56 protein-coding genes, 1 tRNA gene and 1 pseudogene are annotated in these 55778 nt (G+C 65.0%); 15 read left to right on the top strand and 43 right to left on the bottom strand.

What is annotated here, in order from left to right:
* Window positions 1–120 (top strand): annotated as a pseudogene (locus tag AC5P60_RS16825) (IS110 family transposase); the annotation flags it as partial.
* Window positions 121–215: 95 nt separating this feature from the next.
* Here AC5P60_RS16825 and AC5P60_RS16830 read toward each other — a convergent pair.
* Complete coding sequence (locus tag AC5P60_RS16830) at window positions 216–632, bottom strand: GNAT family N-acetyltransferase (protein WP_005410074.1); 417 nt, start codon at window positions 630–632, stop codon at window positions 216–218.
* A 77-nt stretch (window positions 633–709) separates the two neighbouring features.
* Between AC5P60_RS16830 and AC5P60_RS16835 the strand changes: the two genes are divergently transcribed.
* Entirely contained in the window at window positions 710–1666 is a 957-nt protein-coding gene (locus AC5P60_RS16835) for an SOS response-associated peptidase family protein (RefSeq protein ID WP_033833934.1), read from the top strand.
* Window positions 1667–1676: 10 nt separating this feature from the next.
* Here AC5P60_RS16835 and AC5P60_RS16840 read toward each other — a convergent pair whose 3' ends face one another.
* The gene (locus AC5P60_RS16840) at window positions 1677–2057 is read right to left on the bottom strand and encodes a response regulator (RefSeq protein ID WP_005410076.1); all 381 of its coding nucleotides are present in this window, start codon (window positions 2055–2057) and stop codon (window positions 1677–1679) included.
* Window positions 2058–2189: 132 nt separating this feature from the next.
* Between AC5P60_RS16840 and AC5P60_RS16845 the strand changes: the two genes are divergently transcribed.
* Window positions 2190–2275 (top strand) — tRNA-Leu (locus tag AC5P60_RS16845).
* 200 nt (window positions 2276–2475) lie between these two features.
* Complete coding sequence (locus AC5P60_RS16850; protein ID WP_483693804.1) at window positions 2476–3915, top strand: GGDEF domain-containing protein; 1440 nt, start codon at window positions 2476–2478, stop codon at window positions 3913–3915.
* Here AC5P60_RS16850 and AC5P60_RS16855 read toward each other — a convergent pair.
* On the bottom strand, window positions 3912–5738 hold the full coding sequence (locus AC5P60_RS16855; RefSeq protein ID WP_483693802.1) for a methyl-accepting chemotaxis protein: 1827 nt from the start codon (window positions 5736–5738) through the stop codon (window positions 3912–3914). The genes AC5P60_RS16850 and AC5P60_RS16855 overlap by 4 nt on opposite strands.
* Window positions 5739–5992: 254 nt before the next feature.
* The gene (locus AC5P60_RS16860; RefSeq protein ID WP_495201790.1) at window positions 5993–6298 is read right to left on the bottom strand and encodes a GNAT family N-acetyltransferase; all 306 of its coding nucleotides are present in this window, start codon (window positions 6296–6298) and stop codon (window positions 5993–5995) included.
* A gap of 228 nt (window positions 6299–6526) precedes the next feature.
* On the opposite strand from AC5P60_RS16860, the gene AC5P60_RS16865 reads away from it, so the two are divergent.
* Together AC5P60_RS16865 and AC5P60_RS16870 are read left to right on the top strand one after the other, a co-directional pair.
* Window positions 6527–7615 carry a DUF5694 domain-containing protein gene (locus tag AC5P60_RS16865; protein WP_483693801.1) on the top strand — a complete coding sequence of 363 codons (1089 nt, stop codon included), beginning with the start codon at window positions 6527–6529 and terminating at the stop codon, window positions 7613–7615.
* Between the two features lie 64 nt (window positions 7616–7679).
* Window positions 7680–8411, top strand: a complete 732-nt coding sequence (locus AC5P60_RS16870; protein WP_495201785.1) for a right-handed parallel beta-helix repeat-containing protein — start codon at window positions 7680–7682, stop codon at window positions 8409–8411.
* Between the two features lie 201 nt (window positions 8412–8612).
* On the opposite strand, the gene AC5P60_RS16875 is transcribed toward AC5P60_RS16870, so the two are convergent.
* The 10 genes from AC5P60_RS16875 to AC5P60_RS16920 all read right to left on the bottom strand — a co-directional run bounded on the left by AC5P60_RS16875 (window position 8613) and on the right by AC5P60_RS16920 (window position 18932).
* On the bottom strand, window positions 8613–8897 hold the full coding sequence (locus AC5P60_RS16875) for a hypothetical protein (protein WP_049453095.1): 285 nt from the start codon (window positions 8895–8897) through the stop codon (window positions 8613–8615).
* Between the two features lie 62 nt (window positions 8898–8959).
* On the bottom strand, window positions 8960–11149 hold the full coding sequence (locus AC5P60_RS16880) for a PAS domain S-box protein (RefSeq protein ID WP_005410083.1): 2190 nt from the start codon (window positions 11147–11149) through the stop codon (window positions 8960–8962).
* 208 nt (window positions 11150–11357) lie between these two features.
* Complete coding sequence (locus AC5P60_RS16885; RefSeq protein WP_495201786.1) at window positions 11358–13745, bottom strand: Tex family protein; 2388 nt, start codon at window positions 13743–13745, stop codon at window positions 11358–11360.
* Between the two features lie 207 nt (window positions 13746–13952).
* Complete coding sequence (locus AC5P60_RS16890; RefSeq protein ID WP_005410085.1) at window positions 13953–14168, bottom strand: hypothetical protein; 216 nt, start codon at window positions 14166–14168, stop codon at window positions 13953–13955.
* An 881-nt stretch (window positions 14169–15049) separates the two neighbouring features.
* Window positions 15050–15502 (bottom strand): hypothetical protein, encoded by a 453-nt coding sequence (locus AC5P60_RS16895; RefSeq protein ID WP_049402533.1) that lies wholly within the window; start codon window positions 15500–15502, stop codon window positions 15050–15052.
* Window positions 15499–15702 carry a PspC domain-containing protein gene (locus AC5P60_RS16900; protein ID WP_005410087.1) on the bottom strand — a complete coding sequence of 68 codons (204 nt, stop codon included), beginning with the start codon at window positions 15700–15702 and terminating at the stop codon, window positions 15499–15501. The genes AC5P60_RS16895 and AC5P60_RS16900 overlap by 4 nt, the downstream gene beginning before the upstream one ends.
* A gap of 64 nt (window positions 15703–15766) precedes the next feature.
* Complete coding sequence (locus tag AC5P60_RS16905) at window positions 15767–16135, bottom strand: YfeK family protein (RefSeq protein WP_005413813.1); 369 nt, start codon at window positions 16133–16135, stop codon at window positions 15767–15769.
* Window positions 16136–16166: 31 nt separating this feature from the next.
* The gene (gene phaC, locus AC5P60_RS16910; RefSeq protein WP_483693798.1) at window positions 16167–17234 is read right to left on the bottom strand and encodes a class III poly(R)-hydroxyalkanoic acid synthase subunit PhaC; all 1068 of its coding nucleotides are present in this window, start codon (window positions 17232–17234) and stop codon (window positions 16167–16169) included.
* A complete protein-coding gene (gene phaE, locus AC5P60_RS16915) occupies window positions 17231–18295 on the bottom strand; it encodes a class III poly(R)-hydroxyalkanoic acid synthase subunit PhaE (protein ID WP_088436214.1) in 1065 nt (354 codons plus the stop codon). Before phaE ends, phaC begins: the two co-directional genes overlap by 4 nt.
* A gap of 22 nt (window positions 18296–18317) precedes the next feature.
* Entirely contained in the window at window positions 18318–18932 is a 615-nt protein-coding gene (locus AC5P60_RS16920; protein ID WP_014647547.1) for a CDP-alcohol phosphatidyltransferase family protein, read from the bottom strand.
* A gap of 343 nt (window positions 18933–19275) precedes the next feature.
* Between AC5P60_RS16920 and AC5P60_RS16925 the strand changes: the two genes are divergently transcribed.
* Window positions 19276–19926 (top strand): class I SAM-dependent methyltransferase, encoded by a 651-nt coding sequence (locus tag AC5P60_RS16925; protein ID WP_032966895.1) that lies wholly within the window; start codon window positions 19276–19278, stop codon window positions 19924–19926.
* Between the two features lie 607 nt (window positions 19927–20533).
* Here the strand turns inward: AC5P60_RS16925 and AC5P60_RS16930 are convergent.
* From AC5P60_RS16930 to ppsR, 5 genes are all read right to left on the bottom strand, one after another.
* On the bottom strand, window positions 20534–21898 hold the full coding sequence (locus AC5P60_RS16930) for an MATE family efflux transporter (protein WP_049402529.1): 1365 nt from the start codon (window positions 21896–21898) through the stop codon (window positions 20534–20536).
* A gap of 120 nt (window positions 21899–22018) precedes the next feature.
* Complete coding sequence (locus tag AC5P60_RS16935; RefSeq protein ID WP_049402528.1) at window positions 22019–22648, bottom strand: DUF2239 family protein; 630 nt, start codon at window positions 22646–22648, stop codon at window positions 22019–22021.
* Window positions 22649–22810: 162 nt separating this feature from the next.
* The gene (locus tag AC5P60_RS16940; protein WP_483693797.1) at window positions 22811–23299 is read right to left on the bottom strand and encodes an NUDIX hydrolase; all 489 of its coding nucleotides are present in this window, start codon (window positions 23297–23299) and stop codon (window positions 22811–22813) included.
* A 41-nt stretch (window positions 23300–23340) separates the two neighbouring features.
* On the bottom strand, window positions 23341–23850 hold the full coding sequence (locus AC5P60_RS16945) for a DUF1249 domain-containing protein (RefSeq protein ID WP_032966899.1): 510 nt from the start codon (window positions 23848–23850) through the stop codon (window positions 23341–23343).
* Between the two features lie 153 nt (window positions 23851–24003).
* Entirely contained in the window at window positions 24004–24825 is an 822-nt protein-coding gene (gene ppsR / locus AC5P60_RS16950; protein WP_005410097.1) for a posphoenolpyruvate synthetase regulatory kinase/phosphorylase PpsR, read from the bottom strand.
* A gap of 144 nt (window positions 24826–24969) precedes the next feature.
* Between ppsR and ppsA the strand changes: the two genes are divergently transcribed.
* On the top strand, window positions 24970–27348 hold the full coding sequence (ppsA, locus tag AC5P60_RS16955; protein WP_044570462.1) for a phosphoenolpyruvate synthase: 2379 nt from the start codon (window positions 24970–24972) through the stop codon (window positions 27346–27348).
* A 144-nt stretch (window positions 27349–27492) separates the two neighbouring features.
* Window positions 27493–28389, top strand: coding sequence for a mechanosensitive ion channel family protein (locus AC5P60_RS16960; protein WP_483693796.1), 897 nt, complete (start codon window positions 27493–27495; stop codon window positions 28387–28389).
* A 215-nt stretch (window positions 28390–28604) separates the two neighbouring features.
* Here the strand turns inward: AC5P60_RS16960 and AC5P60_RS16965 are convergent, their stop codons facing one another.
* The 5 genes from AC5P60_RS16965 to AC5P60_RS16985 form a co-directional block, all read right to left on the bottom strand.
* A complete protein-coding gene (locus tag AC5P60_RS16965; RefSeq protein WP_012480623.1) occupies window positions 28605–29720 on the bottom strand; it encodes an alkene reductase in 1116 nt (371 codons plus the stop codon).
* Window positions 29721–29859: 139 nt separating this feature from the next.
* Complete coding sequence (locus AC5P60_RS16970; protein ID WP_005413826.1) at window positions 29860–30735, bottom strand: EcsC family protein; 876 nt, start codon at window positions 30733–30735, stop codon at window positions 29860–29862.
* Window positions 30736–30904: 169 nt separating this feature from the next.
* A complete protein-coding gene (gene orn / locus AC5P60_RS16975; RefSeq protein ID WP_495201787.1) occupies window positions 30905–31477 on the bottom strand; it encodes an oligoribonuclease in 573 nt (190 codons plus the stop codon).
* A 75-nt stretch (window positions 31478–31552) separates the two neighbouring features.
* Window positions 31553–32077, bottom strand: coding sequence for a tRNA adenosine(34) deaminase TadA (gene tadA / locus AC5P60_RS16980; protein WP_005410103.1), 525 nt, complete (start codon window positions 32075–32077; stop codon window positions 31553–31555).
* Window positions 32078–32152: 75 nt separating this feature from the next.
* Window positions 32153–32512: a winged helix-turn-helix transcriptional regulator gene (locus AC5P60_RS16985; protein ID WP_483693793.1), complete on the bottom strand. Its 360-nt coding sequence runs from the start codon at window positions 32510–32512 to the stop codon at window positions 32153–32155.
* A gap of 78 nt (window positions 32513–32590) precedes the next feature.
* On the opposite strand from AC5P60_RS16985, the gene AC5P60_RS16990 reads away from it, so the two are divergent.
* From AC5P60_RS16990 to AC5P60_RS17000, 3 genes are all read left to right on the top strand, one after another.
* Window positions 32591–33358: an NAD(P)H-dependent oxidoreductase gene (locus AC5P60_RS16990; protein ID WP_012480625.1), complete on the top strand. Its 768-nt coding sequence runs from the start codon at window positions 32591–32593 to the stop codon at window positions 33356–33358.
* A gap of 68 nt (window positions 33359–33426) precedes the next feature.
* Window positions 33427–33864, top strand: a complete 438-nt coding sequence (locus AC5P60_RS16995; RefSeq protein ID WP_012480626.1) for an acetyltransferase — start codon at window positions 33427–33429, stop codon at window positions 33862–33864.
* 56 nt (window positions 33865–33920) lie between these two features.
* Complete coding sequence (locus AC5P60_RS17000) at window positions 33921–34127, top strand: hypothetical protein (RefSeq protein ID WP_005410107.1); 207 nt, start codon at window positions 33921–33923, stop codon at window positions 34125–34127.
* A gap of 22 nt (window positions 34128–34149) precedes the next feature.
* Here AC5P60_RS17000 and AC5P60_RS17005 read toward each other — a convergent pair whose 3' ends face one another.
* The gene (locus AC5P60_RS17005; RefSeq protein WP_012480627.1) at window positions 34150–34656 is read right to left on the bottom strand and encodes a GNAT family N-acetyltransferase; all 507 of its coding nucleotides are present in this window, start codon (window positions 34654–34656) and stop codon (window positions 34150–34152) included.
* A 274-nt stretch (window positions 34657–34930) separates the two neighbouring features.
* On the opposite strand from AC5P60_RS17005, the gene AC5P60_RS17010 reads away from it, so the two are divergent.
* Genes AC5P60_RS17010 through AC5P60_RS17020 form a run of 3 tightly spaced genes read left to right on the top strand, consistent with a single transcriptional unit; the run spans window position 34931 to window position 37606 of the window.
* Window positions 34931–35587: a hypothetical protein gene (locus AC5P60_RS17010; protein WP_062607457.1), complete on the top strand. Its 657-nt coding sequence runs from the start codon at window positions 34931–34933 to the stop codon at window positions 35585–35587.
* A gap of 40 nt (window positions 35588–35627) precedes the next feature.
* Window positions 35628–36281, top strand: a complete 654-nt coding sequence (locus AC5P60_RS17015; RefSeq protein WP_012480629.1) for a hypothetical protein — start codon at window positions 35628–35630, stop codon at window positions 36279–36281.
* Window positions 36278–37606, top strand: coding sequence for an XVIPCD domain-containing protein (locus AC5P60_RS17020; protein ID WP_005410111.1), 1329 nt, complete (start codon window positions 36278–36280; stop codon window positions 37604–37606). The genes AC5P60_RS17015 and AC5P60_RS17020 overlap by 4 nt, the downstream gene beginning before the upstream one ends.
* Window positions 37607–37655: 49 nt before the next feature.
* Here the strand turns inward: AC5P60_RS17020 and AC5P60_RS17025 are convergent, their stop codons facing one another.
* From AC5P60_RS17025 to AC5P60_RS17110, 18 genes are all read right to left on the bottom strand, one after another.
* Window positions 37656–38756 (bottom strand): hypothetical protein, encoded by a 1101-nt coding sequence (locus AC5P60_RS17025; protein ID WP_483693792.1) that lies wholly within the window; start codon window positions 38754–38756, stop codon window positions 37656–37658.
* 97 nt (window positions 38757–38853) lie between these two features.
* Window positions 38854–39858 carry an XVIPCD domain-containing protein gene (locus tag AC5P60_RS17030; RefSeq protein ID WP_099490479.1) on the bottom strand — a complete coding sequence of 335 codons (1005 nt, stop codon included), beginning with the start codon at window positions 39856–39858 and terminating at the stop codon, window positions 38854–38856.
* Window positions 39859–39915: 57 nt separating this feature from the next.
* Window positions 39916–40452: a hypothetical protein gene (locus tag AC5P60_RS17035; RefSeq protein ID WP_005410114.1), complete on the bottom strand. Its 537-nt coding sequence runs from the start codon at window positions 40450–40452 to the stop codon at window positions 39916–39918.
* Window positions 40453–40769: 317 nt separating this feature from the next.
* Window positions 40770–41321 (bottom strand): DUF4189 domain-containing protein, encoded by a 552-nt coding sequence (locus tag AC5P60_RS17040; protein WP_483693790.1) that lies wholly within the window; start codon window positions 41319–41321, stop codon window positions 40770–40772.
* Between the two features lie 387 nt (window positions 41322–41708).
* A complete protein-coding gene (locus AC5P60_RS17045; RefSeq protein ID WP_080240965.1) occupies window positions 41709–42251 on the bottom strand; it encodes a DUF4189 domain-containing protein in 543 nt (180 codons plus the stop codon).
* A gap of 43 nt (window positions 42252–42294) precedes the next feature.
* A complete protein-coding gene (locus AC5P60_RS17050; RefSeq protein ID WP_049402204.1) occupies window positions 42295–43434 on the bottom strand; it encodes a TrbL/VirB6 family protein in 1140 nt (379 codons plus the stop codon).
* A 74-nt stretch (window positions 43435–43508) separates the two neighbouring features.
* A complete protein-coding gene (locus tag AC5P60_RS17055) occupies window positions 43509–44309 on the bottom strand; it encodes a hypothetical protein (RefSeq protein WP_123958716.1) in 801 nt (266 codons plus the stop codon).
* A 51-nt stretch (window positions 44310–44360) separates the two neighbouring features.
* Window positions 44361–46808 (bottom strand): VirB4 family type IV secretion/conjugal transfer ATPase, encoded by a 2448-nt coding sequence (locus AC5P60_RS17060; protein WP_024958424.1) that lies wholly within the window; start codon window positions 46806–46808, stop codon window positions 44361–44363.
* An 84-nt stretch (window positions 46809–46892) separates the two neighbouring features.
* Window positions 46893–47201, bottom strand: a complete 309-nt coding sequence (locus AC5P60_RS17065; RefSeq protein WP_012480639.1) for a VirB3 family type IV secretion system protein — start codon at window positions 47199–47201, stop codon at window positions 46893–46895.
* Window positions 47194–47613: a TrbC/VirB2 family protein gene (locus AC5P60_RS17070; RefSeq protein WP_012480640.1), complete on the bottom strand. Its 420-nt coding sequence runs from the start codon at window positions 47611–47613 to the stop codon at window positions 47194–47196. The genes AC5P60_RS17065 and AC5P60_RS17070 overlap by 8 nt, the downstream gene beginning before the upstream one ends.
* A 73-nt stretch (window positions 47614–47686) precedes the next feature.
* Window positions 47687–48652, bottom strand: a complete 966-nt coding sequence (locus tag AC5P60_RS17075; protein ID WP_012480641.1) for a lytic transglycosylase domain-containing protein — start codon at window positions 48650–48652, stop codon at window positions 47687–47689.
* A 3-nt stretch (window positions 48653–48655) separates the two neighbouring features.
* On the bottom strand, window positions 48656–49699 hold the full coding sequence (gene virB11 / locus AC5P60_RS17080; RefSeq protein WP_012480642.1) for a P-type DNA transfer ATPase VirB11: 1044 nt from the start codon (window positions 49697–49699) through the stop codon (window positions 48656–48658).
* 14 nt (window positions 49700–49713) lie between these two features.
* Window positions 49714–50967 (bottom strand): TraB/TrbI/VirB10 family type IV secretion system protein, encoded by a 1254-nt coding sequence (locus AC5P60_RS17085; RefSeq protein ID WP_483693788.1) that lies wholly within the window; start codon window positions 50965–50967, stop codon window positions 49714–49716.
* Window positions 50964–51743 (bottom strand): TrbG/VirB9 family P-type conjugative transfer protein, encoded by a 780-nt coding sequence (locus tag AC5P60_RS17090; RefSeq protein WP_012480644.1) that lies wholly within the window; start codon window positions 51741–51743, stop codon window positions 50964–50966. The genes AC5P60_RS17085 and AC5P60_RS17090 overlap by 4 nt, the downstream gene beginning before the upstream one ends.
* Window positions 51740–52786, bottom strand: a complete 1047-nt coding sequence (locus AC5P60_RS17095; RefSeq protein WP_483693787.1) for a VirB8 family type IV secretion system protein — start codon at window positions 52784–52786, stop codon at window positions 51740–51742. Before AC5P60_RS17095 ends, AC5P60_RS17090 begins: the two co-directional genes overlap by 4 nt.
* An 89-nt stretch (window positions 52787–52875) precedes the next feature.
* Entirely contained in the window at window positions 52876–53322 is a 447-nt protein-coding gene (locus AC5P60_RS17100; RefSeq protein ID WP_012480646.1) for a hypothetical protein, read from the bottom strand.
* A gap of 424 nt (window positions 53323–53746) precedes the next feature.
* Window positions 53747–55426, bottom strand: coding sequence for a type IV secretory system conjugative DNA transfer family protein (locus AC5P60_RS17105; protein WP_005410127.1), 1680 nt, complete (start codon window positions 55424–55426; stop codon window positions 53747–53749).
* Window positions 55427–55462: 36 nt separating this feature from the next.
* A complete protein-coding gene (locus AC5P60_RS17110; RefSeq protein WP_005410128.1) occupies window positions 55463–55720 on the bottom strand; it encodes a hypothetical protein in 258 nt (85 codons plus the stop codon).
* Window positions 55721–55778: the final 58 nt, after the last annotated feature.

The following is a 55778-nucleotide window of genomic DNA, read 5'->3' on the forward strand; positions in this document are numbered from 1 at the left end:
GCTGGCCTGAAGGCCAAGGGCAAAGCGAGCAAGGTGGCGCTCGTGGCGGTCATGCGCAAAATGCTGGTGATCCTCAACGCCCGTAAGCGAGACGCCGAGGTGGCCCTCGGCTGCCCCTGACAAGACAGTTGCTACTGCAGAGCCGGGATGGATCCGGCGGCCGGTTGGCCCAGTAGATCCATGCCACGCATGGATGGCCTCAGCCTGAACACACCTCAGAACCGGCGATACATCCCGATCGATGCAGGTGCGGTGGGTGCGAAACCAAACTGCGCGTACAACCGGTGCGCTTCACCATCGGCCAGAAGGCTGACGTATGCAGACGGCGGCAGGTTCGCCTGCATCCAGCCATCCAGGCGACGCATCACTTCCTTGCCCAGGCCCTGCCCCTGCAGGCGCGGCAGCACCGCGATATCACAGACCTGCAGGTGGCACCCACCATCGCCGACGATGCGGCCCATCGCTACCAGCTCATTGCCCTGGTAGGCGCACACGCCATACAGGGTATTGGGCAGCGCGCGTGCCGCCGCCTCCTGGCTCTTGGCACTGAGGCCCGCCAGCACACGCAGCTGGCAATAGTCTTCGACCGTGGGGACAGCCTCGCGGAACTGGCAGCTGACAGAATCATTCATGCGGTATCTCCCTGTAGGTCGGGCTATCCTGCCGCATCCACGTCGCAACGACTGCGACCCAGGCCTGCAGAGTTCCCATGTGCTATTCCGCCCTGATCCGCGCTGACTACGCCAAGCTGGTCCGCGAGTTCGGTGCCATCCTGTCGCTGGAGGAGTTCGCCGAACTGTACGCGCACGATCCCGGCAAGAAGCGGCCGAAAACCCCCAAGGCCATGGACGACGGCTTTGCCGGCGCGCGCACCGAACAGGGTCGCGACATCGTCGCGAAGATCCAGCAGTGGCATGCGCAGGAACGCCAGGCTCTGGAGGCGGAGCTGGCCCGCCAACGCGAGCGCCGCGATATCGCCCACGCGACGCTCGCCACCCGCCCCACGCAGAAGGCACGCAACGACCTGCGCGTGGCCGGCAACCGCATCGAGCGCGCCCAGGCCCGGCTTGAGGACCTGCACCGGGTACAACTACTGCCGCGCGACAACCGCATTTTTCCCGGCACCTACGCGCCGGTGATGGTCAGCGAGAGCGGCCGACGGGTGATCAAGCCGATGCGCTACCAATGCCGGCTGCCGGACAAGCCGGCACGCAACGACGTGCTCTACCCCGGCACCTACAACGCACGACGCGACAGCCTGGAAGGCTATTGGCGCGGCGCGTTCGGCCTTCGCCACGGCGTTGTCGTGGTGCAGGCGTTCTATGAGCACGTACCACGCCACGCGATCGCAGGGCGCGCGCTTGGCGCCAGTGAGAAGGAACAGGATGTGGTGCTGGAGTTTCGCCCGGACCCGCCCCGCGACCTGCTTCTGGCCTGCCTTTGGGCGGAATGGGAGGGACCGGAAGGACGCCTGCTCTCATTCGCCACGATCACCGACACCCCGCCACGCGATGTCGCCGCGGCAGGTCACGATCGCGGCGTGATACCGATCCGCAGGGAGCATCTCGATGCGTGGCTCAACCCCGATCCGGACAACCTGGCCGGGCAGTACAGCATCCTCGACGACCGCGAGGACATCCGTTACCTGTACGAGGAGGCCGGCTGAAGCGCCGTTCTCACGCCGTTGCGCTGGAACGGCCCACCGCACGGCTCAGCGCCCGGGTCAGATCCGCCGACAGATACGGCTTGACCAGCAGTACTCCGGACAGCATGGACTCGGGCAGCTGCTCAGCCAGCATTCCGGTGGCAAGCACGAACGGTACGCCTCGCGCCGACAATGCTGCCGCCACCGGCTCGCTGGTCTCGTTGCGGGCCAGGCGATAGTCCAGCAGGGCCACATCGGGGACCGAGTCTTCCAGCACGCGCAATGCTTCAGCCACGCTCGCCGCCAACCCGACCACGGTCGCGCCGGCATGCACCAGCTGCATCTGCAGCAAGGCTGCGCTCATCTCGTCGTTCTCGACCACCAGCACCCTCAGGTCCTGCAACACTGTCATCGGCTATGGCTCCTGGAGGCATTCAAGCCGGCGCAGTATAGCCATCGCAGAGCCGATGCCGACAGGAAACGCCTCGATCTGCCTTGCCCCTATGAAAGCCCTGCCCTCCTCGGTTACACTCACACGCTGCCTGCCGGTGTGGCGGAATGGTATACGCAGCTGACTCAAAATCAGCCGGGGGTGACCCCATGAAGGTTCGAGTCCTTTCACCGGCACCACAGCATCAAAGGCCAGGTCCATGACCTGGCCTTTTGCTTTTCGGGCGATGCAGGCCCGTGTAGCCGCTCCGGTGTCACTGTGCTGACGCAAAACTGCGACCGCTGACAGGGTTGTCGCTAGACGTAGTGCACACTTTTCTTGCCAGCCTCACGTACATCTGCCTATGGTGATCCCGCCGGATCCGGGGGTGGGGGACTGCATGACGTTGCGTGCTGCACTGTTTTTTCTCGTCACGCACGCGCTCGTCATTGCCTTTGTCGGCCCGCAGGACCCGGTCGGCTCCTACCTGATGCTGATCACCGCCCCGCTGCTGGCTGCACTGGCCTGCGTACGGCGTGCACGCGTCAGCCCGGCGGCCTGCCAGTGGCGACTGCTCGGCGCGGCCGTCGGCCTGTTCTCTCTCGCGCTGCTGGCCCTGCTGTACCGCAATGTGGCCGGCCTCGCCCCTGCGCAGATGACCGCCTCAACACTGATCCTGTACGTGTTCTACCGGATCCCCCTGACCTACGTCGCTGCAAGCCCGGGCGGCGGGAACCGCTACATCCGTGCGGTGGACCTCGGGATCATTGCCCTGCTTTGGCTGCTATACTACCTGCATGCGCGGGCGATGGCGCCGCTGAACACCGCCTTGTGGACGCAGTGCCTGAACACCATGAGCGGCGTGCAGAACAGCCTGGTGTTCTGCTTCGCACTGATCCGTTTCCTGGCCGAGGACGATCCGGACCGCCGCGATTTTTTCCGGACGCTGACGATCTACGCGCTGGGCTACTTCCTGCTGGCCTTCTACATCAATACCTATCAGCCGCAGGTGCCCGACGGCAATTGGGGCGACCTGCTGATCAGTGGACTGTTCGTGCTGCTGGCCATCCTGGCGGGCAGCCATCGTCGCTGCCCGGCAGTGGAGGTATCCCGCAGCCTGCGGCGCATCGTCGATGCCGGCGTACCACTGATGCTGCCCTTGCTGCTGATGCTGGTGGCGCTTCTGGTCGCGCGCCTGCAGCCGACCCTGGCCACGGTCGGCTTCATCGGCTCCCTGCTCGGCTATGCGCTGCGCAGCGTGCTGAGCCAGGTCGAGATCCAGCGCCAGCGCGATGAACTGGAAACGCTGGCGCGGCGCGATCCGCTGACCGGACTGGGCAACCGGCGCAGCTTCGATGAGTCGCTGGATCGGGCCCACCGCCGCGCGCGCCGCCAGGGCCAGGGCCTGGCGGTACTGATGATCGACATCGACCACTTCAAACGGCTGAACGACACCTACGGCCATCCGGAAGGTGATCGGCGCCTGCGTGCCGTCGCCGGCATCCTCGATGGCTGCCTGCAACGGGGCGACGATCTGCTAGCCCGCTATGGCGGCGAAGAGTTCATCGCCGCCCTGCCCTCGCCCGATGCCACCCACGCCCTGGGCCTGGGCGAACGGCTGCGCGCTTCGGTCGAAGCCGCAGCCCTGCCCGCCCCCGTGGCCACCGTCACCGTCACCATCAGCATCGGCGTGGCCTGGCAGGCACCCGGCGAAGACGGCGATCCGCGCGGCCTGGTCGAACGCGCCGACCAGGCCCTGTATCGCGCCAAGCATGCCGGTCGCAACTGCGTACGCGGCGACACCGAAACCAAGGAAGAACAGTCCGGTCGCCGCGCCTAGACCGCATGCAGCGCCGCCGCTCCGTGCCGGTGCCCGGCGCCGCCCTGCAAGCGGAAGCTGGCCACCGTCTGCAGCAGCTGCGCCGACTGCTCTTCCATGCTGCGCGCCGCCGCCGACGCCTCCTCGACCAAGGCCGCGTTCTGCTGGGTGCCCTGGTCGATCAGATCGACGGCCTGGTTCATCTGCTGGATGTCGTCGCTCTGCTGCTGCGAGGCAGTGCTGATTTCGGTCATCAGGTCGCTCACCCGGCGCACATTGGTCACGATCTCGTCCATGGTGCGGCCCGCGCTCTCAACCTGCGCCGTACCGGCACCCACATTGGCAACCGACTCATCGATCAGGTGCTTGATCTCCTTCGCTGCGCTGGCCGAACGCTGCGACAGCTCGCGGATCTCGGTGGCAACCACGGCAAATCCACGGCCGTGTTCACCGGCACGCGCCGCCTCCACCGCTGCGTTCAGCGCGAGAATGTTGGTCTGGAAGGCGATGCCGTCGATCACCCCGATGATGTCGACGATGCGCCGCGACGAGGCATTGATCACCGCCATCGTCTCGACCACCTCATGCACCACACTGCCGCCGCGCGCAGCGACATCGGCGGCTGCACCGGCCAGCTGGCTCGCCTGGCGCGCGTTGGTGGCAGTGCGCTGCACGGTCTCGGCCAGGCCCTTCATCGACACCGCGGTTTCCTCGAGCGAAGCCGCCTGCTGCTCGGTGCGCTGCGAGAGGTCGCTGTTGCCCTGTGCGATTTCAGTCGCGCCGACTGCGATGGTGTCCGCGGCGAACTTGATCTGGCCGATGATCGCGGCCATCGCCTCGACCAGCGAATTCACGCCTTCGCACAGTTCGGCGATCGAGCCATTCTTGTCGGCGGTGGCCACGCGCTGGGTCAGATCGCCCTGCTTGGCCGCGGCCACCACCTCGCGGGTCTGCGCCACCGCGCGCTGCATGGCCTGGTTTTCATGCACCTGCGCGGTGATGTCGGTGGCGTACTTGACGACCTTGAACGGCTTGCCATTGAGGTCCAGGATCGGGTTGTAGGATGCCTGGATCCAGACCTCACGCCCGCCTTTGCCAAGGCGCCGATACTGGCCGGCGTCATATTCGCCGCGCCCGAGTTTCTCCCAGAACTGGCGATATTCGATGCTGCTGCGATGCTCGGGCTCGACAAACAACGAATGGTGCTGCCCGCGCACTTCGTCCAGGCTGTAGCCGGTGGCGGCCAGGAAATTGTCATTGGCCGACAGGATGCGGCCATCCATGCTGAGCTCGATCACCGCCTGCGACTTGGTGATCGCGGCCAGTTGCCCCGCCGAGTCGGCCGCCTGCAGCTTCTGCGCGGTGATGTCGGTCGCGAACTTGACCACCTTGTACGGCCGCCCCTGGCGGTCCAGTACCGGGTTGTACGAGGCCTGGATCCAGATCTCGCGCTGGCCCTTGCCGAAGCGGCGGTACTGTCCGGCGTCGTATTCGCCGCGCCCCAAGCGCGCCCAGAAGTCGCGGTATTCGGCGCTGCGCGCCAGCTCGGGGTCGACAAACAGGGAATGATGCTTGCCCTGGATCTCCTCCAGCCGGTAGCCCATCGCCTGCAGGAAATTGTCATTGGCCTGCAGGATGGTGCCGTCGAGCGCGAACTCGATGACGGCCTGCACGCGATGCAGCGCGGCCACCTGCGCTTCCAGCTCGGTGCGGTCGGTCATCGCCTTCTCTGTGCCGGTGCGTTGCTGCGGCGCCAGTACGCCAAGCAGCGCACGCCACGGCGACCAACGGGTGTGCAGCTCGGCCGGCGCCTGCGCGCCTGCCGTGAAGCCTGGAATGAGCATTGTCTGATCCTCGGTGTCCGGTAAGCGGTTGTGACCCGACGGGCGGGATGCCCGGCGGCAACATCAGTTGCCAGGGACTACAGGTGCCAACGGCACCTCTCGAGCGACTGCCAAGAACGTCTGCTGCGGGTGCGATCGGCATCTGGGAGCGGCGGAACACACTGCGCGGACCGCCCATCGGGGGCAGCCTGGGGTCCTGCGGCGGGTGACTGGAGCGGGATCCAGAGGGAGTATCGGCGATGCCGTCAGCCGCTTTAGCGGGATTCCGCGACGTCCGTCGCAACTCCGTGCATTGCAGCCGGAATGCGGTCGACGATTGCCGTGTACTTCACGCCCTGCTCACGTGTTACAGGCAATCCCCCGAGGGACTCAGCGAGGGAACGGCTGGACCGGTTCTGCTCGGCCACCGGATAGCGGAACGCAGCACAACGCAGGCGCCCTGAGGCGGCCGACCACACCGCCGCCACGGCTTCGCGGCCATAGCCGTGCCCATGCATCATTTCTGCGATCCAGATGCCCAGTTCGGGTTCTGCGTCACGGGCTCGATGCAGGCCTGCCAGGCCAAGGAATACACCGGGGCGTGAACGGCCGGAGGTGCAGCCGCGGACTGTCGATGATCCAGTCGTCGGACGTCATGTTCTGCATTGCCTGGGCGCTGGGTACAGCATCGCTCAGCAGAAGGATGCAGCTCAAGGCAAAAAGGTTTACATGACCAATGCGGGATTCCGCGGCAGGAGAATATGACCAGCATGAAGGTCCCGCAGGATGCTCATCGACATGGAGATCGCATGTTCCCTCGCTTTGCCAGCCTTCTCTTCCTGGCCGTATGCAGCAGCAGCGCGCTGGCCAACGACACCGCCTATCGACCGGCCTTCCACCCGGACCAGCTGAAGGGACCGCCCGCAGGGCGCCCGAACGAAGTGCTGGTGCTGGGCAGCCCGCACCTGTCCAGCCTGCCGGAGACCTTCACGCCGGCGATGCTGGAACCTCTGCTGCAGCGCCTGGAAGCCTGGCGGCCCACCGCGATCGCAGTGGAGAACCTGTCCGGCCTGCAGTGTGACTTCATGCGCCGCAATCCGGCCCGATACGCCGACAGCGTAGCGGACTACTGCGTCGATCCGGCACCGGCGCAGGCCGCCACCGGCCTGGACGTGCCCAGCGCCAACGTGGAGATGGAACGCCTGCTTGCGGATTGGCCGAAGGCGCCAACCGCTGCCCAGCGACGCCGATTGGCCGCAGTGTTCCTGGCTGCGGGCGAGAGCAGCTCGGCAGTCGTCCAATGGCTGCGGCTGCCCAGGGAAGAGCGACGTGCCTCGGACAGCCTGACACCGGAGCTGGTGCAGTTCCTCGACACGCGCATCGCACGCCGCAACGAGGCCGGCCTGGTGGCCGGCGTCCTCGCCGCGCGCCTGGGGCTGGAGCGGCTGTGGGCGGTCGACGACCACACTGCGGATTCGCCTACACCGGAATCGCAGCAGAAGGCCTACGCTGCCGCCATACGCGGTGCCTGGGACAATTCCTTCGCCAAAGCGCGCAGGGCGGCCGATGAACGACTGGAAGCCAATCTTGCTCAACCGGATGGGTTGCTCGCGATGTATCGCGCCTACAACGCACCCGAGGCCGCGATGCTGGCCTTCAACAGCGATTTCGGCGCGACGCTCGTCGAACCCTCGCCGGAAGGCTTCGGCCGCAACTACGTGGGCTACTGGGAAACCCGCAACCTGCGCATGGTCGCCAACATGCGCGACGTGCTCGGCCAGCACCCGGGCACCCGCATGCTGACCATCGTCGGTGCCTCGCACAAGGGCTACTACGAGGCGTACCTCAACCAGATGCACGATGTGCAGCTGGTCAGTGCGGATGAAGTTCTGCGTTGACGTCAAGCCGGTCGGCTGCGGTATCTTGGATGCAACTTCAACCACTCCACGGAAGGAACCCATAATGAAACAACGCATTTCCGCCGTACTCTTTGCCATAGGCCTGACCGGTGCTGCGCAGGCCTCGGCATGCGATCTCACTCTCGACAGTGGTGGTGACCTTGCTGCCGCAGTGACAGCCGCACCTGGCAAGAAAATCTGCCTGCGGCCTGGCGCCTACGTCACTGGGCCTGCACCACTTGAAGTACCCTCCGGCACGACCATCGAGGGATTGGGTGCGAGCATGGCCGACGTCGTGATCTCCGCCCATGGCTCCCCACAGAAGGCAATCGGGCTCGGCAGCGGCACCATGCTGCACAACTTCACATTGTCCACCGGTACAGGCGGAAACTTCGGTGTACTGGCCTATCATCAGGACCGCATCATCATCTGGAGCCTCGATATCGTCGGCTTCCAGATCAGCACTGGTGTCGTGGGCGGGAAAGGTGTGGATATATGGGACACCTTCATGCGTGCCAACGGCATAGCGGGCAACAATGTGGCAGACCCGAATCTGTGGATCACCGATTCCCGCGACGTCACCATCCTCTATGGGCAGCTGACCGGCCGCAAGGATGGCCCGGGGGGCGATGGCGAGATGGCCATCTACAACTCGAGCAACGTCATGATTGATGGCGCCCGCGTCATCGACTCCGGCGCCAGCGCCATCTATCTGGTGAACTGCGTCGACTGCACCATCAAGAACTCGGTGATTGAACGCCCTGGCGAATGGGGTATCGACGTCGTACAGGGTTGACAGCGCTTTCTTGCAGAAAACAATGCTGTAAGCGGTGCGAACTATGGTGGGGCGGTGTTTGAGACATCGGGCGGTACCACGGCAACATTCCGCTCCAACCGGTTCATTCAGAATCGTCGCTTGGGTGTTGGAAACTGCAACGGCATCAATGCAAAGGGTGGTGTTGCAGGCGTTATATCGACAGGTAACATCTCTTTCCCTTCAGGTGATCTCTGCGCCTTCCCGTGAAGCATGGGCCTGAGCATCAAAAGCATGAGGCGGTACTTCCTTCCTGCCCGCCCGCCACAGCACGATGCTGGCGGCACCGATGCAGGACAGCGTGAACACCAGCAGGGCGACCGCCCCGCCCTGTAGCACCGGCAGCAAGGCCTGCGCGTGCAGGTCGCCGCGCAGCTGTTCCGTACGCAGGCAGGCGGCCAGCGCGAGGCACCAGCCGACCAGGGCCGGGGCGAAGGCACGCACCGCCATCGGGTTGCAGACATTCATGGGATCACCTGTAAGAGAGGAGGTGCGCGGAGTATTTGCGCCCGCCCTCTCACAGGCTGAGATCAGCCCTCGACGACCTCGGAATCATCGCCCGGCAGCTCACTGGCCTCGCCCTGCACCTGCACGTTGTTGCGGCCCATCGCCTTGGCCCGGTAACACTGGGCATCGGCCGCGGCCACCGCCTGGTCCACGCTCATCCCCCCGGCCAGCGGCGCGATGCCGATGCTGGCCCCTACCCGCAACCGGTCCTGGTCCCACGGAATCGACAGCGACGCCAGGGTATGCAGCAGCTCGCCGCCAATGCGCGCTGCACGACGCGGCGTGCAACCGGACAGGATCACCGCGAACTCATCGCCGCCCAGCCGCGCCACCACATCCGAATCGCGCACCCCGTGACGCAGAACGCTGGCCACCGCCCAGAGCACCGCATCGCCAGCCAAATGGCCCCAGGTATCGTTGATCGGCTTGAACCGATCCAGATCGATGTACATCAGCGACGCGGCCTGGCCGGTACGTTCGACACGGGTGATCGCCTGCTGCAGATGCACCTCGAAGCCACGGCGGTTGCTCAGTTCGGTCAGCGGATCGATCTCGGCCAGATGACGCGCCTCGCGCTGGCGGGCACGCTGCTGGGTATCGTCGCGCAGCACCCAGACCGCGCCTCGCACGTGGCCCTCGTCATCGCGCAACCAGGCGCGGGTCAGGTCCACCGGCACCGTGGCGGCACCCAGGCGCAGCAGCAGGTCGGCATGCAGGTCGACCGCATTGCTGTCCGGATCCAGCAGTACCGACACGTCCAGCACCGAACCCGGCGCGTATTCGGTGGTCAGCGCCAGCACATCCTGCACCTTGTGTCCGGCCAGCGACAACGCGCCATCGCCGGCCAACATGCGTACTGCAGCGGCATTGGCGTAATCGATACGGCCATCGAGGCTGACGCTCAGCACCAGGTCGGCCACGGCATCCAGGGTGATGCGGCTGCGCTGTTCGCTCTCGAACAGCCGCTGCTCGCTGCTGCGCTGGGCGGTGATGTCCTGGATCTGCGACACGAAATGCAACGGCTCGCCATGCTCGTTGCGCACCAGCGAGACCGACAATCGGGCCCAGATGACCTTGCCATCGCGATCGAGATAGCGCTTTTCCAGGTGGTAGTGGCTGCGACGCCCGGCCAGCAGGTCCTGCACCAGGGCCAGGTCGGTCTGCAGGTCATCAGGATGGGTGAGACGCTGGAAATCCACCTGCAGCAGTTCTTCCCGCGGATAGCCGAGGATCCGGCACAGCGCATCGTTGACGTCCAGCCATCGCCCTTCCAGTGACACCAGCGCCATGCCCAGCGCAGCCGAGGTGAATGCACCGGCGAACTTCTCCGCGGACAAGCGCGCTTCGGCCCTCGCCTGCAGGATCTCGGTGATGTCGATGGCCATCCCGACATAGCCGATGCGTACACCGTCGGCACCGTCCATGCGGCTGATCGAGAGGCGTACCTGGCGTGGCTGGCCGTCCTTGCGCAGCAGCGTCCATTGCCGCGAATAGGTCTGGCCATCGGCACGCGCACTGAGTGCCTCGAACACATCTGGCAGTTGGCCATCGGCATCGGCCAGCGGTCGCAGCCAGGCATTCAGTTCCTGCGGATCGTGGAAGGCATCCAGCCGGCGCTGGCCGACCACATCCGCCGCGCTGTAGCCCAGCAGGCGTTGCGCGCCCGTGTTGAACAGGGTGATGGTGCCATCGATATCGGTGGCGATCACCGCCACCTCGTCGGAGGCATCGACCACGGCCTGCAGGCGTTGCCGTGTTTCGGCCGCATCCTGTCGGGCCTGCTGCAGCTCGGTCACGTCGGCATGCGCGCCGGCCATCCACAATGGTTTGCCCTGCGCGTCCCATTCGAAGACGCGGCCACGGTCCTGGATCCATATCCACTGGCCATTCTTGTGGCGCATCCGCAGCAGGCACGCATAGTTGTCGGTGCGCCCCTCGAAATGCTCGTCCAGTGCCGCGTCCGACAGCGCTATGTCATCGGGATGGACCAGCTTCAGGAAGGTCTTCTGGCAGACCGGCTCCAGCTCTTCCAGGCGGTAACCGACAATCTCGGCCCAGCGCGCGTTGACCCGCATCTCGCCGTTCTGCACGTTCCATTCCCAGGTGCCCGCGGCGGTGCCATCGATGATCATCGCCAGCCGCCGACGCTCTTCGGCCAGCGCCTGCAGGCGGCGCTCCAGCAACCCGTTGCCGTTGGTGCCCTGGCCCGCCATCACCGCTGCCCCCGGCCCGCGCAGGCAGGCAGCGGCCGCAGCGCGACGCTGCAGACCTCAACGAAGACGACGGGTCCTGCTGGCGTCATGGCCCTCCCCAGCGACAGCGGGGTGGCCGGACGCCTCCCCTCAAGCGCAAGTGTGCGCAATCACGGGGAAAATCGACAAGTCCCCCGCCACGAATCAAGCGTGACGGGGAACACGGTCCTCAACTACGCTTGGCGCGGGCGAAGGCCTCGGCCAGGGCGTTGTTGGCCGGGGGCGCGGACGCGGCGGGACGGCCACCATTGCCCTGGCCCCGGTTCGGCCCGCGGTTCTGGCCGCCTGCATCCCGGCGCGGACCCTGCCCATGGCCGCGCTCATCACGCTGGCCCGGGCGGCTGGTGGCCTGCCCGGGGGTATCGTCCAGGCGCCGGGTCAGGGCGATGCGCTTGCGCGCCACGTCCACCTCCAGCACCTTCACCTTGACGATATCGCCAGCCTTGACCACATCACGCGGGTCCTTCACGAAGGTGTCGGACAGCGCCGAAATGTGGATCAGGCCGTCCTGGTGCACGCCGATATCGACGAAGGCACCGAAGGCCGCCACGTTGCTCACCACGCCTTCCAGCACCATGCCCTCGCGCAGGTCCTTGATGTCCTCGACGCCTTCGGCGAAGCGCGCAGCCTTGAACTCCGGACGCGGGTCGCGGCCCGGCTTCTCCAGTTCCTTCAGGATGTCGCGCACGGTCGGCAAGCCGAAGGTGTCATCGGTGAACTGCTCGGCCTTCAGGCCACGCAGGAAGCTGCCATCACCGATCAGCGCCTTGATCGGGCGTGCGGTGCTGGCCACGATGCGCTCGACCACCGGATAGGCTTCGGGGTGCACCGCCGAAGCATCCAGCGGCTGGTCGCCGTCGGCGATGCGCAGGAAGCCGGCGCACTGTTCGAAGGTCTTCTCGCCCAGGCGCGCGACCTTCAGCAGATCCTTGCGGCGCTTGAACGGGCCGTTCTCGTCACGATGGCGCACGATGTTCTCGGCCACCGTGGCCGACAGGCCGGACACCCGCGACAGCAGCGCGGCCGATGCGGTGTTCACGTACACGCCCACGGCGTTCACGCAGTCCTCCACGCGCGCATCCAGCGCCCGTGCCAGCCGGTACTGGTCCACATCGTGCTGGTACTGGCCGACACCGATCGCCTTGGGTTCGATCTTGACCAGTTCGGCCAGCGGGTCCTGCAGGCGACGCGCGATCGACACCGCGCCACGCAGCGACACATCCAGCCCCGGGAACTCCTTGGCCGCGAACTCGGAGGCCGAGTACACCGAGGCGCCCGCCTCGCTGACCACGACCTTCTGCAGCTTCGGGTTGGCGGCAGCCTTGATCGCTTCGCCGGCCAGCTTGTCGGTTTCGCGGCTGGCGGTGCCGTTGCCGATCGCGATCAGTTCAACGTTGTGGTTGGCGCACAGTTGCGTGATCGTCTGCACCGACTGGTCCCACTGGCGACGTGGCTCATGCGGGTAGATGGTGTCGGTGGCCACCAGCTTGCCTGTGGCATCGACCACGGCGATCTTGCAGCCGGTGCGGATGCCCGGGTCCAACCCAAGCACGGTCTTCGGGCCCGCCGGTGCGGCCAGCAGCAGATCCTTCAGGTTGTCGCCGAACACCGCGATGGCCTCAGCCTCGGCCTTCTCGCGGGCCTGGTTGAACAGGTCCAGCAGCAGATGGGTGTGCAGCTTGGCGCGCCAGGTCAGGCGGCAGGCGTCCAGCAGCCAGCGATCGGCGGCGCGGCCCCGGTCGGCGATGCCGGCCCTGCGCGCCACGCGGCCTTCGGCGTACTGGTGGCCGGCCTCGGCATCGCTGCCCGGGTCCAGTTCCAGGAACAGGATCTCTTCGCGGCGCGCGCGGAACAGCGCCAGCAACCGGTGCGAAGGAATCTTCGCCAGAGATTCGGCATGTTCGAAATAGTCACGGTACTTGGCGCCTTCGGTTTCCTTGCCCTCGGCCACGCTGGCACGGATCACGCCGGTCTCTCCCAGCCAGGTGCGCAGCTCGCCGACCAGCGCGGCGTCCTCGCCCCAGCGCTCCATCAGGATCGCGCGCGCACCTTCCAGCGCGGCCTTGGTGTCGGCCACGCCCTTGTCGGTGTTGACGAAGGCGGCCGCGAAGGCCTGCGGGTCCTGCGTGGGATCGGCTAGGAGGCCATCGGCCAGCGGCTCGAGACCGGCCTCGCGGGCGATCTGGGCGCGGGTACGGCGCTTGGGCTTGTACGGCAGGTACAGGTCTTCCAGCCGGCTCTTGGTGTCGGCGGCCAGGATGTCGTTGCGCAGCTCGTCGCTGAGCTTGCCCTGCTCGCCGATGCTGGCCAGCACCGCCGCACGGCGCTCCTCCAGCTCGCGCAGGTAGGTCAGCCGGGTTTCCAGGTTGCGCAGCTGGGTGTCGTCCAGGCCCCCGGTCACTTCCTTGCGGTAGCGCGCGATGAACGGAACGCTGGCGCCCTCGTCGAGCAGGCCGACGGCGGCGCGCACCTGGGCGGACTGGGCACCGATCTCGTCGGCGATGGTCTGGGCGATCTGCTGGGCGAGCGCGCTCTGGGCGTTCTTGGCGTCGTGCATTGCTTCAGGTCTGTGCCGCGGTACGGGAAGATCCCATTCTGGCAATCCACGACGGAGCCGGACAAGGCATTGACAGGGGGCGAGGTTCAGCGGCGGGGCCGGAGTGGACGCCGGCATCCTGGCGGAGAGAGGGCTCGGACTGGCCCTGGGCTGGGATGCCGGCGCGGGCGCGCGATGGTGGGCGCGCCCTGCCGCGTGTTGCGAAGGTCAGCGGTAGTGGCGGGCGGCGCGCTGCATGACGATCTCGTCACGCATGCCTTCCAGGGCCATCAGGCGGACCTTGCCGACACCCTGCAGTTCCATGAACCGCTCCGTGTAGAACTCCGGCCCCAGCGCGGTGTCGGCGCGGGATTTGCTGAAGCCGTAGGGCACCACGCCCTTCTCGCCATCCTTGCTACCACCGACATAAAGAACGATTGCCATGTGATGTATTCCTCCAAATCGCTACTGCGTACTGCACTCGATGAACGATGCTGCGAGCTCATCAAGGGAGAGCTTACCGCGTCGAACCTGACTGGAACGTCACGAAGGCTAATGACGATCGGTTGCATGCAGATGACTGCGGGATCGCAGCAGAATGCTTACGGATCTTTAACTTCCGGCTAACGAATCCGTGGCGGATTCCCGCCAACGGCGCAGCCCCTCGTGGGTGGTCGTGTAACGCGTTTCATGTGATTGGGCCGGGCGGGGTGGGTGCGCGGGACACGCCGTGGACCCGTCCCTGGGGGCTCGATGGCGCCTTGCTCGTGTGCGCAGTCCTGCGCACACGGCAAGACCGGGGTTGGGCGTCCTGCCCAACCCGCCCGAGGCATGCCTCGGGCCCATGGCGCCAACGGTCCCGCGCACCCACCCCGCCCGGCCCCTGACAGTTTTTCGGGCACGTTCACCCACGGAAAAGAAAAAAGAAGATCAAAAGCAAAAACAGCTTGGCCGGCTGATTTGTTGCTTCCTGTAGAGCCAAGCCAAGCCAAGCCATGCCCCGCTCGCGAGCAAGCGCAGCGCGCGATCCGCTTCTGCTGTTCTATTTCTTCTCCGTGGCTGGACGCGCACGGAAACTGTCAGGGGCCGGGCGGGGTGGGTTCGCGGGACCGTTGGCGCCATGGGCCCGAGGCATGCCTCGGGCGGGTTGGGCAGGACGCCCAACCCCGGTCTTGCCGTGTGCGCAGGACTGCGCACACGAGCAAGGCGCCATCGAGCCCCCAGGGACGGGTTTACGGCGTGTCCCGCGCACCCACCCCGCCCGGCCCAATCACATGAAACGCGTTACACGACCACCCACGAGGGGCTGCGCCGTTGGCTGGAAACTACGGCCACCAGCCACGCCCGAACCGGGCGAAATGATCGGCCGCCCGTTCGAACGGATTGCGCGCACTCACCCCGCCGCACAGCAGGTACACCGGCAGGTACAGCGGGCCCAGCACCATGTACTGGTACACGTGCGCCCGTTCGTGATCATCCAGCCGGATCAGCGGCTCCACGCCCCACCCTGCCTGATGCGCATAGGTGCGGCAGGAAATGCCCAGGTCATGGCCGGTGTGCAGGATCACGTTCCCCAAGGTGATCGCCCCGCCTGGCCCCCACGGCCAGTGGTCGAACACCAGCGCGCAGTCACGGCCGCTCCAGCGCAATGTCGCGCCGCCGAGCATGCCGGCCAGGCCGCCGATCACGCCGAGCAGGGAATTGGGTAACGTCCACACCGCGCCCAGCACCTGCAGCGCGCGCAGCCAGATCGGCCAGGGCGTTGCTCCAGTCTTCAATCGGCCTCGTTGGGGATCAGGAGCCACAGGATCAGGTAGACCAGGATGCCAGGGAAGGCGGCGGAGGCCAGCGAAACCAGCACGTAGATCACCCGCAGCAGGGTCGCATTCCAGCCGAAGCGATGGGCAATACCGCCCATCACGCCGGCAATCATGCGGTCGTTCAATGAGCGCGACAGCGTTTTGGGCGTGGTGTTCATGGCGGCAGCTCCGGGAAACGGACAAGGCAGTCGAACATGGCTCGACTCTACACCGCCCCCATGTCTACGGCGTGCGGTGGCGCAGGGCCTGCAGGCGTGCGCCGAACCAGGCGGCTGCGGTCTGTTCAGGCTGCCCCGGACACTGGATGCGGTAGGGTTTGCCACTCATGCTGCTCTGGCTGGCAGCGCGCTCGATGAACTGCTCGGCGCTGTCCACCATGCCCTTTTTCAGCAGGTAATCGTACTTGCGCTGCAGGTGCGCGCGCGCGTCGCTGCCGTCGTACCAGCTGCCATTGCGCTGGAAACGGCACTGGGAGCCGTCCAGGCTGGCGATCAGCTGGGCGATCTCCCGGCGTGCATCCGTACTGGGTGCAGCGTGGGCAAGTGGTGCTGTCAGCAGTGCCGCAAGAATCAACAAAATCCGGTACATCATCACCCCCAAGTCAGTCGAGCATGGCTCGACTCTACAGATCGCGCGCTTTCAACCAGCCATTGATCGTGGCCGGTACTTCGCGCTGCGCGCGGCCGGACACGTAGATACCAATATGCCCACCACGGAAACTGGACTCGGTGTAGTCGTCCGTGCCCAAACGCCCGCGCATCGCGCGAGAGGCATCCGGTGGCACCAGATGGTCCTGCTCGGCATAGATGTTCAGCACCGGCAGCGTCACCTGCGACAGATCCACCGCTTCCTCGCCGATCCGCACCGTGCAGTTCACCAGCCCATTGCCCTGATAGAACTGCTTGATGAAATCGCGGAACGCCTCGCCCGCCAGGTCCGGTGAATCGAAGATCCACTTCTCCATGCGCAGGAAATCCTCCAGCGCGGCCTTGTCATCGAGGATGTCGAGCAGGCCGACGTACTTCTGCACGTTCAGGCGGAATGGCTTGAGCATCAGGTAACTGGCATTCATCAGGTCGGCCGGGATGTTGCCCAGCGTGTCGACCAGCAGGTCCACGTCCACCTGCCGCGCCCAATGCGAGAGCATGTTGTCAGCCGTCTGGAAGTCGACCGGGGTGACCATGGTGATCAGCTTGCCCAGCTTCTGCCGGCGCAGCGCGGCGTAGCAGAGTGCGAACACGCCGCCCTGGCAGATACCCAGCAGGTCCACCGGGCCACCACTGCGCGCACGCAGCGCATCGACCGCGCCGTCGATGTAGCGCAGCAGGTAGTCCTCCAGGGTCTGGAAGCGTTCGGACCTATCCGGGTAGCCCCAGTCCAGCACGTACACGTCCTGGCCCAGCGCCAGCAGCTTCTGCACCAGCGAACGGTCGGCCTGCAGGTCGACCATGTACGGCCGGTTGACCAGCGCGTAGACGATCAGCAGCGGTGTGCGCCGGGTCGGTGCCTGTTCGCCGACGAAGCGGTACAGCACCACCTTGCCGTCACGCCAGACTTCCTCGCGCGCGGTCACGCCATAGTCCACGTCTTCCACCTGCGGCAGCAGCTTCAGCCCTTCCATCAGCTTGCGCTGCATGGCCAGGGTTTCCTGCATCAGGTCATCGGCGTTGAAGCCCAGCGGTCCTTTCATCGGTCACGCGCCCGAGTGGACGCGCGAGACGCAGCCTTCTTCGCAGACACCTTCTTTGCAGGCGCCTTCTTCGCCGGCGCGGCCTTCTTCGCGGCTTTGCGCGCGGCCGGCTTCACCTTCGCCGGTGCCGGCTGCGACACCGGATCGACCGCGGCGGTCCCCGCCAGCACCGCCACCTGTGCCTGCAGGCGGCGAAGGCTGCGCTCCAGTTCGGCAATACGGCGATGCGCGGCGTCCATCTCGCTGCGGGTCGGCAGGCCGATACGCTCACTCATCTGTTCCACCTCGCGCTGCAGGCCGGCGCGCAGGCGCATCTGCGCGTTGCCCAGCGAGGCGTACACCTGCTGGAACGGTTCGGACATGGCGACCTTGGCGTAGGCCTCCTCGGCCACTTCGATCCACAGGTCGAACATCGCGCGGGCGCTGGTCAACTGGCTGCCGGGCTGTTCGTGCTCGGCCAGACGCTGCTCGAACAACGCGAAGGCCTCGTCCAACGCCTGCCTGATCTGATCAACGTAGGCGCGCGAATGCTGCTGGTACTCCTCCTGCGCCCGCAGCAGCGCCTGCCAGCGCGCCTGGTGCTCGCGGCCGGGGCCGAACGCCGGGCTCTGCAGCCACGGGCCCGCCTGCAGCTGGAACTGCTGCAGCCATGCGGCGAATTCGGGCACGGTGGCGCCGGCGTGGGTGCTGCCACGGGCGCCCTGCAGCATCCACTGCAGCATGCCATCGCCCTGCCCCTGCACCGCCTCGCGCCAGGCCTGGGCCACATCGGCACTGCTGGCGTCGCGGCCGGCAAATCGTGCGGCGACCTCCTGCATGGTGCCGTACCAGCTGCCCGCCTGCTCCCGGAACCGGCGCACGGCATCTTCCGGTGCGCCCTGCGCCTGCTCGGGCAACAGCTGGCCCCACCAGTCGAACAACCGCTGCCAGCTGCCGGGGTCGTCACCGGCGGGTGCGCCGGGCGTGCTCGCATGACGCAGGGCATCGCCCCAGGCGCCGAAGTACTGCCGGGCCAGGGTCTCGAAATCGCTGCTGCCGGCGTCGTGGGCCGAGCTGGTCATTGCAGGCCTCCGCTGGGCTGGCTCATGGCTTGGGGATACGCAGGGTCTTGCTGATCATCAGCGACCCGGACAAGGCGAACAACAGCACCATCGGGTGCAGCTGCCACGGGCCGATCTGCCACTGGCCGAACCAGATGTTCTGGCCGATGGCATCGGTACCGGCGGCAATCGCCAGTACGATCACCAGCACCAGGCTGGTCGGGATCGGGGTGCCCTCGAAATACGTGACCTTGCCCTCGTCGCCGGCCAGCGCCTCGGCAGTGACGTTGTAGCGTGCCAGGCGGCTGACACCGCAGCAGACGAAGTAGCTCAGCACCAGCCAGTCCCAGCCGCCCTGCATGCCGCAGGCATAGGCCAGCGCCGCCGGCGCCACGCCGAAGGAGATCACGTCCGACAGCGAGTCCAGCTCGCGGCCCAGGGTGGAACTGGACTTGCGCCAGCGCGCGATGCGCCCGTCGAGCGCGTCGAAGATGAAGGCCAGCGGGATCAACGCCATGCCGAACAGCAGGTAGCCACGCTCGCCGTCCTGCAGGAAGCGCATCGCGGCAAAGACCGCACCGGTGCCGCAGAAAGCATTGGCCAGGGTGAACCAGTCGGCCAGCTGGAATTCGCGCAGCATCGAGAAGTGACGTTTCATGGGGTCTCACGGAGCATCAAGGCCCACAGGTTACCGCGAGCGCCGCCGCTGGCGACAGCACTGGCAGGACCCGCCTTCACCGCTCCCTCACCTGCCCTCACCAGCGGTGAATTTTTCGCCACCCATCTTGACAGCCTAGGGGGGTGGCGCCTGTCGCGGCTTATCCACAAAGTTGCCCACGCGTAATCCACACCCCCTGTGGACAACCAGATCTCACCGACTGCGACGCTGGACATTTCCTCATCACCCGGAAGCGGGGTTTCCCTACTTCCCAAGCCACAGGGTCGGCGCTATGGTCACCGGCGGACCCGCCGCCGCCACGTCCGAAACTCTGCAACGGACGATGATGATGCTGGATGCTCCCACCCTGGCCGCACAGCTGCGGCAGCCCCACGGCGAGGCCGCGCTGGCGGTGGCCGACTCGATGAACCACAGCAACGGCGCACTCAACCTGGCCGCAATCGGGCTGCTGGCCGTCGGTGCCGGCGAACGGGTCCTGGAGGTCGGCCCGGGCAATGCGGCCTTCGCGCCACTGATGCTGCAGGCCACCGGCAGCCACTATCTGGGCATCGAGCTGTCCACGGCCATGGTCGAGGCCGGCAACCAGCGGCTGGCCGACGCCGGGGTGGCCGAACGTGCGGCGATGCGACACGGCGACGCCCATGCACTGCCGGTCGCCGATGCCGCGATGGATGCCGCGCTGGCGGTCAACACCCTGTACTTCTGGCCGAACCTGGCCCCGGTGCTGGACGAACTGGCGCGGGTGCTGCGCCGGGGCGGCCGCCTGTGCCTGGCCTTCGGCGATGCCAGCTTCATGCGCAGCCTGCCATTCGCCGCCGACTTCCAGCTGCATGAGCTGGACACGGTGGAGCTGGCGCTGCGGGTATCGGGCTTCCGCGTCTCGGCCTGGCGCAGCCACCGCGAATCCGCAGCCGGCAATGACGGCCAGACCCGAGAAAAGCACTTCCACCTGCTGCTGGCACAGCGGCACTGAAGTGGTAGAGCCGGCCGCTGGCCGGCTGCCCCGGCCATTGCGGATTGCCGGCCAGCGGCCGGCACTACCCTGCCTGCACCCGGCCGCCAGCGAGCAAAACAGAACACCTGCATCCGCGCCGGATGCGATCCGTCCGAGTGGTAGAGCCGGCCGCTGGCCGGCTGCTCCGGCCATTGCGGATTGCCGGCCAGCGGCCGGCACTACCCGGCCTGCACCGGTCGCCAGCGAGCAAAACAGAACACCCGCATCCGCGCCGGATGCGATCCGACCGAGTGGTAGAGCCGGGCGCTGGCCGGCTGCTCCGTCCATTGCGGATTGCCGGCCAGCGGCCGGCACTACCCGGCCTGCACCCGGCCGCCAACGAGCAAAACAGAACACCTGCATCCGCGGCGGATGCGATCCGTCCGAGTGGTAGAGCCGGCCGCTGGCCGGCTGCTCCGTCCATTGCGGATTGCCGGCCAGCGGCCGGCACTACCCTGCCTGCGCCCGGCCGCCAGCGAACAAAGCAGAACACCTGCATCCGCGCCGGATGCGATCCGATCGAGTGGTAGAGCCGGCCGCTGGCCGGCTGCTCCGGCCATTGCGGATTGCCGGCCAGCGGCCGGCACTACCCAGCCTGCACCCGGCGCCGCCAATGCGCGAAACAGAACACCTGCATCACCAGCATGGCCAGCAACCCCAGCGGCCATGCCCACCACAGCCCGGCCAGACCGTGCCGGGACTGCAGCCACATCGCCAACGGCAGCTCCAGCAGCAACACGGCAGCCATGCCCAGCAATGCCGGCAACAGCACCGTGCCGCTGCCGCGCATCACTCCGACCAGCACCGCACTGCCTCCCATCGCCAGCACGCCCCACACCACGGTGCGCAACTGCAACGCGGCCAGTTCGCGCACGTCGGTCGCCGCCAGGATCAGGCCGGTCAGCCAGGGCGCCAGCGCCACAACCAGCACCACCACCCCGCTCAGCATCGCCAGTCCAAGCAGCACGCCTGTGCGTGCGATGGCCGGCAGCCGTGCCGTACGCCCCGCGCCCATCGCATGCGCCGCGAGGATGGTGGCAGTGATGCCCAGCGACATCGCCGGCAGCTGCACCCAGCTCATCAACTGGTTGACCGCACCGTAGGCGGCCGTGGCCGTGTAGCCATAGCGGTTGATCCAGCCCAGCAGCACGATTTCGGCAATGGCCAGGCTGAGCATCTGCAACGAAGACGGTATGCCGATGCGCAGCATCGAACGGATCAGCGCTCCATCAAAGCGGATGGCTTGCAGCAACTCATGCCCCGGGGCCAACGGGTGCCCCATCCGCTGCCACCGCCACATCAGCCAGGCCAGGGCCAGCAGCGAGGCGAGCGCCGCCGAGACTGCCGCACTGGCCGCGCCCAGCTGCGGCAGGCCGGCCCAGCCCAGGATCAGCAGCGGCGTGCACAGCAGGCCGACCACTGTGGCCAGCAGCAGCGCATGCAGCGGCGTTCTGGCATCGCCCACCGCACGGCTCACCGCAGTGGCCAGCCACAGCAGGAAGAACACCGGTACCGCCAGCAGCAGGACACGGGCATAGACGATGGATTCGCCGAGGATCGGCGCCGGCGTACCGAGTGCCACCAGCAGCTCTGGAGCGAAACCGCCGCCCACTGCCATCACCAGCACTGACAACAACAGGATCAGTGCCACCGCACTGCCGGCCACCGCGCGAGCCTGTTGCGGCCGGCCCGCGCCCCAGGCCTGGCCGATCAGCACCATCGCACCGGTCGCCAGACCCATTACCAGGGCCAGCAGCAGGAAGAAGACAGGGAAGAACGCTGCGGCGGCGGCCACCGCCTGCGTACCCAGCAGATGGCCGAGGTAGATGTTGTCCAGCGTGCCTGCGGCCAGCTGCAATGCGTTGGTCAGCAGCATCGGCAGCAGCAGGTTCAGATAGGTGTGCCAGAGGGGCGGCGCGACCGGGGGGATGGGATGTGCGGGGGTGTCCATGGGGTTCTCTGGGCAAGGCGCTGCCCTGCCCGGCGTTTCCGCCAGCAAAGCAAGCAAAGGGGAGCGGGCGGCCGTGGCCCGCGATCAGGTGGCGCCGCCGCTCAGCAACGGCGCAGTGGCTCAGCCGTCTGCGTGGTCCGAAGAATCATCGAAGGCCAGGCGCAGGGCGTGATTGCGCACATCCTCGGGCCAGCTGCGCAAGGCCATTTCCAGGCCTGCCCGGTCGTGCGCGAACAGCACACGGATGGCCTCCTCGAAACCCGGGAGGTCTCCGGCGATGGTCTGCAGGAAGTGATAGGCACGCTCGCTGTGGCGGCGCCGCCGGTCCTTGTCGGCACCAGCACGGCTGGCCGCCTCCACCAGCTTGCGCAGCACTACCGAGGCCCCGCCGGGCTGCTCGGCCAGCCACGCCCAGTGGCGGGGCAGCAGGGTCACTTCGCGTGCGACCACGCCCAGCTTGGGGCGGCCGCGGCCACGCGGAGTTGCCGGCGCCTCTTCGGCAGTAGCGTCGGCATCCGCCTCGACGGCGGCGGGAAAGGCTTCGACGACCCGCGCCAGCAGTTCTGCGTCACTGCCGCGCGTATCGAAATCACGGGTGCGGCCGGTAGCGTTGTCGAACACAAGCAGCGGACCGGCAGCGTTGCCGGCACGCAGCTGCTTCAGCGCAAGCGCTGCCACTTCCGGTGTACCGGAAGCGACCAGGCGGTGGCCGTCGAAGCAACTGAAGGGAGGGAGTCGGGACGCAGGCATGGCAATGGCATCGGAGGTGATGCGCGAATATTGCCCGGGTAATTTTCATTCGTCAATATTGCCCGGGTGTTAATGAACCGGAAGAGCGTGCCAACCAAGGTTGGCACCCACCTGGAAGGTTGATCCCCACTCGAAAGATCGCCCCCCTCCCGATTCGCCGGCTTAAAGCCGGCTGTAGGACCAGCTGACCATGCGGCCGTCCTGGTACGGCATCACGCCGTGGAAGGGGCGCGGGTCGGCGTCGAACACCAGCGGCAGGAAGTTGCGGTCGCCCTCCCACATCGGCAGCGTGTCCAGCTTGTCCAGGTCCACCCACCCCAGCGTGCCTTCATGGTTGCCGCCGTGCGGGGTGCCTTCGAAACTGTCGATGACGAACACGAAGCCCAGCCAGTCCTCGCCGTGCTTGCCGAAACCCGGCCAGCTGATGGTGCCGCGCAGGCGCATGCCGGTGCAGTCGATGCCGGCTTCCTCGGCGATCTCGCGGCGCATGCCTGCCGCAACGTCTTCGGTTGGTTCGATCTTGCCGCCCAGCCCGTTGTACTTGCCCAGGTGGTGGTCACCGGGCCGGGTGTTGCGGTGGATCATCAGCACCTGGCGACGATCGGGCGACAGCACGTAGCCCAGGGTGGCGACGATCGGGGTGTACGGCATGGGCAGCATCCAGCGGCAGGTCAGCCGTGGATTATGGCCGATCAGCGCACCAGCGACAGGCGGCGTTCGGCAGCCGCAGTGGCGCCATCAGGATCGCGGCGCAGGGTGGCCACGCCGTGGCCGCGCTCGGCGAGGTATTCCAGCCACTTGCCGAGGAAGGTGTTCATCCGCATGCGGTGGCTGATCAGTTCCGCCGGCGGCGGGTACAGGCCCATGGTGTCCTGCCAGCGGCGGCCGACATAGCAATGGGTGGTTTCGGCCTGGCGCGCGTCACGGTACAGGCGCACGTAGGCCGACGGATCGGGCTCGCCGGTGACCGGGTCGGCCAGGTCGTAGGTCAGCCGCAGCTCCACCGTGTAGCGGTGGCACTCGATCACGTCCAGGCGGACATCCAGGCCGTCGCCGATCGAGGAGATGTAGCTGCCCGCCACCAGTCCGGCCGGTTCGAACAGGCGCACCAGATGGCGATAGTTCTCCGCGTACAGGCCCATGAGCCAGCTCAACCGGCTCAGGCGGGGAATGCGTTCGGTACGGGGCAAGGCTCGGGCCATGGGTCGATCCTACACGTTGGTGCTTCAACGTGGGGGCGTACATGCGCAAGCCAAGCCCTGGGGTAGTGCCGGCCGCTGGCCGGCAGCGCAATATCGCGGCCGAGGGTCCATCGATCAGCCGGCCAGCGGCCGGCTCTACCGGCTCCACCGGAATCAATACAACTCGCGCTGCAGCCCCAGCGTGGCCAGCACCTTGCTGGAAATCTCCTCGATCGAGGTATGGGTGGTGCTCAGCGTCGGGATCCGCTCCATCTGGAACATCACCTCGGCCGCGGCCACCTCGCGCTTGCAGGTCTCCAGGTTGGCGTAGCGCGAGTTCGGGCGGCGCTCCTGGCGGATCTGCTGCAGGCGGTCCGGGTCGATGGTCAGGCCGAACAGCTTGCGCCGGTAATTGCGCAGGCGTGGCGGCAGGCGATCGCTTTCCAGGTCCTCGTCGGTCAGCGGGTAGTTGGCCGCACGCACGCCGTAATGCAGGGCCAGGTAGATGCAGGTGGGCGTCTTGCCGGCGCGCGACACCGCCACCAGGATCACGTCGGCATCGTCGTAGTTCACCGCGATACCGTCATCGTGGGTCAGGGCGAAGTTCATCGCGTTGATGCGGCGGTGGTAGGTGTCGAAGTCGACCATGCCGTGGGCCTGGCCGACCCGGGCCAGGCGCGGGCTGGCCAGTTCACGCTCCAGCGGCTCGATGAACGGCGCGAACACATCCAGCATCAGCGCCCCGCTGTCGGCCAGGATCAGGCTCAGGCTCTGGTCCACGCAGGAGTTCACCACGATCGGCCGGACCTGGTACCGCTCCCCTGCCGCCTGGATCCGGGCACAGGCTTCACGCGCTTTTTCGGGGTCGTCGACAAACGACATGCGGTCGGTAATGAAGCTGAACCCGGAGAACTGGGTGAGCAGGCTATGCCCAATGGTTTCAGCGGTGATACCGGTTCCATCGGAAACGTAGAACACCGGGCGGATGGTCGACATGCGCGCTTTTACCCCCTACGAAGCTTAAAAAGGCCGCCAGCACAAGCTTGTGCCGACAGTGGTCTGCCCGGCATCATATCGGCTTCTTCCTACGGACGCGGCCACTCAGCCCGCCTCGGGCGATGGCCAAACGGAGCATCGCGCTTGAACGAGAACATCCTGTGGTTGCACGAACTGCGTCTGGCCGATCTGGCCCGCGTAGGCGGCAAGAATTCGTCCCTGGGCGAGATGATCGGCAACCTGGCCGGTCTGGGCGTTTCGGTGCCGGGCGGTTATGCCACCACCGCTGAAGCCTTCAAGGACTTCATAGCGCACAACGACCTGTCCAAGCGCATCTTCGACAAGCTGGCCACGCTGGACGTCGAGGACGTCAACGCGCTGACCGCCGCCGGCAAGGAAATCCGCAGCTGGGTGATCGATGCGCCGCTGCAGCCGCAGCTGGACCAGGACATCCGCACCGCCTACGCCAAGCTGAGCGCCGACAACGGCGGCGGCGACGTGGCCGTGGCCGTGCGTTCCTCGGCCACCGCCGAGGATCTGCCGGATGCCTCCTTCGCCGGCCAGCAGGAAACCTTCCTCAACGTCACCGGTGCCGACGATGTCGTGCACAAGGTCAAGGAAGTGTTCGCCTCGCTGTACAACGACCGTGCCATCGCCTACCGCGTCCACCACGGCTTCAAGCATGAGGACGTGTTCCTGTCCGCCGGCGTGCAGCTGATGGTGCGTTCGGGCGTCGGTTCCTCCGGCGTGCTGTTCACCCTGGACACCGAGTCCGGCTTCCGCGACGTGGTGTTCGTCACCTCTTCGTTCGGCCTGGGCGAAATGGTCGTGCAGGGTGCGGTCAATCCGGACGAGTACTACGTCTACAAGCCCACCCTGCAGGCCGGCAAGCCGGCGATCCTGCGCCGCTCGCTCGGCAGCAAGGCGATCCGCATGGTGTATTCGGATGTCCCGGGTGAGCGCGTCAGGATCGAGGACACTCCGGTCGAACTGCGCAACACCTTCTCGATCAGCGACGAGGACGTGCAGGAACTGTCCAAGCAGGCGCTGGTCATCGAAAAGCACTACGGCCGCCCGATGGACATTGAGTGGGCCAAGGACGGTGTCAGCGGCAAGCTGTTCATCGTGCAGGCGCGCCCGGAGACGGTGAAGTCGCGCAGCCACGCCACCCAGATCGAGCGCTTCGCGCTGACCGAAAAGGGCGGCAACGTGCTGGCCGAAGGCCGCGCCGTCGGCGCCAAGATCGGTTCGGGCGTGGCCCGCGTGGTCAAGACGCTGGACGACATGAACCGCGTGCAGCCGGGCGACGTGCTGATCGCCGACATGACCGACCCGGACTGGGAACCGGTGATGAAGCGCGCTTCGGCCATCGTCACCAACCGTGGTGGCCGCACCTGCCACGCCGCGATCATCGCGCGCGAGCTGGGCGTGCCCGCCGTGGTCGGTTCGGGCAACGCCACCAAGGTCATTGAAGATGGCCAGCTGGTCACCGTCAGCTGCGCTGAAGGCGATACCGGGTTCATCTACGAAGGCAAGCTCGGCTTCGAGCGCACCACCACCGATCTGGGCAACATGCCGCCGGCCCCGCTGAAGATCATGATGAACGTGGCCAACCCGGAACGTGCCTTCGACTTCGGCCAGCTGCCGAACGCCGGCATCGGCCTGGCCCGCCTGGAAATGATCATCGCCAGCCACATCGGCATCCACCCGAACGCACTGCTGGAATACGACCGCCAGGACGCGGCGACCAAGAAGAAGATCGATGAGAAGATCGCCGGCTACGGTGATCCGGTCAGCTTCTACGTCGACCGCCTGGCCGAAGGCATCGCCACTCTCACCGCCTCGGTTGCACCGAACCCGGTGATCGTGCGCCTGTCGGACTTCAAGTCCAACGAGTACGCCAACCTGATCGGCGGCAGCAACTACGAGCCGCACGAAGAGAACCCGATGATCGGCTTCCGCGGCGCCAGCCGTTACGTCGACCCGAGCTTCTCGGCCGCCTTCGCGCTGGAGTGCAAGGCCGTGCTGCGCGTGCGCAACGAAATGGGCCTGGACAACCTGTGGGTCATGATTCCGTTCGTGCGCACCCTGGAAGAAGGCCGCAAGGTCGTCGAGGTGCTGGAACAGAACGGCCTGAAGCAGGGCGAGAACGGCCTGAAGATCATCATGATGTGCGAAGTGCCGTCCAACGCACTGCTCGCCGATGAGTTCCTGGAGATCTTCGACGGCTTCTCGATCGGCTCCAACGACCTGACCCAGCTGAGCCTGGGCCTGGACCGCGACTCTTCGATCGTTGCGCACCTGTTCGACGAGCGGAACCCGGCAGTGAAGAAGCTGCTGTCGATGGCGATCAAGGCAGCACGTGCCAAGGGCAAGTACGTTGGCATCTGCGGCCAGGGCCCGTCCGATCACCCGGATCTGGCCGAATGGCTGATGCAGGAAGGCATCGAGTCGGTGTCGCTGAACCCGGACACCGTGGTCGATACCTGGCTGCGCCTGGCCAAGCTGAAGGCCAACGGCTGATGCCGTGATGGCTACAGGCTGACGTCGTGTTCATCGGCGTCGGCCGATACTGCTGCTGCATGCAAGCCCCGCCTCTGCGGGGCTTCGTGTTTCTGGCGTGCACCTGCCCCACGCAGACACCGTTTCTCAGCAAAGGACTTCCGCATGATCGCCGCAGCAGCACCCGCCGCCCCCGCCGCAACGCCCTGGTTCCACTCGCTCGACTGGGAACGCCTGCTGGAAACCTACGGCGTGCCGTTGCTGGCCGCGATCGTGGTGCTGCTGGTGGGCCTGTGGGTGGCACGTCGCTTGTCCAATGCAATGCCGCGCGCCACTGCGCGCATGGGTGTGGACCCGATGCTGGGAAGCTTCCTGCGCAACGTGGTCTATGCCACCTCACTGGTGATCGTGGCGCTGCTGGCCATCGACACACTCGGCGTGAAGATCACTCCGCTGCTGGCCGTGCTCGGCACCGCTGGCCTGGCGGTCGGTCTGGCATTGAAGGATTCGCTGTCCAACATCGCCTCGGGCGTGATGCTGGTGACGCTGCGTCCGTTCCGCGTGGGCGATGTGGTCACCGTGGCCGGCCAGACCGGCACGGTGCGCGAAGTGCGCATCTTCCAGACCGTGCTAACCGGCGCCGACAACCAGCACACCACCATTCCGAACACGCTGATCACCGCCGCGCCGATCATCAACCTCACCGCCGAGCCGACGCGCCGCGTCGAACTGGTGATCGGCATCGGCTACGAAGACAACATCCAGCTGGCACGCGACACCGCGCTGGCGCTGATGAAGGCCGACCCGCGCGTGCTGCAGACCCCCGCACCGGACGTGGTGGTCTACGAGCTGGGCGCACACGCCATCAACCTCGGCATCCGCTGCTACGTGAAGTCGGCCGACTGGTTCGGCACCAAGGTCACGCTGCTGGAGCAGCTGAAGCTGGGCTATGACAGGGCCGGCATCAACATTCCGTACCCGCAGCAGGACATGCACCTGTACCTGCATGGAAAGGATGGCGGTGTGGTCGAGGCCGATGCGCTGGTGCGCGACAAGCCGTGATCCGGCAGTGGAATGCCGGCCAGCGGCCGGCACTACCCCTCGCCGCCTGACTGAAATGCCGGCCAGCGGCCGGCACTACCCCCCTCGCCGCCTGACTGAAATGCCGGCCAGCGGCCGGCACTCCCCCCCTCGCCGCCTGACTGAAATGCCGGCCAGCGGCCGGCACTACCCCTCGCCCACTGGCAGTGCCGGCCGCTGGCCGGCAGCCTCCAGAATCAGGCAGCGACGCTCTCTTCCAGCGCCGGGTAATCAGTGAAACCCTCCGCACCACCGCCAAAGAACGTGGCGCGATCCGGCGGATTCAGCGTCGCACCCGTACGCAGGCGCTCGGGCAGATCCGGGTTGGCGATGAACGGCCGGCCGAAGCCGATCAGGTCAGCCCAGCCTTCGGCCAGTGCCTGCTCGGCGCGCTCGGCGGTGTACTTGCCGGCGTAGATCAGCGTACCCGGGTAGACCATGCGCAGCGCCTGCTTGAACGCCACCGGCATCGGCGGTGCATCGTCCCAGTCGGCCTCGGCAATGTGCAGGTAGCCCACCCCCATCTCACCGAGCAGGTGTGCGGCAGCCAGATAGGTCGCCTGCGGCGTATCGTCCACCGCCCCCTGCAGCGTAGTCAGCGGCGCCAGGCGCACGCCCACACGCTCGCCACCGGCAACCTCGACCACCGCCTGCACCACCTCGCGCAGGAAACGCAGGCGATTCTGCAGTGAGCCGCCGTAGGCATCGGTGCGCTGGTTGGCCTGCGAATCGATGAACTGGTTGATCAGGTAGCCGTTGGCGCCGTGCAGTTCCACACCATCAAATCCCGCGGCCAGCGCATTGCGCGCAGCCTGCGCGTAATCGGCGACGATGCCCGGAATCTCGTCCTCGCGCAGCGCGCGCGGCATCGAGTGCTGGATCATCTCGCCCACACCGGCTTCGGGACCCGCCCCAGTCGGGTCGACGAACACTTTCACGCCTTCGGCGAGCAATGCCGAGGAAGACACCGGCGCCGCGCCATCGGGCTGCAGGGCCACATGCGAGACACGGCCGACGTGCCACAGCTGGGCGTAGATGCGGCCACCGGCGGCGTGCACCGCATCGGTCACCTGCCGCCAGCCCTGCACCTGCTCGGCACTGTGGATGCCCGGGGTCCAGGCATAGCCCTGGCCCTGCTGGCTGATCTGGGTACCTTCGCTGACGATCAGGCCGGCGCTGGCGCGTTGCGCATAGTAGGCGGCCATTTCCGCGGTGGCGACGTTGCCATCGGCGGCGCGCGAGCGGGTCATCGGCGGCATCACGATGCGGTTGGGCAGCGTCAACGCGCCCAGGCGGTGGGGGGTGAACATCATGGCGGCAATCTCTTGCGGGGGGAGTGCCGCAAAGGATGGGGATGCCGGCTGCCAGGCAACAGGCATGCACTGGCAAAACAATTGTTCCCTCGAGGCAAGGATCACCCGCCACTAGGGCTCATCCACGCATGGCGTGGCTCTACTCCAGCCTTGGCTCGATCCTTACCGCACCATGCGCCACGCGGTCATAGCAGGCGCGCACCACATCCTCACCGTACTTGCGCTCCAGCCGGCGCACGATGAAGTGGCCGCGCGCCATGTCCTGGTAGTAGTCGGTGAACATGGTATTGAGTGTTGCACCGGCGGCAGCACCGACGATCGGCACCGCCTGTGCGGCGAATTTCTCGGTGACCACCACGCCGAAGCGCGCCGCCACCTTTTCCACCATCTTCGCCAGCAGCTTTCCAGCTTCCTTCGGTGCCACGCCCAGGGTCAGGTCGCGGCCGGTCACCACACGCCCAGCCAGTTCGGCCGAAAGATGCCGCATCACGTCGGTGGTGAAGCCTCGGGCCAGGTAGTAGCCGGTCTCGCTGGCGTCGTCGCGCGGCGAGTTGCCACCGAGCGCGAACACCTCCAGGCACGCCTGCCGGGTGCTGAACTCGGACAGGTCGAAGCCCTCGCTGCGGGCCACGTCGGCCACGGCGCGCATCATGATGGTGGTCGACACCGGCAGTTCGATGAACAAGGCCGCGAAACCAAAGGCCCCGCCGACCGCGCCCGAGGTGGCTGCCGCCAGCTTGTGCCAGCGGGTGGACGCTCCCTTGCCGGGCGAGTTGTCCATGCTCCACAGCGCCGCCTGTGCGGACTTGGACAGCGCCGCCTGCACCGCACCGTGTATGCGGCCGGAGACCGCCTTGGGCAGCGCCTTCACCGCGAACTCCAGCGGCGTGCCGACCAGATTGGCCATGCGCGCGGTGAGGGTCGGCGCTTCCAGCAGGGCCACCGCCCGCTGCAGGTCGGACCAGTCGCGGGCGTCGTGGGCAATGTCGCGGGGAAGCAGGATGGGCTCGTTCATGGCGCCGATCTTAGCGCCGGGGAGTTGAACGGTTCGTCGCGAGGCACGACAGAGGGGTCAGAGCCCTTGCCGCGGGAAGGGGTTCGGCCCCGACGCCTTGCCGGCCAGCGGCCGGCACTACCAGTTCGCGTGTCACCCGGTAGCGCCGGGCCTTGCCCGGCGTTGTTGTTCAGGCCGTGGGCAAGCCCGACAGCGCGCCCATGAACTGGCGGTAATGGCGCAGCTCGGCGATCGAGTCGTGCACGTCGCTCAGCGCGGTGTGGTTGCCGTTCTTGCCGACGCCGGCGGCCACGCTCGGCGCCCAGCGCTTGGCCAGTTCCTTCACCGTGGACACGTCCAGGTTGCGGTAATGGAAGTACTTCTCCAGGCGCGGCATCTGGCGGTGCAGGAAGCGGCGATCCTGGCAGATCGAGTTGCCGCACATCGGCGAAAGACCGGCCGGGATCCACTGCGCCAGGAAGTTCACCATCTGCGCCTCGGCCTGGCCGAGGGTGGTGGTGCTGTCCACCACGCGCTGCCACAGGCCCGAACGACGATGCTGGTTGCGGTTCCACTCGTCCATCGCCTCCAGCGTTTCCAGCGGATGATGGATGGCGAATTCCGGACCTTCGGCCAGTACGTTCAGCTGGGCGTCGGTGACCACGGTGGCGATCTCGATGATCGAATCGTTGTCGGTGTCCAACCCGGTCATTTCCAGGTCGATCCAGATCAGTCGTTCGTTGGCCGCGCCGGTGTCCGCCATTGTGTCGCCTCGTTGCTGGGCAGGCGCGCGGCCTACCGGTGAAGGAAAGAGGCGCCCATCATACCCGTTCGCCCCTCAGCCCTCGCCGACGTGGTCTTCCAGCAGCAGCGGCGGCTTGCCACGCTTGGCGCGGAAATAATTGGTCAGGCGCGTACTGGCTTCCTTGGCCAGCACCCCGCCGTGGATCTCGACCCGGTGGTTGTGGCGGGCATCGCCGAGCAGGTCGAACACGCTGCCGCACGCACCGGTCTTGGGGTCGCTGGCGCCGTAGACCAGGCGCGAAACGCGCGCATGCACGATCGCCATCGCGCACATCGCGCACGGCTCCAAGGTCACGTACAGCGTGCTGCCAAGCAGGCGATGGTTGGCCAGCAGCTTTCCACCGGCCCGCATGGCCACGATCTCGGCATGCGCACTGGGGTCATGCGAGGCAATGTTGAGGTTCCAGCCCTCGCCCAGCAGCTGGCCGTCGGCGCCCACCAGCACCGCCCCGACCGGAATCTCGTCGAACTCACGCTGCGCGCGCTCGGCCAGGGCCAGTGCATGGCGCATCCAGTGTTCATCGGCGTCGTGCACCGGTACACCCAGGACATCGGTCATGGCGGTTCTCGCTTTTCAACTGGGCCAGGATGGCCGCCGGGGGCGCATTGTACGCCCGGGACCGTGCAGGCGCCGCTAGCGCGCGTCGAAGCGCTCGCGGGCCGCATCGAGCGCCGGGAAGTTGTGCTCGGCCCAGCGATCCAGGGCGGACAGCGTCTCGACCAGGCCGCGCGCGACCTCGGTCAGGCGGTACTCCACATGCAGTGGTCTGCTGCCCCGGTCACACCGCTCGACCAGCCCATTGCGCTCCAGCTGGCGCAGGGTCTGGGTCAGCACCTTCTGCGAGATGCCTTCGATCTTCCGCAGCAACGCGCCGTTGCGAAGCGGGCCCTGCGCCAATGCCGGCAGCAGCAGCATCACCCACTTGCCTGAAATCAGCGCAAGCGCATCGCGTGCCGAACAGTCGGCGGCATAGACATCCCCGGGAAAGGCCATGGTTACCTCAAGGTGCGTAATTGCCGGCGCATGCCGGCACCGCGAGGATGGTCGCACACTCGTCGAACACCTCGCCCCATGCGCGCCCTGATCCTGCTTGCCCACCCCGAGCCCCGCTCCTTCAATGCACATCTGGCCGCTCAGGCCGCCGAGCAGCTGCGGCATGACGCGCTGCAGGTGGACGTGGTCGACCTGTATGCGGAGGGCTTCGATCCGCTGGAAGCGGCTGAACACCATCCGCATCGCCTGCATCCCGGCCACTTCGACGCCCAACGCGAACAGCGGCACAGCGCCGAGCAGGGCCAGCTGCCCGTCGATGTGCAACATCACCTGCAACTGCTGCGGGCCGCAGACCTGCTGATCCTGCAGTTCCCGCTGTGGTGGTTCGCGGCGCCGGCCATCCTGAAGGGCTGGCTGGACCGCGTACTGGTGTACGGGCCGATGTACAACAGCCGCCTGCGTCACGAGCACGGAGCGATGCGCGGCAAGCGTGCGTTGCTGAGCGTCACCACCGGCTCATCGGCACGGGCCTGCGCAGTCGACGGCCGCGAGGGAGATACCCGGTTGCTGCTGTGGCCCTTGATGTACAGCCTGCGCTACGTCGGCTTCGACGTGATGGAACCGCACGTGGTGCACGGCGTGCGTTCCGGGCTGGCACCGGAGCGCGTGCTGGCCCACGACGAGGCACTGGCTGCAGCAACCCACCACTACCGCGAACGCCTGGCGCAATGGCCGCAGTGGCCCACCGTGCCCTTCAACGACAGCAGCGATTTCGAGGACGGCATTGCGCTGCGCGCGGAGGCCACTACCTACAGCCCCTTCATCCGCCATCGCAACGCCGGATGAATCCACATCTGCGCGCTGGATCGGGACGCGCCATACTACGCACTCTTTGCAAGCACCTTGGCGAACCCATGACCACCCTCCGCCCCTCTCGCGCCGACGACGGCGCCGCTCTTGTCGACCTCTGGCGCCGCGCCGTCGACGCCACCCACGACTTCCTCAGTGCCGAAGACCGCCAGGCCATCGATGCCGAAGTCGCCGGTTTCCTGCCGCAGGCGCCGATGACCGTTGCTGTCGATGCGCAGGATCGGCCGCTGGGCTTCATGCTGATCGATGGCACGCACATGGAAGCGCTGTTCATCGATCCGGACGTACGTGGCACCGGCATCGGCCGGCAACTGCTGCAGCACGCTCTGACCCAGCATCCGCAGCTGAGTACTGACGTCAACGAACAGAACGCACAGGCCGTCGGCTTCTACCTGCGCATGGGCTTCGTCGAAACCGGACGTTCACCGCTGGATTCGCAAGGCCGTCCGTATCCGCTGATCCACCTTCGGCACAACGGCTGACATCCGTCGGCAGCAGCCACGTGCTAGCGTGGCTGCTTTCGACCAAGGAATGCCGCATGGATGGTGCAAAAGCCCTGTTGACCCTGTTTGCGCTGGGCATCAGCCTGGTCTGGATCCTGGTGCCGTTCGCCATCTTCGCCGTGCGCAACCTGCTGCGTGAAGTACTGGTCGAGCAGCGCCGTACCAATGAACTGCTTGAACACATCGGCGGTTACCGCATTCCGAAGCCGCAACCCGAACCGACCGTCTGGCGCGCGCCCTGAGCAGAAACGTGCCAGGCCCGGATCAGGCCGTCGCCTCGAAGGCCGGTGAGTACTGCACTTCGCCCTGTGCCAACGGAGGCTGCAGGCAAAGTGCCTGGAAGTACTCCGGCGGCACACCCGGCAGCACCAGGCCCGGCTCGGCACAGAAGCCGAAGCGACCGTAATAGGCCGGCTCGCCCAGCAATACACAGCCATGTGCGCCCTGCTGACGCAGTGCTTCAAGTGCGGCATGCATCAGGGCCGCACCGATGCCCTGCCCCTGCCAGGCGGGCAATACCGAAATCGGCCCCAGGCCAAACCAGCCCGTGCTGCCATCGCTGATCGTCACCGGCGACACCGCCACATGGCCGATCACCTTCCCGTCCATCTCGGCCACCAGCGAAACGCTCAGCTCCCCGCGCGCGCGCAGGGCGTCGACGATGAACTGCTCGGTACGGCTGCTGTGCGCAGCGTTCCGGAACGCGGCCTCGGTGAGTGCATGGAGGGTGGCGTGATCATCAATGGCTTCGGCACGGATGGTGTAGTTCATGGCGTAATGCTCGCTTGCGTGAGAGTCGCGTGAATTGGCGACCGTTGTCACAAATTGACGGCGAAATGTCGAACGCGAAGCGCAATCGCCTGGCCGACCCCGAATCGCCTGTGCCGCAATCGATTCGGCGACGCTCCCGAACGCTGAATGCGTCAAAATTCCGTCGCGGACACCTTGCCGTAGCTGGCGCCAAGTTTCCAGAACACTCCATAATCGATAAACCTGTCACCAGGGAAGGATATATGGACACGGACGCACGATGCAGGATGCCGCCATGGATGTAGCCACGCCGACACGCGATGGACGCCATCTGGTACCGATGGGCCTCTTGATGGCGCTGACGGCCTGCTCGCCTTACGCGGACGCAGAGCGTGACGTCGCCGCAGGTGGACGCGGCCTGGCCAAGCTCAACCCGTCGCCGCAGCAGGGCTACGAGCTGGTGCTGACACTGAAGGATGCCCCCGGTCCCTTCGCGGTGGTCGAGGGCGTTGCCCAGTACGACGTCAGCAACCACAGGGACTGCGGCCGGGTCCTGTGGGCGACCGGTACCGCCAGCCGTATCACCAGCCAGGAGTTGGTGGAACTACACAAGGTCGACGAGAACGAATACCGCGGTACGTTCTACCTCGACCGCATGCAGGACGAGGATTACTACGGGCGTGGCGTCTGCCATTGGACGTTGACGGGTGTCGGTGCGATGTTGCGCGCTACGACCGGCGAGGCGGATACGCGATTCCTTACGTTCGTCGACAAGGAGCGCATGGAGAGCGACTCACCTCTTACGCTTTATTACCCAAACCTTATCTATCCGCGCGCCGACACTGTCGCCAACTTTGGCGCCAGTGGCGAGGAAGATCCGTCGGGGTACAGCGAAGATCTGCGCGACGCGCTGTTCTCAACCACCACCACTGTGCAGAAGCTCGTGCCATGAGCTGCCAGTTCAACAACCCCTACCCTCAAGGAGGCCGACATTGCGCCACAAGATGATTCCGTGCCTTGCTCTGCTTCTATTGACCGCCTGCAACCCGGAGACCGCCATGAACCAGGAACGTGCCGCTGCTGAAGCCGATGTCGCCCAGGGCGGGCGCGGCCTCGCCAAGCTCAACCCCACCCCGCGCAAGGCCTATGAGCTGGTGCTGCGCCTGAAGGATGCCCCCGGCGATTTCGCACTGGTCAAGGGCGTAGCGCAGTACGACGTCACCAACGAGGATCAGTGCGGCCACATCGAGCCGGCCACCGGCACAGCTGCACGTATCACCAGCCAGGAACCGGTGGAGCTGCGCAAGGTCGCTGAGGGCGAGTACCGCGGCACGCTATATGTGGACCGCATGCTGGATGAGGACTACTACGGTCGTGGCGTCTGCAAGTGGGAGTTCACCGGTGCCGGGGCAATGCTGAAGGCGACGGGTGCCGAAGAAGAGACCCGCTTCCTCACCTTCGTCGACGCCAAGCCGCTGACCGAAGGTGGCGCCCATACGCTCTACTATCCGGATCTGGTCTATCCGAAGGCAGATCGCGTTCCCAACTTCCCAGCCAGTGGCGAGCCCGATCGCAGCAACTACGCCGCTGATCTGCAGGACAAGCTGTTTACGATCACCCTCTCCGCAAGTGAGGTCGCGCCGTGACCATCACCTCTCAGGACTACGCCGCGTTATCCAATGACGCCTACAAGGATCGGGCCGTCGGCCGACGTGAACCCGGCCAAGAAGAAAAAGTCACGTTAAACGGCCATGAGTACAAGATACTTGAGCATGTCAACAATCGTCTCAACGGCTATCAGGGCACCGTCTATCAGCGCGTAGACACCAAAGAGATCGTCATTGCGCATCGTGGCACCGAGCAGATCGCTCGCGATGCGATTCTGACCGACGGCGGCATGGTGGTTGCGCGCACCAACGTGCAGGCGCCTGACGCGATTGCTTTGACACAGAGGACGCTCGAAGGCGCCGCGCTTCAATCCCGCTTGAACGGTGTGCCCGCGCCCCAGGTCACCGTCACCGGTCACTCCCTCGGCGGCGCTCTTGCCCAGATCACCTCGCACCACTTCAACGTCAAGGGCGAGACATTCAATGCCTACGGCGCGGTCAGCCTCAGCTACCGCATTCCGGAAGGCGGCAACACCATGATCAACCACGTCATGGCCTCCGATCCGGTCAGCGCCGCGTCACCGCATTTCGGCCAGGTACGCATCTATGCCAAGCCCGACGAGATCAAGACGCTCGCGGCAAACGGCTTCAGCAATCACGCCCTGCGTGATCTGATTCCGGACCGGCCGATCATTGCGGCGACCAGCTCGTTCGGCGCGCACAAACTGGGCAACTTCCTCAACGAAGGCTCGGTGCTGAAGCACCCCGAAACGCAGAAGCTGGCGAAAGACAACGCCAAGATGATCGAGGAGTATCGCGACGACGTCGAGTCACTGCGTCGCGGCGTCACCCGCGCTGCACGCGGCATCCCGGGCGGCGCCATCGATCTGTACGACCACATCCGCGGCCCGCTGCAGCCCGGTGAACCGGCACGCCGCGAAGCGGAGAAGAATGGCCATCACACCAGCATGCTGCGCATGGACGATGCCAACCATCTGGGCAACCCGCTGTTCAACGACGCGATTCGCGGCGTGCACGCACATGACGTGCGCGTTGGCCGCGTGCCGGACGTGATGAGTACGCAGCTGGCGGGCAGCCTGGCGGCGGAGATGCACGCTGCAGGCGGCAAGCGCATCGACGAAGTGGTGATGAACGCCGATGCCTCGCGCAGCTTCGCCGTGCAGGGCCAGGGCGGTGACCCCGCCCACCTTCGCGTGTCGGTGGATACGGCAGTGGCGATGAACACGCCGCTGGAACAGAGCAGCCAGCGCATCGACCAGCAGGCTGCAGGCCAGCGCCTTGCGCTGGAGCGCGACCAACAGCTGGAACAGCAGCAGCATCAGACCCGCAGCCTGCAGGCCTGATGGACAGCGCGGGAGCCGGTCATTCCGGCTCCCGCCTCAGCACCGTGACTCAGGGGCTGGTGGCCGCGACCGGCGCAGATGCACTGGCGGTCACGAACAGATCCGGCCCGGAATCCGGGAAGCCGCCGCAGGCGCGATCGCCCGGCGCGACCGGATCACACGGCCACTGGCTGCGCGGGACCTTGTCGCGCAACTCGAAGCGATCGCCGGTCCAGACCACGAAGGCGAGATGCTCGCGGTTCCAGTCACTGAACGCACGCGCCCCACCCTTCGGCACCGTCTCCGGATACTGCACGAACCAACGCATGGCCGGCCCGAACTGCAGCTTGCTGTGATCCAGCGTGATCCTGCCCCCACGCGCCAGCTGGCGTGCGCGATCCGCCTCGGTCACCTGTGGCATGGCCGGCATCGCCTCGGCGGTAACATCCCTCGGCGGCGCATCGCCACGCACCTGGTAGACACGCTGGCCCACATACGCCTCGCGGCAGTTGCCCGCTGGCACACGTACCGGCTCCGCGCTGAACTCATCGCGGTTGGCGACCTGGTCGCTGCAGGTGAACGGCGCGGACACCAGGTAGAACGTGCTGTCGGCATCGCGCCCTTCCAGCGAGCGCACCCAGACGTCGCCCATCCGCACGATGAAGTCCGGGCGCTGGCCGTACCCAGGCACCGCCTTGAACCAGGCCTTCTGCTGTACCTCTCGCTCGCGCCAGTTGCGCGGCAGGTGGATGTCCTGCTCGGGCAGCGCGACCAGCAGAGCGGCCAGATGCGCCGGCATGGTGCCCTGGCAGGCGCCGGTCAGCAGGTCGCCCTGGGTCGCCAGTCGCCCGGCCAGATCCACCGGGCAGCGCGCACCGAGCGCCCGCTCGGTCGCCCGCTCTGGCGGCAATGGAACGATGGCCAATGCGGGCGGTGCGGGTGCTACCGCCGGAACGGTTCGCTCGACGGTGGCAGGCGGTGCCGTCCCTGCAGGCGCATCAGCGATCGCCTGTGCCGTGGCGTGCGTTTCCGCGACCGGCGGCGCTGTCTCCTGAGCCTGTGCCGAGGCTGCGGCAAGTCCAAGTGACAGCAGCCAGAGCGGCGGCAGGCGGCGCGCGGATGCATTGCAGCGGGCAGCGGCCTGCAGGGCATTCAAGGGAACGATTCGCATGTGGTGTCCTTACGGGTGGGTTTCCATGTCGGCGCCACAGGGCGCCACGCGTCGTAAGCAAAACAACGGCGGGCACCCTGCCCGTCGGCACCAAGTGCTACAGGGATCGGGAACGCTGCTCCTGCTCGCGGGCGAGCGCGGCCATCGGATCCTGCTGCGCAACGCTGGCCGCCAACTGCTGGCTGCTCTGCGCCAGTGGCTGCTGGGAGGCCTGCTCCCGGTCAACAGACGCACGCAGCATGGCCGGATCACCCAGCGCGCCCTGCACTGCAAACAGCGTACGGCCGTCGTTGCCCGCCAGCAGATGATCGATGCGCGACAGGCCGGCCTTCTGCGCGCCCAGCGCCAATGCGCCAGCGGTATTGTCGAGCTCCTGTGCACTGCGCAGTCCACTTTGTGGCCCCATCTGCTGCAGGTGCCGGCGCGCATCCTCGAACAATGCGTTGCCGGGCTCACCGGCATGCGACATGTCGCGTGCAACGGTCTGCGCCGGCGCACCGACTTCGCCGCGATCCAGTCGCGCCATCACGTCCGGCGTCAACTTCTGCTGCCAGACCTCAAATCGTTGCCGGCGCGCCTCGATGCCATTGAGCGCGCCGTTGAGCGCATAAGTTGCTTCGCGCACATCATGGCGCGCCCCCTCCGGCACCCGTGTCTGCCACTGCCATACGGCAATACGGCCTGCGTGCTCGGGCTGCGCTGCCAGCTCCGGGTGATTCACCAGGTCCAGATCCAGCGCCTTGCCGGCACGCTCGTAATTCTCCTTGCCGACCAATGGCAGATAGCCGCGGCCGTGGTACTTCAGCGCGTCACCAGGCGCGTCGTTGCCCATGCGCCCGCCGTACATCAGCTCAGCCAGGTTTTCCGGGCGACCACGCAGCGCTTCCTGGCGGGCACTCTCCAACGCGGCGTTGCCATTGCGCCACGCAGCCTCCACCGGGATCTGCGAGATTCCCCGGGTGAAGTTGAAGCTCTCGTTGAGCCGGCTCAAGCCGCGCGACTCGTGCCCTGCCTGGGCCATGAAATTGGCCAGTTCAAGCGGGGAGTCGATGCCGGCTTTGGTCGCCTGTCGCAACAGCTGCGACTCTCTATCGGTCGACACAGTGCAACTCCTGAATCTTCATCAGCGCGGATTCCCTTCCGCCGGTTGGAGCTTGGCTCATGGAAGCGACACCTCGGCAACACTGGATGGGTCGAAGTCCTCGAACCTCACCCTGCCCAGCTCCGCCGCCGAGTAATCCCGGATGTTGGTCGCTTCGGTCTCGATATCCACGACCTTGCGTCTCACCCCGTCAACCCAGCAGGCCTTGTCCGCGGGCGCATAGCGGAACCGGTAGGTGCTGCTCCAGCGCTCGCGGCTACCGCCGTTGGTGATCACGCTGAAGGTGCCCTTCTCGACCATTGCATACGCAAAAGGGTCGCCGGCCAGGCCACCTCGGGTGGAACACGGCACCAGCTTGTCGTTGCGCGCGGCCAGCTGCCAGCGCCCGCGCCCATCACCGCGCAGCAACAGCAGCACCCGGTTTGGCCCGTGCTGGCCGGGCACCAGCCCTTCCGGCGTCGGCTGGTCGATGACCAGCAGCTGATACTCGATGCCATCGCCGTTGAGTTCGCCCCTTACGGCTTCCAGCAGGTTCGCACCGGACGGAACAAATGCCAGGGCATCGTCCATGTGTGCGCCAACCCTGTCTTCCATCCCCTCCCACTCCTTCAATGTGGTCATGCCGATACCCGCCTCCCTGCCCAGCCGGAACGCGTTCCGGCTTATCCGCGCCTGCGCGGACAGGAATCATAGCCTTGCGTACGGCAAGACCGCGATGATGGCGAGCGTCACCCGACGCAGGGGCTGACAGCGTCCTCATTGGACGGAAGAACCCCTGCATTCGGCGGCACTGGCGCGTCATTTTCATGACGCGTGGGGAGCTTACCGCGAGGCGTTCTGCCGCGTCGAAGTGCGAGGAAATCGAAAAGCGGAATTGATCACAGAAAACGGGGCTTAGCGTGAATGGCGCCTTACCTGATGAACAGATCCGCCGTGCAGGCCGTTCTGGCGATCCCGCATTGTCCCTGCGGCAGCTGCTTCCATGCCGCCTTCGCGTTGCATTGCTGCATCGCGACAATGACCGCTCCCTGTTCGGACATGGCGGTGGCGACGCTGGTGGTTTCAGTGCCCAGGCCCGCGTGGGCGACCGCCACGCATTGCGCCTGGAACAGGGTCGCCAACGTACATTCGCCTTTCCCGAACTCCTTGCACTCCTTCATGGATGCACGCTTGGCCTTGCCCCGTGAGCGCATCGAGTTGCTGATGAAGGTATCGCCGCGGGCATCCATCGCCACGCCGCGCACGGTCTGCGCCCAGTTGGGGCGATTGTTGTACGGGGATCCTGAGCTGCTTACCGGAATGGGCGCACAGCCCTGTACACCCTGGCCACCGATGGGATACATGCCCTGCGGGCAGTTGCCTTCGGCAAGCGCGGTGAACGGCGGCAGGCCTGCAATCAGCAGACACGGGAGAAAAGCGAGGTGGATTCGTTTCATGGGGAGACTCATTCCTTTGCTGCCCATTGTGAGAGGCGGGACGGCCTGAGCAGATGATCGTTGCCCAAACTTGCCTCCCGGGTTGGGAAGGCTTCGCAGAGCAAACACAGGCCCGGACTGGCCGGGTACAAGATCATTGGAGAACTCGGCGATTCCAACCGGAGTGCGCTGCAAGCCCGATGGTGGCGCAGCCACGCTGAACGCTCAAGGTCAATCGCGTCAGACTGTGCATCAACGCAGGCTCGACTGAAGTAAATCACCCAGTTGAAGTAGAGCCGGGGCACAGCAAGTTACTGTCGATCACATAGACGCCGTCGCACCAATATCGCCTTCACGTCGGCATGTCGAAGCTTGCCCAAGCCGTTGCCCTGAGCAATCAACACGCTCCAAGCACTGGCTGTCAGGATCCTTTAGCTAGAACGCCTCATAGACCGGCTCAGAACACGCTGAGTAGGCGACTTTGCATTGCGTTCCAGCCGGATCCACGCAGATCTTTTGTGCCTGCGCAATGGCTTCCTTCAAGTCTTTACCGCTCGCAACGCCACCACGCGCCCCATTGCCTTGGCTCTGAGGAACGACCCAAGCCGCACACTGGTTCCGGTACGCGATGAGTACTCGGCAGTCGCGAGCAGCGCGCATGCCGCATCCCTCGAGAGCGACACGCTCCGCATCCTCTTTCGTAGCCCTCCCTGTCGCCACGCCTGCTTCGTTCGTGCTGGGCGAGGAAGCAATGGCACCCCACGTCTTATGCCACTGGCCAGCGGGTTCCGCCCCACGGGCGCCCCCCCCCGCTCCAGGGATGGGGGCACACCCCCCCACCCCTTGATCGCCGATGGGGTACTGGCCGGCCGGGCATCGGCCCTCCGCATTGGCGTTATTGGCAACGAGGAGTGCAGCAAACAGCAGCGTCAGAGTCACGAACGCCGGATTACCGCGTAAAGGTTTGAAATCGGCCATTGTCTTGAATCTCTGAAAATTCACGGCGCCTCAGTCTCACAACTCATTGACCTGTTGCATTTCCTCGCATACCTGGGCTTTGAGTCGGAGCAATCGCGTTATTGACAACAGGGGAGGTTGCTGCGACAGGCGCCCCCACCGAACCACGATCTCCCGACGGCGCCGGCGGCGGAGCCGACATGCCCGGCGGACGACCATCGGCACTCGGCGAGGCACTGGCACCACCGCCTATCTGCGAATATGCCATGAAGGTGCCCAGGGTGCCCTGGAAGAACATCGCTGCCATTGGGGGTGTAGTCAGGATCAACGCGGTGAGGATCAGGCCCATGCCTCCCTGCTGCATTGCCTGGCTGGTCATGCCGTCGGACATGCTTTCCTTGAGGATGAATTCCTGCACCAGCGCTGTGGTCCAGAAAGTGGCCGCCACACGTACCACCATGTCCAGTGCGATGGAAACCATCGCTGCAAGTACGGCCATAGAGAACATCGTGCCAATGCCGTAGAACAGCCAACGTTGGAACAACTGCTTGGTCTGGTCGAACAACAGGCAGAGGATGAACAGGGGGCCAAAGCCGATGAACAGCGCCATGGCGATTTCATACAGCATCAGCATCGCACCAGCGGTGATGGCTGGACCTGCGGTGCCCATGCCGATGAAGAACAGTGCCCGCTTCTTGTCCTCCAGCAGCTCCCCGTCATTCATGATCTGGATGGCGTCGATACTGGAAAGCGCCACCTGCATCCATGCCAGGCTCTTGTCGATCTGAGCTTCGGGTGACTCGTTCGAGCCTGTCACGACCTTCGTGATTTCTGCCTTGACGTCGTGGGTGAGGAAGCTCTGAAGGTTGGTGCCGAAAGCGCCCATCGTGGTGGCCGCGCTGACGATCAACGCCGCACGCGCCATATTGGTCACCAGCACCATCATTGAGTCCCGGCTGCGGCCGGTCACGATGCGGAAGCCCTGCACCAGCACCCACAGGGTCATGAGCGTGAGGGCGATGCCGCCGACCCACTGCATCATTTCCCCCATCATGTCGATGCCGAACTTGTTTATCTTGCTTCGCAGGAAGTCGAAGATGAACTTGAAGAACACGAAATCCCCGATCGATTGGACACGTGCAACGTGCCCCATCAAATCCTGGAATCCGCCATTGAAATCAAAATTGGCAATCGACCTGATCATTTCCGCAATCCCTTGATGTATCCCTACCGGACAACCTCGTGGAGCGGGTGCCTATGCACCTGCCCCAAGCGGCGTCAGTCGACGTGCAAAGCGCGTTCCAATGCGGCCGTCTTGACCAGCTGCGAGATGACGCCCGGCTTGCCCTTCAATGCCACGCGCGCCAGCACGCGCTGATTGGCCATCATTGACTCCTGATAGGCGTCGTAGGACCGCATGCGCGCCTCCCACTCCTGCTGCAGCTTGGAAATATCGTTTGCCGTACGCAGGGAGTCACTGTTCACGGCCGAAAGAGTTCCCGCAAGATTGCCATCGGCGCCGCCTCGCCAGCCCATGATCTCAGACAACGACGCGTTGATGCTGGGAATGGTCTTCTCGATGAAATCCACCGTCTCGTTGCGCTTCCGGTTTTCCATCATCTGGATGTTGACGCACAGCTGCTGCTGCTGCGCGTAGAGATCACCGGAGGTATCCAGCACAAACTTCTTCAGCAGGCTGCCAGCGCTGAAGCCCGCCGACGTACGGCAGAGGTCGGCGACCATATAGTCGTCTGGAACCCGCTCCAATGTGGCGCCTGGCGGCAAGCCGAAGTTGTTGATCATGCCCTGGATCTGGACAAGCGCATTTTGGTACTCCTGGAACGTCCTTCTCCACCGAGTTACCTGAGCCGCGTACTCCAGCCCGTCAGCCTTCATTTGCGCCTTCCCTTGGGCAAAGTCCTTCAGTGCCTGCATGAGATTACTGAGGTCGAAGACAGGGTAACCACCGGCCGAAACCGACGTGGTGGAGAACATGACCATGCTCCCCAGCAGGATGGCTGCCAGGCGCTTCTGACGCAGACCGCGGTGGCGCTTGTGATTTCGGGATGTCATGCTCATGTTCTTCTCCAGGGGAATGGATTTCATTCGGCGCTGTCTGATCCAGGGCTTTCAAGCCGCATCGGTTTCGGCAGAGGCCTTGGCTTTACCAGAGCCCTTTCGGTTCTTGTAGAAGTCCTCCAGCCACTGTTCCGGCGTGAGTTCGTCCACGGTGATCCGATTGCGGACTGCAGCCGTCTGCAGCACCCGATGCATGATGTCGATGTTGTCGGTCGAGGCCGAGATCACCGACAGGATGTCGTCCATGCCACGCAGGTTGAGCTGGCAGACACTGGAAGCATGGCCCTGCTTGACCAGGAAGCAGCGCGAGCGCTCGTCCAGTGCCGTGACCACCTTGAACTCCGCCTCGGTCAACTTCAGGCCATCCATGTAGTCGCTCTTGCTGGCGTTCGGGTTCGGCAGCAGGATGAGCGTGGCGGTCTGCTCGATCAGGGCAGCGGAGATATCACTCTTCAGCGCGTCTTCCGGGCTCTGCGTGGCGAAGATGCCCAGGCCGTTCTGCTTACGGATGGTCTTCTGCTTGTTCTTCGCGAACTCCTTCAGGCCACCCTCGCCGTCCAGGATCTTCCAGAATTCGTCCATCACATAGATCAGCGGTCGACCGTCGATCAGCGATTCCAGGCGGTGCAGCAGGTAATTGATGACCGGCACGCGCACTTCGGGATTGTCGATGATGTCGGTGTAGTCGAAGCCGATGATGTTGGCCTTGCTCAGATCCACCGTATCGATCGGATTGTCGAAGACCCAACCCAGCGAATTGCCCGAAGTCCAACGGCGCATGCGCGCATAGAGGCCGTCGTCGCCCATGTTGGGCAGGCTCTTCTGGAAGTTGGTCATGCTGCGCAGATGCATCGGCGTATCGAGCATGCTCTCCACCGCACGGTAGATGTCCTCTTCCTCGCGGGCGCTGTACTCGCGCTTGCCGGCCAGCACCTTGATCAGGTCGGCCAGGAACTGCACGTTCGCTTCGTTGTTCTCGCACTGGAACGGGTTGAAGCCGGTCGGCGCACCGTTCTCCAGGGCCAGATAATTGCCACCGCAGGCACGCACGAAGATCTCCGCACCACGGTCCTTGTCGAAGAAGAAGATGGTCGGTGACGGCTCATACTTCTGAACCTGGCTGAGCAGGAAGTTGATCAGCGCGGTCTTGCCGGTACCGGACTTGCCGATCACCATGGTGTTTGCGATCGCCTTCTCACCCAGCGAATTCTCGGATGGATGGGTGGCATGGAAATTGAAGTAGTACGGCTGGCCGTTGGTGGTCTGCAGCGTGGTCACGCAGTCGCCCCACGGGTTGTTGTGCTGCTTGCCCGTGGCGAAGTTGTGCAGCGGCGACAGGCCCAGGAAATTCAGTGAGCTGACGTTGGCCAGCCGCGTGCGGAAGCGCCAGTTGGCCGGCAGCTGCGAATAGAACGACGAGGTGACTGCCAGATCCTCCTTGGTCGACACGAAACCGGCGTTGGACAGCTCGGCACGGGTCGAGGCCACGTTCTGCGACAGCTTCGCCTGGCTGTCGCCATAAACCGCGATGATGAAGTGGTATTCGCCCAGCACGAAGTTGCCTGACGACAGATGATCCATCGCCTGGTCGAGTTCGACGATCTGACTGACCGCCTTGTCGCCCGACGAGATCATCATGCCCTTGGTCCGGTCCAGCACCTTCAATGCGTCCTGGCGCCCCATCGGGCTGAACGAATGGGTGATGACGTACTCGTAGTCCAGATACTTCAGACCATTGAGGATGCCCGGATAGGTCCCCTCGGCATATTCCTTGATATTCAGGATCGCGCCGAAATGGTTAACGCCATTGGGCGTATTGATCACGAAATCGCCGGTCTTGGCCGAGAACATATGACGGCTGACCGGAAGATAGTCTTTCACAGGCGCCGACAGCACCGGTACCGGCTCATCGATGCGGTTGATCAGGTAGCCGAACAGCTCAAGCGTTTCGGAAAACACCACGCCGTTCTTGGCTTCGTACATACCGAGCCGGTAAGGCGCGTAGTCGCGGATCACAGCCTCGACGTTGCCGGCGAGCTCCATCAGCTTCTCGACGGCCTGCTCCTGCTCGGCGCGCAGCTTGTCCACGTTCGCGGACTTCTCCACGAAGCGCTTTCCCGCCACCACCGGGCGATAGATCATCGTCAGGTACAGCTCGTTCTGCATGATGCGCTGGGAGGACAGCATGCCCATGTACTGGTCGGACACATCCTGGTTGAAGCGCTGCTTGTAGTAGCTCTTTCCCTTCAGGGTGCGACGGCGCCGGATGTCATGCACCCAGAAGGCAACGTTGACGAAATCCGGTGCGCGCAGCGTCTGCAGCAACCGGTTGAAGGTGTTGTGCCGATGCTCAAGCTCCCATTCTTCGCGCCCCACGAACGGCAGCCCTTCCAGGTGCCACGTCAACAGGTAGTCGCCGCCCGTGGTCTTCACCACATTCGGAGCCACGTGCGACGACAAGGGGATGAATTCGCTGATGGAGGTATCTGGGTTGAACATACGACTGCTTCCAAAAGGTACTGCCGACAAAGATGCGGAGTTGGCCAGGCGGGCGCTCAACGCCCGCCTGGCCGGATCCAGCCCTCAATCCCTGGGGGCTGGCTTGTTGCGGTAGTGATTCGGGTTGAACACCCACATGCCATCATGCTCCTGCACGTTGCGCACCTTGAGCTTGAACATCAGGCGCAGGCCCAGCAGGCGGAAGATCATCTCGTCACGCTTGGCCATCTGCCGCATGATGAAAATGGCCACCGGGATGGTCAGCAGAAACCAGAAGTTCGTGTACATGCTCAGCAGCAACAACCCACCCGCCACCATGAAAAATGGCAGGTAGGGAACGCCCAGGAACATCGCTGGGCGCGTGCATCCCCGGAACAGGACGTTCTTATGCACTGTAGTACTGGACGGCGTGCTTGATCATTTCAAACGCCATGCCAGCGCCGTCGCCACCACCGACCTTTTCGCAGCTGCCAGCCTCCTTGCCGAGCAGCATGCGCGCGATCTGGCCTGCCGCGCCGATCAGCACACCGCCGATGAGGATCGGGGCCACGTCACCGATGCGCTTGTGGGCAAACGCAATCTGGTAACCGGCGAAGATCACGGCGATCGTGACCACGGCGATCGAGGCCATGTTCAGCAGACCGTTGATGTTGGAGAAGAAGCCGCAGACCTTGCCATCGGTACCACCGAAGTCAGTGCCGGCCAGGGCCTGCGGAGCGAACACAGCACCGGCGAATGCGACGGCCATCAGCATGGTCTTCAGCGTGCGCTGGGCCTGGACGAGGTCGAGATTGAATCGCTTCATGGATTGATTTCCTTGTTGATGGACTAACACAACTGAATCGACCAGCCGGGGGACCGGTCGCACCACGACTTCGTCAGAACACGAAGGCCGCATCCCCTGCGGGAATCTGCTGCACCGGCGCACGGGGCGCCGGTGCGTTGTAGAAATTCTGGGTGTCCGCTGCCGGCGCGTTACGCTCATTCCACGGGCGCAGCATCACCGGCGCGTTCGCGCCGGCAGCCATCCCGGGAAGCTGTTGCGGCATGGCTGCCCCGCCCTGCGCCGCACCAGGCTGCTGATACGGCTGCGGAGCCTGCTGCGGCATGTCGTTTCCACGCTGTGCCTGTGGCTGCATCATTCGATCGACCGAGCCCAGCACCACGCGCGATACCGCCTGGTCGGCGATATTCAGCAGGCTGCCGCGGGCCATCGCACCGGTCGATGGGTAAACGGTGTAGGCCCGGGCCGGGTCATTGGACGGCACGTACACCGGCGCACTGGCCTGGGCGACGATGCGTGCCTGGGCCGGCGAGGCCGTCTGCGGATGATGTTCGACCCTGACCACCCGACGCTCGCCGCGGCTGACCACGTCAATCGGCGCGACGCCGTTGCTTGCGACCTGCTGACCGCGGCGGATCGAGTCGTAGATCTTCTGCACGTACCCGTGACGGAAGCCGGTCTCGAAGTTGCCCGAGTAGTAGCAGCTGAACGACTTGCCCCAGTCACCACCGGAGCGCTTGTAGCAATCGGCGAGGATGCGCGAACCAGCCTGCAGGTTCGGGCACTGCTGGAAGGCCTTCTCGTAGGAATCCAGCCCGTACTTGCCCAGGTTGTAACGGTTGACCTGGGCCAGGCCAATGGAGAAGTTGTAGCCCTTCTCCTCCAGCATGCGAACGGTGGCCAGCGCCTCGTCGAGGGCCTTGGGCTGGCGCACCAGGGCGCCGCCGACCACGCCGATGGCATAGGGGTTGCGCGACGATTCCACGTTGATGACGTGCTGCATCACGTCCATCGAGACGGCCATTTCCGGGCACGCCATCATTTCCAGTCCTGGCAGCATTGGTCAGCCCTCCTGCCCCTGGGCACGCCCAGGATTGAAGTCGATGCCGGTGATGTAGCGCGAGCCGGCATGCGCCTTGATATGCACGACGATGTCGATGGTCATCATCAACAGTCGCTTGATCACGTTGAACTCCAGGCCCGAACCCTCGGCCGAGGCCTTCACCATCAGCGCCAGCTGATCCCAGGTCTGCTCCGGGCTACCGGCATGGCAACTGGTGATCGAGCCCGGGTGGCCCGATGCGCAGTTGCGGATGAAGTAGAACGCCTCGTCACCGCGCAGCTCGGCCAGGATGATGCGTTCTGGCTTCATGCGCAGGCAGGCTTCCATGCAACTCTTTGCGCTGACATTGCTGGTGCTCTGCCCGCCCTTGGAGTACAGCAGGTGCACCACATTGGGTTGGGTCAGAAACAGCTCGCGTGCGTCCTCGATCGTGACCAGGCGCTCGTTGTCCGGGATATGATTGACCAGCGCTTTCATGAAGGTGGTCTTGCCGCTACCGGTCGCACCGGAGACCACGATGTTCTTGCGGTACATCACCGCACGACGGAAGAACTCTGCGTACTCGCGCTGCTGGCGCAGTTCCAGCAGCTCGCGGTCCTGCTCGCTCAGACTGCCATCCTGTTCCAGGATCTGGTTGAAGAAACCATCCTCGTGGTACTGGGTGAGCGACTTGGTGTGCTTGGACGGCAGGCGGATCGTGATCGAAACCTTGCCGGCATCACAGGCAGGTGGAATCACGAACTGCGCACGCTGGCCGGTGGGGAACGTGAGCGACACCACCGGATCGGCATCGGTGATGCGCTGGCCGGTGTTGCTTTCGTTCACTACGGCGGTGCAGAACTGCCGGGCCCGCTCGAAGGTCAGGCCCGGCACGTCCACCCGCTGCCACCCGGCCCGGGTTTCCAGGTACAGCTCACCGGGACGGTTGATGCAGATTTCCGTCACTTCCGGGGATGTCATGTACTCGGCGATGCCCAGCACTTCGTACTGATAGCGCAGGAAATCGCTGGAAACGAGGGCGAGGGGTGACACTTCGGCGTCCATGGTTGTTCTTCGGGTTACCGGCGCGGGTTGAGCACGTTGGTGAAGTCAACGTCCTTGGCGACGTAGACGTTCACGATGGTGCCCTGGTTGATGGTGACAGTCGGCGGGCGATTCGAACTGGTGAGGGCTTCGTTGGCGAGACGCTCCATCGTGCGCGCGGTGGCGCTTTCATAGGGCGAACGAACGGCGAAACCATTGCTGGAAACCGTCGTCGACTCTGGACCATGCTCGGCTGCGGCGTACTTGAAGGCGTCGGCGATCAGGCTGATCATCAACGCCGACGCAATGCGACTACCCCAGTGCGCGCTGTACTGGCCAGGATGACCAGCACCACCCAGCTGATCCACGCCCGGGCTGGACATGGCCACGTCGATGCCATTGGGCGTGGTGATGCGATCCCAGATCACTTCCACGCGCTTGCCCTTGGGACCGCCACCGTACGCACCATAGATCTTGGACCCCTTGGGCAGCAGCAGGCTGCGGCCGTTGATCGAGTAGACCGGCTCGGTCAACAGGCACGACGTATAACCTGCAAGATCGGTGATGATGCGGGTCTCGAGTACACAACGCAGATAGGTGCCACGCACCAGCAGCGCGTCGGGGCTCCGGATGTAGGAAGCATTGGACACATCCTCCACATCAGGCCCGCGGCGCACCTTGGCCGGCGGAGCATTGCCGTTCTGCGCCTGCAGCGCAGCCAACGTGGCCTGCATGTAGGGATCGTCGTTGTCCCCTGCTGCGGCCTGGCCGCCAGCGTCGCCCGTGCCCACGCCTGCGCCACCACTACCGGCAATGCGGCGATCCAGCAGACTCGGGCCACGCTCGACCTCGCGTTCGGGTTCGGCACGAGGAATGAACGTCGGGCCCATCGTTTCCTGCGGCGGTGGCGGCAGCATCGGAATGGGCTCGGCGGCTTCCCGGGCGGCCTCGCGAATCGCGGAGGGTGCAATGATCGGCAGGTCGGGGGTGCTCGAACGTGCAACCTGCGGCGGCGCCTTGGCTTCTTCAGCGTCTTCCTTGCCCTTGCGCAGCAGCAGGAAGCCCATGGCCAGCAACAACACCAGGATGCCGCCGAGGAACAACAGCGCCTTGCGGTTCAAGCGCTGCTCTTCCGCAGAGCGAAGCTGTGGGGCACTGGCATCCAGATCCGGCGCCGCCTCTGCCTGCGCGTGCCCGTAGTAGGGGTTCGCCGATGGCTCCTGAGCCGCAGGCCCCTGTCCGTACGGAGACGAATTCGGATCGTTTTCGGGAGTGTTCTGCTGGCTCATTTCTTCACGTTCCTTCGCAGGCCGACGACGAAGTCGCCGTGGCGGATGACCAGGTACGGGTACGTCCCGTGCACGATCAGCGTATTGCCTTCAACCGTGGTGTTGACCACGAAATCCTCGCCATACTCCTTCTCGCGACCGAATACGGCCGGGAAGATACCGGTCTTGTACTCGGGCGAGTTGGGCAGTTTCAGATAGGTGAAACGGCCATCGTCGTAGGCGTTGACCGGGACCAGCCATCCCATCTTCTTGGCCTTGCTGGTCGAATAGGAGTAGTTGAAGTTGTATTGGCGATCCTTGGCCAGCTCGGTACTGAGCAGCGGCTGCGCTTCCTCCTCGACCGCCGACTGGGCAGGGCCGAACACAGTGTCATTCGGATAGACGAATGCGATCTTGTACTGCACGCCGGCGCGACGGGCCTGCTCAAGCTGGCGCCAGTCGGTGGCAACGACCTTCAGCTCGAAAATGTACGAATGGGTCTCGGTACGCACCATCATGTTGGTGTCGACGTCGACGTTCTTCGGCTTGAGGTAGAACACGTTCTCGCGACGGGTGAGTTCCCAGCCGCTGCTGAAGCCGGTGCTGTAGTCGAGGATCTTCTCGTTCGGGCTCAGCTCGATCTGGGTGGTGAGGCCCAGGCCGGTGCGAACCGGGTAGATGCGGTCCTTCTCATACTCGTAGTGGTCAACTGCCTGCGCCATCGCCGCGCTGGAAAACACCAGCGACAGCAACGACAGCAGCGCCCACGCGCTTCCCCTGATTTTTCGACTACTCATCGGTTGCTTGCTCCATCAGCATTTCCGGTGGAATGGTTCGGTGCCGGCATCATTGCCGGCTGTCCCGGCGCGCCCTGCCCCGGCAACGGCTGCCCCTGGACCGGCTGCCCCTGCATGGGCGCACCCTGCATCGGCTGCATCTGCCCATTGGCCGGCACTGCGACAGGCTGACCGGTGGCGGGATCGATCGTGGTGGCAGCGGCCGGATTGTTCGGAACGTACATGCCCTGCGCCTGCTGTGCAGCGAGCTGTGCCTGTTGCGCAGCATCCTGGGCCTGCTGCTGCATGGCACCGTCATCCGGCACGGGCACGCCGCGCGCATAGTCGTTGTCGACACGGTACTCCGTGACCTGGAACGCCAATGGATTGAGCACGCGGTCCTGTTCGGAGAGCGCCAGATTCTGGTTGTACTGGAAGCGCATGGTGACCAGCTGGTTGTCCAGATAGGTCGACGCACCGCTGCGCTTGTCGAGCAGGCTGCGCTGGATGCGCACGGACGCGCCACGGAAGCTGCCGTTCGCCTGCACGCCCAGCGGGGTGATGCTGAGGATCTTGACCCTGATCGCCTTGCCCCGGCCGTACATCACGAACGGATTCTGCGGATTGTTGCTGGCATAGCGCTGCTTCATGCTTGCGGCGACGGCATCACTGGACATGACGAACACCAGCTCCCAGTCGCGCAACCCCATCACCGCGGAGTCGTACGACTCGCGCGCCAGCACGTACTGGGCGACATTGCTGCGGTTGACCGCCTCATTGGTGGTGATCGTCTCGCCCTGGAACGTACCCCTCAGGCGCGCCACCGTAGCGGTACCCGTGTAGGCATCGGCCATCACCAGGAAGGGCACCTTCTCCTTCAGCGGCAGCATGTAGTAGTAGCCGCCAGCCAGTGCCAGCGACATCAGCAATGAGCCGGTGGCGACCCACCAGGCACGGCGCTCACTGCGACGCGCCATGTCGGCCACGGTGATCTCGTAGCTGACCGCCTTGGCGACCGACTGCTCGACCTTGGGACTATTGCCGGGATCCTTCTTGCGGAACATGGATTCTTCCGTACTGCTGAAACATCAATGGGCGTGGCACCCCTGCGACAGGCGCGGGGAGCGGCACGTTCGATGATTTCGAGGTGGACTCAGGTGCCGCTGTTGGAATCAGCGCCCTGTGCCGACGCGGTCGGCGTCGAGCCAGCGCTCTGCACAACGATCTGGTTGCCAACGATGGAGACGGAGATGCCCTGCGCTGCATAGGCCGCCGTCAGATCGATCACGGCCTGCTGAGCGTTGGTGGTGTCGATGTTGGAGACCGCGCCGTACAGGGTGAAGTCCGAGCTCAGGCGGTAATCCAGCGTGCGTCCGGAATCCTTGGCCCAGCGCTCGAGCATGGCTTTGAGCGTGCCATCCATCGGCGAGGCCTGGTAGACGTAGCTGGAGTACAGCGGGATCTCGGTGGTTGCCGCAGCAAAGCGGTTCACCGGCTTCCAGCGGCCTCCGAAATCGGGAGCGGACTTGGTGGCGCAACCGGCCACCATCAACGCCGCCACTGCGGCGATGGACATTTTCGCGATAAACGCCTGATTCATACGGGCTTCACTTTGACGTACGAAAAAGCAGTCCCGAGCATTGGTCCCCTGGTCGTCCGGCGCTGCGTCGCGCACGCCGGAGTCGGAGCGACGCACTGACTGGCAGCACACCCACTCCGGCTCCCCTGCAGCCAACGGCTGCCAACCAAGTCGCGGGGCCGCCAGACATTCCCGGCAACACACCCGCATACCTCACCAACGTCGAAACCATCCATGTTTCATGGCACAAACTCCTGGCCACCCTGCTCTACAACATCTGCCATCCATCACACATTTCTGAACGGCATGCACAGGGTCGCACAACGACGCGTCAATTCCATGTCAGACAAGTCTGAAAATCCATGAACAAATGCCGAATTCTTGACTCAACTCACGTTTTCACGTCAATGAATACGAATTTACGTCACAAATTTAGCGACGTGAATTAGACGTTAAGCATGGGAACGTCGACTTTCGGCAGCAGCCTCGACGTGAAGTAGCGGTCCTTGTAATAACGGATCTTGTCGCATTTCACAGGATGCGGTATGCCCTCGTAGAGGAACACTTCCTTGTCCGGCCCCATCGCCTTCAGCTCCTGCGGCAGCATCAGTGCCCGCCGCTCCTCGGTGAAGCTGTGGGTCTTCTCGCGGGCGTGGGTGACGTTCTTCTTGCGGATGGTGGTGTAGCCCAGCATGTCCGAATAGTCGTTGGCGTCCTGCTGCTCGCGCGGCGCGTACAGGATCTGCAGCGCGTGGTTGGTGATGATCGTTCGCGAGACTTCCCGGCCGTAGGTGGCATCGAGCTGGGACATGCTCTGGATGATCGGCAGCAGGCGGATGTTGTAGCCGGCCATGTAGGACACCGCCGAGGCGATGATCTCGACCTTGCCGATCGAGGTGAATTCGTCCATCAGCAGCAGGCACTGGTACTTCAGGTCCGGGTTGGACTTGGGCAGTTCCTTGGTGTTGAGGTTGATCAGCTGGCTGAAGAACAGGTTGATGATCAGGCGGCTCTCGGCCAGCTTGTTCGGCTGGATGCCGATGTAGATGGTCATCTTCTTCTTGCGGACGTCGGTCAGCAGGAAGTCGTTGCTGCTGGTGGCCTTGTCCAGCACCGGGTTGATCCAGGGGTTGAGCGGTTCCTTGAAGGTGCCCAGGATCGAGGCGAAGGTCTCGTCGGCCTGGGAGAGCATGTTGGCGAACGCCGAACGCGCGTTGCCACTGAGGAACGAACGCTCCGACAAGGCCTTGAGGTACTTCTTCAGATCGGTGCCATCGCCGGATGACAACCGGTAGACAGAACCCAGCGTCGGCGTGCCCGAGCCGCCCGGGAAGCCGCTGCTGCGCTCGTCGTCCCAGTTTTCGAACAGGTACAGGGTGAAGGCCATGAACGCGTTGCGCGCCTGGCTGACCCAGAACTTCTGGTCCTCGGCGCCGTCCGGATACAGCATCGCGGCGATACTCATCAGGTCCGACACCCGGAATGCCGGATCATCGGAGACATAGCTGAGCGGGTTCCAGCGGTGCGTGCGCCGATCCTCGGCGAAGGGATTGAACAGGTAGATCTCCTGGCCCTGGCTGGCGCGCCAGCCGCTGGTCAGGTCGAAGTTCTCCTGCTTGATGTCCAGCACCACCAGCGATTCGCCGTATTCCAGCAGGTTCGGGATGACCACGCCCACGCCCTTGCCTGAACGGGTGGGTGCCGCAAGAATCACGAACTGCTGGCCATCCAGCCGCACCAGTTTGCCGCCATGGCTGCCGACCACGATGCTCTGGCCGGTCTTCTTGAACATGCCATGCCTGGACAGGTCGGCGCCGGTGGCGAAGCGCGCGTCGCCATGCAGCGAGCGCTTGTCCTTCTTCAGCAGCAGCACCAGACCGGTCACCAGCAGGACCAGCAGCGGCAGGCCGAAGCCCACGTAGCCGGCCCACTTGATCTTGCCCACGAACGGCGCAACCTGCGGCTGGCCGATGGCGTGGTAGTACTGGTAGTACGTGTTCCAGGTGAACAGCTTGGTGTCCAACCCCAGGAACAACAGGGTCAGGTAGCCGGAAAACACGAAACCAAGCAGCAGGGTCGCCAGCGTGACGATGGCGATGAGCAGATACTTCTTACTGGGCAACACCCGAATCCTCCATGATGCGCACGAGGGCGCGACGGCCTAGCGGCGGCGCCAGCGCGACGCCTTCTTCCGCAGGTTGTTTTCGTTCTCCAGCCCGGGCTCTTCGCCCTCTTCACGCACCCGCTGCAACAGCAGTTGGCGCGCTTCGGCCAGTGATACCAGGTCGGTCAGACGATCCCCATCGTCGGCGACGACCGCATGGCCGACCACATCGCCCGGAGCGTACACCGGCTCGTAGGACACTGCTACCAGCTGATAGCGGCCACGGGTTTCCAGCACATGCCTGAATTCCTGCATCGCATTCCTCCTTGTCGGGGCAACACTGCGTCCCCTGCCCCGCCATGATGCCCATCGC

The sequence above is a fragment of the Stenotrophomonas sp. YJH_SMC_120 genome (assembly GCF_059368675.1).

Excerpts from the sequence above, each read along its gene's own strand:
- AC5P60_RS17040 (WP_483693790.1), bottom strand. The coding sequence starts at position 41,321 with ATGGGCAGCAAAGGAATGAGTCTCCCCATGAAACGAATCCACCTCGCT.
- AC5P60_RS16880 (WP_005410083.1), bottom strand. The coding sequence starts at position 11,149 with ATGGCGGGCCAGGGCACCAACGGCAACGGGTTGCTGGAGCGCCGCCTG.
- AC5P60_RS16840 (WP_005410076.1), bottom strand. The coding sequence starts at position 2,057 with ATGACAGTGTTGCAGGACCTGAGGGTGCTGGTGGTCGAGAACGACGAG.
- AC5P60_RS17045 (WP_080240965.1), bottom strand. The coding sequence starts at position 42,251 with ATGGCCGATTTCAAACCTTTACGCGGTAATCCGGCGTTCGTGACTCTG.
- AC5P60_RS16930 (WP_049402529.1), bottom strand. The coding sequence starts at position 21,898 with ATGGACACCCCCGCACATCCCATCCCCCCGGTCGCGCCGCCCCTCTGG.
- AC5P60_RS17005 (WP_012480627.1), bottom strand. The coding sequence starts at position 34,656 with ATGAACTACACCATCCGTGCCGAAGCCATTGATGATCACGCCACCCTC.
- AC5P60_RS17100 (WP_012480646.1), bottom strand. The coding sequence starts at position 53,322 with ATGAATCAGGCGTTTATCGCGAAAATGTCCATCGCCGCAGTGGCGGCG.
- AC5P60_RS17035 (WP_005410114.1), bottom strand. The coding sequence starts at position 40,452 with ATGGAAGACAGGGTTGGCGCACACATGGACGATGCCCTGGCATTTGTT.
- AC5P60_RS16990 (WP_012480625.1), top strand. The coding sequence starts at position 32,591 with ATGCGCGCCCTGATCCTGCTTGCCCACCCCGAGCCCCGCTCCTTCAAT.
- AC5P60_RS16920 (WP_014647547.1), bottom strand. The coding sequence starts at position 18,932 with ATGAAACGTCACTTCTCGATGCTGCGCGAATTCCAGCTGGCCGACTGG.
- AC5P60_RS16925 (WP_032966895.1), top strand. The coding sequence starts at position 19,276 with ATGATGATGCTGGATGCTCCCACCCTGGCCGCACAGCTGCGGCAGCCC.
- AC5P60_RS17055 (WP_123958716.1), bottom strand. The coding sequence starts at position 44,309 with ATGAGCATGACATCCCGAAATCACAAGCGCCACCGCGGTCTGCGTCAG.
- AC5P60_RS16890 (WP_005410085.1), bottom strand. The coding sequence starts at position 14,168 with ATGGCAATCGTTCTTTATGTCGGTGGTAGCAAGGATGGCGAGAAGGGC.
- AC5P60_RS16865 (WP_483693801.1), top strand. The coding sequence starts at position 6,527 with ATGTTCCCTCGCTTTGCCAGCCTTCTCTTCCTGGCCGTATGCAGCAGC.
- AC5P60_RS17000 (WP_005410107.1), top strand. The coding sequence starts at position 33,921 with ATGGATGGTGCAAAAGCCCTGTTGACCCTGTTTGCGCTGGGCATCAGC.
- AC5P60_RS16995 (WP_012480626.1), top strand. The coding sequence starts at position 33,427 with ATGACCACCCTCCGCCCCTCTCGCGCCGACGACGGCGCCGCTCTTGTC.
- AC5P60_RS16900 (WP_005410087.1), bottom strand. The coding sequence starts at position 15,702 with ATGAACACCACGCCCAAAACGCTGTCGCGCTCATTGAACGACCGCATG.
- virB11 (WP_012480642.1), bottom strand. The coding sequence starts at position 49,699 with ATGGACGCCGAAGTGTCACCCCTCGCCCTCGTTTCCAGCGATTTCCTG.
- AC5P60_RS16830 (WP_005410074.1), bottom strand. The coding sequence starts at position 632 with ATGAATGATTCTGTCAGCTGCCAGTTCCGCGAGGCTGTCCCCACGGTC.
- AC5P60_RS16940 (WP_483693797.1), bottom strand. The coding sequence starts at position 23,299 with ATGCCGTACACCCCGATCGTCGCCACCCTGGGCTACGTGCTGTCGCCC.
- AC5P60_RS16885 (WP_495201786.1), bottom strand. The coding sequence starts at position 13,745 with ATGCACGACGCCAAGAACGCCCAGAGCGCGCTCGCCCAGCAGATCGCC.
- AC5P60_RS16985 (WP_483693793.1), bottom strand. The coding sequence starts at position 32,512 with ATGGCCTTTCCCGGGGATGTCTATGCCGCCGACTGTTCGGCACGCGAT.
- AC5P60_RS16960 (WP_483693796.1), top strand. The coding sequence starts at position 27,493 with ATGATCGCCGCAGCAGCACCCGCCGCCCCCGCCGCAACGCCCTGGTTC.
- AC5P60_RS17075 (WP_012480641.1), bottom strand. The coding sequence starts at position 48,652 with ATGCTGCCAGGACTGGAAATGATGGCGTGCCCGGAAATGGCCGTCTCG.
- orn (WP_495201787.1), bottom strand. The coding sequence starts at position 31,477 with ATGGCGGACACCGGCGCGGCCAACGAACGACTGATCTGGATCGACCTG.
- AC5P60_RS17050 (WP_049402204.1), bottom strand. The coding sequence starts at position 43,434 with ATGATCAGGTCGATTGCCAATTTTGATTTCAATGGCGGATTCCAGGAT.
- AC5P60_RS16935 (WP_049402528.1), bottom strand. The coding sequence starts at position 22,648 with ATGCCTGCGTCCCGACTCCCTCCCTTCAGTTGCTTCGACGGCCACCGC.
- AC5P60_RS17010 (WP_062607457.1), top strand. The coding sequence starts at position 34,931 with ATGGATGTAGCCACGCCGACACGCGATGGACGCCATCTGGTACCGATG.
- phaE (WP_088436214.1), bottom strand. The coding sequence starts at position 18,295 with ATGACCAGCTCGGCCCACGACGCCGGCAGCAGCGATTTCGAGACCCTG.
- AC5P60_RS17085 (WP_483693788.1), bottom strand. The coding sequence starts at position 50,967 with ATGAGCCAGCAGAACACTCCCGAAAACGATCCGAATTCGTCTCCGTAC.
- AC5P60_RS16905 (WP_005413813.1), bottom strand. The coding sequence starts at position 16,135 with ATGATGTACCGGATTTTGTTGATTCTTGCGGCACTGCTGACAGCACCA.
- AC5P60_RS16875 (WP_049453095.1), bottom strand. The coding sequence starts at position 8,897 with ATGAATGTCTGCAACCCGATGGCGGTGCGTGCCTTCGCCCCGGCCCTG.
- tadA (WP_005410103.1), bottom strand. The coding sequence starts at position 32,077 with ATGACCGATGTCCTGGGTGTACCGGTGCACGACGCCGATGAACACTGG.
- AC5P60_RS16855 (WP_483693802.1), bottom strand. The coding sequence starts at position 5,738 with ATGCTCATTCCAGGCTTCACGGCAGGCGCGCAGGCGCCGGCCGAGCTG.
- AC5P60_RS17110 (WP_005410128.1), bottom strand. The coding sequence starts at position 55,720 with ATGCAGGAATTCAGGCATGTGCTGGAAACCCGTGGCCGCTATCAGCTG.
- AC5P60_RS16945 (WP_032966899.1), bottom strand. The coding sequence starts at position 23,850 with ATGGCCCGAGCCTTGCCCCGTACCGAACGCATTCCCCGCCTGAGCCGG.
- AC5P60_RS17060 (WP_024958424.1), bottom strand. The coding sequence starts at position 46,808 with ATGTTCAACCCAGATACCTCCATCAGCGAATTCATCCCCTTGTCGTCG.
- ppsR (WP_005410097.1), bottom strand. The coding sequence starts at position 24,825 with ATGTCGACCATCCGCCCGGTGTTCTACGTTTCCGATGGAACCGGTATC.
- AC5P60_RS16970 (WP_005413826.1), bottom strand. The coding sequence starts at position 30,735 with ATGAACGAGCCCATCCTGCTTCCCCGCGACATTGCCCACGACGCCCGC.
- AC5P60_RS17095 (WP_483693787.1), bottom strand. The coding sequence starts at position 52,786 with ATGTTCCGCAAGAAGGATCCCGGCAATAGTCCCAAGGTCGAGCAGTCG.
- AC5P60_RS16870 (WP_495201785.1), top strand. The coding sequence starts at position 7,680 with ATGAAACAACGCATTTCCGCCGTACTCTTTGCCATAGGCCTGACCGGT.
- AC5P60_RS16835 (WP_033833934.1), top strand. The coding sequence starts at position 710 with ATGTGCTATTCCGCCCTGATCCGCGCTGACTACGCCAAGCTGGTCCGC.
- AC5P60_RS16965 (WP_012480623.1), bottom strand. The coding sequence starts at position 29,720 with ATGATGTTCACCCCCCACCGCCTGGGCGCGTTGACGCTGCCCAACCGC.
- AC5P60_RS17025 (WP_483693792.1), bottom strand. The coding sequence starts at position 38,756 with ATGCGAATCGTTCCCTTGAATGCCCTGCAGGCCGCTGCCCGCTGCAAT.
- AC5P60_RS17090 (WP_012480644.1), bottom strand. The coding sequence starts at position 51,743 with ATGAGTAGTCGAAAAATCAGGGGAAGCGCGTGGGCGCTGCTGTCGTTG.
- AC5P60_RS16850 (WP_483693804.1), top strand. The coding sequence starts at position 2,476 with ATGACGTTGCGTGCTGCACTGTTTTTTCTCGTCACGCACGCGCTCGTC.
- phaC (WP_483693798.1), bottom strand. The coding sequence starts at position 17,234 with ATGAAAGGACCGCTGGGCTTCAACGCCGATGACCTGATGCAGGAAACC.
- AC5P60_RS17070 (WP_012480640.1), bottom strand. The coding sequence starts at position 47,613 with ATGAAGCGATTCAATCTCGACCTCGTCCAGGCCCAGCGCACGCTGAAG.